This is a genomic window from Pseudoalteromonas piscicida, assembly GCF_000238315.3.
Taxonomy (GTDB): domain Bacteria; phylum Pseudomonadota; class Gammaproteobacteria; order Enterobacterales; family Alteromonadaceae; genus Pseudoalteromonas; species Pseudoalteromonas piscicida.
Genome location: NZ_CP011925.1, coordinates 230685 through 288355, shown reverse-complemented (window position 1 = coordinate 288355; position 57671 = coordinate 230685). Strand labels below are relative to the sequence as shown.

Sequence of the window (57671 nt, the reverse complement as noted above, 5' to 3'; positions counted from 1 at the left end):
ACCTGGGATCAATAAAGTATGGCGGGCCGAAGCAGACGTTCCGGGGATTTACAGCATCGACTATGCCTTCTCAACAGAAGTGCTGCTTGGGTATCAATCTCGCTGTGTGGGCAAGCATAGGCCCGAGCAGTTTTATGGCGCATTAGTCGGCAAAGTAAGAGGGTATCGTTACGATAATTTTGAAGCGCACTTGGGTGAAGACAAGATAGTCGTTTATGAAAATGTATCGGAGAAAGAACTACTAGCACAGCTTGAACATGAGCGTTTAGACTACATCATGATTGGTTCGGTGACAGCAGATTACTATATTTCACAACAACCAAAGTATCGCAAATTTCAATCTTGCTATGAAATAAGCCGATTACCCGTACATATGCGCTTGCAGCCTCATTTAACTGAGTTACAAACGGGAATAAATATCGCCTTGCGACGAATGGTTAATGACGGAAAAATAAAATCCATCTATGCTAAATATAGATTAACGCATTAACGTGTGGAGTTGTTTGCTAATGACGAATGCTGTTGTTGGACGTCTACTACTGTTTATTTTGCTGATTAGCCCATTACCGTTATGGGCGAAATTACAGGTTGTTACGGAACTTTCTCCACCCAATCAAACCATAGAAAACCACCAAGTTGCAGGCTCAAGTACCGTTCTGGTCAAAGCGATTTTAAAAGCGGCTGAACTCGAGGGACAGTTTTCTATTTACCCTTGGGCCAGAGCTTTTAAATTAGCGCAGCATGACAAACATACCTTAATTTATAGCATCGCAAAGACCCCCGCAAGAGAAGACAGTTTTCATTGGATTGGTCCTGTTGCTGTATTTCATTTAGGGTTTGTTACCAATCGTTATCGTGAGGACATAAAAATCCAATCACTTGAGGATGCAAAACAATACAAAATAGCAGTTCAGCGTGGTGATATCGCCGAAGGCACACTTAAAGCACTCGGGTTTAACTTTGTTCAAACCAGCGACATCGAAAAGTCATATGAGTTACTCGTTGCAAATCGCGTTGATTTAGTGATTGATGACCCGCGTTATATCAAAACCATGGCCACGGAACTTAACCTTCCAGCCGACCACTTTGCCTTTTTATACGATGTGAAGGCACTCTCGGTAAAAGGTTACCTTGCAACGAACAACCAGTTACCAGCCGATATTGTCGAACGATTACGTATTGCATTTGCGAAAGTAAGTAAAACAGAAGCGTACCGTAAGGTATTGGAGCTCTAGCTAAACCCAATTGCTTTAATCCAAAATACTCTCACGTATATTGGTTTGTATGGGTAGCACTTAATCGTCGCTGCTTTTCATAAAAACCAATACCAAGCAAGTAGCTCATCTCAATAAAAAGAGATAACATTTCAGCCTAAACCTGCCGATTACAGTAACGATTAGAAAGGAAAAACAGTGATTGAACGAATTGATACCAAACAACGAATGAGCCGCATTGTAAAACACAATGGTACTATTTATTTATGTGGCCAAGTCTGTAAAGACGCCGAGCAAGGAATTAGGGCACAAACTGAAACCATGCTTGAGAAAGTTGATGAGCTACTTATTCAAGCAGGGAGCGACCGCAAACACATTCTTTCTGCGACAATTTATATTAAAGACATGAAGTATTTTGCAGAAATGAACGAGGTTTGGGATGCATGGGTGCCTGAAGGTTATGCACCAGCTCGCGCTTGCGTAGAAGCGAGCATGGCTCGTGAAGCATTACTTGTTGAGATTTCGGTGGTTGCTGCAGAGATCTAGTCTAAAAAACATAAGCCTGATTTAGATAAGGCTTGCCTTTACTCTGTCAGATTTGATTTTTAGATATTGATCAAATTTGACAGCCGTATTTAACGCGGCAGTGTCAGGTAGTAATGATACCACCTAAAGTAGTGTCCAGATTTATTGAACCACAGCAGTGGAAACAAGATGGTGATACAAAACAAAGCGAACTTCTAGCATTAGAGCCTGAACAGAAATCTATAAACCTCCGAGATTATTTGAAGTTGATGAAGGACTCAGAAGAAATGAACATATTTTTTAATTGTACAAGGTGTTGTGAGACAAATGGAATCAATTACACACCAACACAAGAGCAAGATCTGATTATTGTTTCTTGTGAGTATTGTAAATCAGAATATGAAATCATGGTGTTTAGTGATATGGAATGCGGGGAGTTGTTAGAGTGGGAAGTCAAGGACGGTATAAAATACACAGAACCAAAGGCTGGCTATTACACTAGTCATCAAAGCATTGTGTATAACCAACAAGAAATACTAAACACACTAGAAACCATCGACCAGCAAAACAACACCTATATAACACGATTGCTATTTGCTCAAGCTATAGTGAATTTAGAAACCTACCTCTCAGATACTTTCCGATTCTTTGTTTTAATCGACCAAGACAAGATACATAAATCAATACTTAATGATCCAAACCTTAGAAAAGAAAAGTTCACTCTAGAACAGATAATTAAATCACCTAACATAGCTAGAGCTGTAGTGAAAAAAGAGTTTGATAAAACCCTCTTTCATAACCTTGCTAAAGTATGTTTTATCTACAAAAACAGTCTTGGTGTTAACCTCCCTGAAATCCTTGATTCCGTAGATAGAGATTATATTCAAAAGTGTATAGAAATACGCCATGACATAGTTCACAGGAATGGTAAAGACTCAGCAGGAGATTTAAACAAAATAACAAAACAAGATGTAACTATATTAGTGAATAAAGTATCTGAGATCATTAAACAACTAGATTCAGCTTTATCTGAACACAAGAATGAAAAACATAAACCATTCAAACCTGACATAATCCCTTTCTAAAGCACTTCAATGGGCAGTCTCACCCCATAAAGGGGGGTTCAATGGACAAGTTAAAGTTGCTTTATATGAATAAGTCTTAACTAGATCTGTCAGATTAGAATTATGGAACTCAATCAAATCTGGCAGTCACATATATGCCAATAGCAGATCATCAATGCCCTATTAAGGTGTGAGCAACGCTATACCGGTACCACCGCAGGCCACCTTAAACGCTAGGCACATCGCATAGTAAATTGTGAATCACTCTCAAACATTTTGTTAAGCATGTTTTTTGTAGATGGCGGCTACAATACTAGCTGCTTCTGAGTTAGGGTCAGGTGATGTAAGCCCTTGAGAACTATTAATTTCGAAAACTTCAAATTCTTTTAACCTAAAAAAATCATAATGAAATTTCCCTTTATCACCAAAATACTTATACAAATAACTTGGTCTATTATTTATTGATTTAAGCTCTCTAGTTAAATAGTCATTAATGTTATCTAACTTAGGATGAATAAATCTATATAATTTAGAATCATAAACACGATAATTCCATGACTTCCTAAACCTTAACATTGGATCATTCAAAAAATCCGTACCGCTTAGTTTTATATCGCAATTACATTTGACACATGACACTGACAAATTAAATGCATCGAACATATATGCTGGGAATTTAGATTTTGGCAATATACGTTCAATATGCTTTACTCTATCAGATTCATTTTTAATACACCTAAGACAATAGCAACAAAAATAATTCTGCTCTTTCAATCTCTTATGTTTAATCCATAACTTAAAATCCCTGACTAGGTATGAATTCCATGGCTTTTCTTCATATTTAGCCTTTTTTATCTTCCTAGAATAATTCGAGTACAACTTAGAACTCCTCATGATATCCAATAATTATATTTCTAACATCATTAATAATTCTAATTTGTCTATCATCGATACATGACTTAGAAATTCTATCAAGCTGATAACTAGCTGAAGGCCTTGACAATTCACCACTTCTATATGAGTCGAGAATGCCGATTAAATAACGAGACAAAAAATCATTTTCTGGGGTGACAACATCAAATAATGACCACAACCTCTCTTCAATATTTTGGTTTTCATCTTGTTTACAAGCTATTTTGAAATTAGAAACTTCATACACATCGCAGTTTGAACCAATAATTAATGGAGAGTGTGTTGCCACCAAGAGTTTGAAATATTCCCCATAGAAAACATCAAATATACTATCTATATACTCTCTTTGCCATTTAGGGTGCAGGCTATTTTCCGGCTCATCAACAACTACAATTAATCCATGCGTCATATTTGATGCAATATAAGTCAGTGTAGCTATTTTATTCGCTTGACCAGAGCTAATCATTTTAAACGGAACAACTTCTCCATTTTTATTTTTCAAAAAAATATCTAAATTACAATCAATTCCACCCCTATTAAGGAGTGAGACTATAATATTTGACCTATTATTATGACCAAGACTTGGGTAATCATTATTGATTGGAATCCAATAAATTTCGTTTGAATTTATATCCTTTCTTTCAGGTAGTCTGATTCCAATTTCATCAATATATCCACAATAATCTAAGGCCCTTCCTAAAACAAACCTTACTTTGTTACTCTCTATTTTACTTAAAGCATCAACTATAACTTTATTGTAAGCCAACTCCCCTTGCTTAACCGATAGACTCTTGAATTTTCGTGAGTTAATGTCAAATTTATCATGTAAGCAGTTCGATATACCTAGAACTAGTTGCCCATTACTAATATAGTAATCAGCTAATTGCCTAAGAACAGTGCTTTTTCCACCACCGTTCTCACCAATAAACACTTTCGCCAGAGAATTATGGTTAACAATATTCAAATCTATTCTTTTCAATTATTTTCCATCCAAGTTTAAAATACACTCAACAATCTTAATCTACGAGCGATTAGTTCGTTTTTCTGTCGAGAACTGTCTCGAGCTTCTACTTAAGGAATTTTTATCATAGTGGATAACTTATTGCTACAAAAGGCTTTCAGCCTTTAAAACTAAAGTTGCTTGAGGATAAAAACGGCCAAATTGCTCGTTTTCCTAAGTGTAAGATAAGGGTGAAAATGGATAGCCAAAAATAGACAAGGCGAAGATCTGCTTTTCGCTCATAGCTATCTGTCAGATAAAGTCCAAACCTACTCATCGAAACTGTAAGATCAGATATGAGCTACTACACTTTATATGAATATATGTCACCGTTGTTCCGTCATTACCTATGGCTTCTCTGCTTTGCGTGTCTGTGACTCCAGTGACCTTATGAGCGCTAACTTTCGCGGAGGTCAATGCCGCTTTAAAACTCCATAACCTCTGAACACTTATCCACTTAAGTATTCGCTTTCTTCACAAACTTCGCCGTAACCATCATTTCACCAACGCCATCTACCTTGCAGTCAAGCTCATGATCTTTTTTATCGAGCACGCGCCTTACCAAGGCCTTAGTACCAATCTTAATGACTTGTGAGCTGCCTTTGATTTTTAAATCTTTAATCACAGTGACTTTATCGCCATCCACTAATAGTGTGCCATTGGCATCTTTTACTTGAATGTCGTCCTCGGTCGCAGTCGCGTTTGGGTCCCATTCGTAAGCACATTCAGGGCATATTAGTTGACTTTGATCTTGATAAACATATTCAGAATTGCACTTGGGGCAAGCAGGTAAAGACATATACTATCCATTCACTATTTCAGTTTGTAGCATATAGTAATATCAACGTTCTGAATTTAATAGGGACGATGTCAACTCTTTCGACCCGAGACTTTAGGATGAGATTTTGGCACTAAAATTGCTGGCTAATAATCGTATTTAACCAAATGCATGGAAGGAATTCTCAATGATTATTAATCAATCTAGTAATGTCAGTGCCGTATACTCTCAACTTGCACAACAGCAGTCCACGTCTCGACAAGATGAGAAACAGGAAGTCGTAGCCACAGATACTGTAGCAATCAGTGAGGCTGGCAAACAAGCGCACCAGAACTGGCAAAATATTGCCTCTAAATATGATGTAAATAATATTTCGGCTCAAGAAGCTCGCGCTATGTCTAAAGAGTTGTTTGAAGGGGGGCTTATCAGTACTGGTCAAATGATGGCGATCGGTGCACCAACTTCTATGGTGGAAAATCCATCTCAAAAATACAATCTACTTAATGACATGAAGCATACTTTTAGTTTATCAAACTCGCTTTCAGCTCAAACCAAAGAAGCTAGAGCCAACTATTTAAATTCGATATCGATTTTGGAAAGGCTCAACAGTGAAAGAAAGGGAATAAATGGCTAAAATATTCTAGATAGGTGCACTTAGTATTATTCAAATGCACCTTAGTGTTTAGTTCAAATCAAACTAATTAATATAAAGCGAGTCGCTTGACGTACCAAATGGCGAAGCTGTTGAATTTGAAGAAACTTTGACTTGACCAGACTCTTGACCTGAGAAGTCCCAACCATACAACCAACCCGTGACAGTTTCCCCAACCGAACAACGGTGTAAATCGTTGCCACACCGAGCTTCACTCAATCCAGTTGATTTAGAGATCCCATTCATCACCGCATTATTCGGATTGCCATAACCAAACTGCCAAGCGTAGATAAATAGATAGCTGCCACCGTGATTAGTTCCTGTAGAAAGTTGACTTTGTGAAATAGTCTGATCGCCGCCTAATTGCGAACGTACGATACCCAGCTCAAAATACGTGATCCCTTGAGCCGGTGCCATTGGCATGATCTCAGCACTACTCATTGAAAACTCATCTCTGGCGACAGGTGCATGCATAGCAAGTGGGGGTTGTTCAAAGTCTAGCGAATATTAAGTAGTTGGGTTTTTCATCACACCTTGCTCGATATCTCCAGCAACAGCAGAAAATGCGGAAGTGAGCGCCAACATTAGTAGCATTGAATAGCTTTTTTTCTTCATCTTAATTGTCCTTTTAAACACTGTTTAAGTTATCGATGCCAGTTATGTCAATTCGCTTTAACTTATACACATTAGCAAGCTATGGATAACACTTTCAAAATTAAAACAAGCTTTTAGGTTAATCTTGAAATGCATATGGCTTAGCAAAAATTAAAGCGTTATCTACTCAAAGGTAGATAACTTCATTACGAGGATTGATATAAACCGCCGCTGGCAGTTACAAACATTAACACAAAAACAACACTAAACAACAAAATAAACCAATTAATTTACACTCTGCATTTATAACAGGATCTGGAACAAGTAATAAAAATGTCAAGCACTCAGGACATCAGTAATGCCAATGCGTTGTAAAGTAGAAAGTAGATGAGTAATAGTCAAAAATTGAAGCGATTATATTTATTGACTGAGTGGAAAATTTTTTGATATTCAGGCACAAAAAAAGCAAGCCTTAGCTTGCTTTTTCTTCATCAATTAAGCGATTAAAGCTTAACGATTTTCTCAGCTTGAGGACCTTTCTGGCCGTCAGTAACTGTGAACTCTACTCTGTCGCCTTCAGCTAGGGTACGGAAACCGTCACCTGTAATTGCGCTGAAGTGTGCGAACACGTCAGGGCCATTTTCTTGAGCGATGAAACCAAAACCTTTAGACTCGTTAAACCACTTAACGGTACCTGTAAGAGTGTTAGACATAATACTAATCCTGATATAAAAACAAAAACCAATGCTGCGCGTTGATGAGCTATGCCCATGTGGGCGCATAGACCTAAATTTGTAGAGTGGATAAAACTTCAGGACGGTACTACTACAAGCAAACACTTATACAACAACGTAATGGAGATTTTAAAACACTGACTCAAATTCTGTCTATGAACATCATATAGGGATTCCGCCCTAAGTCAATGTATTTTTAATCATCAATATGACTTGCTAATGACAAATATCAATATTTTTTTCACGGCTTTTTCAACACCCTATTTTTTAAACACATTATTCCCCTAACCCTGTGTAAACAATAGAGATTGCAATAAAATATTCATAAAGCTAGAGAGGCTTTTTTGACTCTAATTCCCGAATTAATTGCACCACTTGCTCGACGACCACTTGCGGGGCATTCATAGGTACGGTGTGGTCGCTTCCCTTGGCAATAATTAGCTCAGAATCACAATGTGACGCCAACGCTTCTTGTCCTTCTCGCCATGCTTTAACATCGCGTTGAGTTGGATCAAATGGTCTTTGGGCAACGATAACACGACACGGAATATGCTCAGGTGCTTGGTGCGCCCGAATACTCGCAACAGTTTCGCTTAGCGCTTGAGTTTCCCGGCGCAGAGCTTCACCGAAGGTATTTTCTGGCAGAGTACTCAAGGGTTTAAGTAGCTTATCCTGCGCTAAGGCATGGGTTTTATCGATGAAGTAAACCGTCACAGGGTCAACATACAACAGGGCTGCAACTTGCTCAGGATAATAGGTGATGTAGTTTTGCATTACATAGTATGCGTACGAATGACCGACATAGATAAACGGCGGCCGAATATCAAGCGTTCTCAACACTTCACGAAGATTACGATTATCCGTATCAACACTATAGGCTCTGCGGCTAAGCTCGCTTTTGCCATAACCTTCACGGTTATAGGCCACCAATGCATTGGGTATTTGCTGCGCGAGACCCATCATTACTGGTGTCCAATAAATTGCAGGCGCTGCAGAACCACTTTCAAAAACAACGGCAGGTTCATTGCCCGCAACATGATAAACCTGCAAAGATACTTTGTTCGCAACCACGATGTGCTCTTGAATATCGCGTTCAAGTGCAATCTGTGCATAAGCACTATTAACGAACAACAACCCCAATAAAGTTAGCGTGCGATACATATCGTTTCCTTGATATCTATAGTTCGACTCTAAAGTTAGCAGCTAGATGCAGCATAAGCTAATGACATTTTTGCTGCATCTCCCCTTTATTTAAACAAAGTAAAAGCGACACTTAAAACTCAAATTCCAATGCGAGTCTAAAGCTATGATCTTTGCCAGATTGGCTGATCTCCGAAATAAAACCCGCTTCCCATTTCAGCTGCTTTTGACCTTCAAATCGATGCAGTCCGATAAACCCTGGGCCAACACCAAAAAAGTCTTCTCCGACATAGACTTCAATTGCTGGCTGAAAAGCACTATACAAGCGGTAGCGCAGTTGTGCTCTAAACTCAGATTCCCATTCATCCTCAATGTCCTTACCCCACTCCCTCACCAAAAATGCATTCATGGTAAGGCTCGTGCGGCCAAATTCCTTCTCAAATAAAAACCCTGCGGTAGCTTCATAGGCATCGAATTTATGGCGTTTTTCAAGCTCAAACAACATGCCTATATCCGCCCAGTAGCGCCCTTGCTCTACAAATTGCCACCGCGACTCTAACTCGTAAGCCGCCAAGTCAAAGTTGCCCTCATCGTCGCGCTCACCTATCGCGTAACCTTCGATGGTCATTGTTTCAGTGAGACTCCAACCAAGCCCTAAACGCTGTGCCAGCACGTTCCCTTGCTCGGTTTGCCGAGATAGTAGTCGCCACTCCAACTCACGCTCAAGCGGCATTACATAAGGATGATAAACTTTGTCCACCACCATACCATCCGCTTTTGCACTAAATGCCACCACCCCAAAAAAACTCACCAGCAGCGCGAGTAAAACATTATTTCGCATGCGCTGTTCTCCAATATGTACATCCCAAGAACGTAATCAACGCGCCTCCAAACCCTGCAAGCGTTGCAGCATTTGGTGTTGCCTCATACCCCACTAATACTCTTAGCACTCGACCAACAACACTGTGTTCGTCCACAATTTGTCGTAAGTCTATTTCAAGTCTGGCGGCACTAATTAAGTCCACTTGAAGCGCCAAGTCCAATGCAATCGACACCTTACTCGCACCGTGTAAAGCCAATAACAACAGCAACAACCAAGGTAAGTGCTTACTCTTCAACCAATCAAGGAAAAAGAAGAGTAGAATAGAAAAGCTCAAACAGATCCCCACACCAAGCGAGGTGCCAATAGCGAGGGTTTGACCATCCGCTGGCTTCGAATAAGAGAACGCAAAACTTGCCAAATGGTGCAAGTACAATACCACTGCTAGTCCAAAGGCCAAGGCAGCAAGGGCCGTATGTCCGGTGCGTTTTGTTGCAATTATTAAGCAAAATAAACTGAGTAACAGACCTATTTGCAATAACTCGAACCCGCGATAATCAAAACTCGAGGCTATTTCTCCACCCAAAAACCATATGCCAAAACAGCCGACTAGCCCCGCACTCAGCGCGATGAGTGTCGTTTTAAGTGGTAAAGCAGCATTGGTACATTGTGCTAATAGTACCCAAAGTACAGTTACTGGTAATAATTGGTTCACGCTCACTACCACCGCATTAAGAAGCATTTGTTGGCTCCTTCACGATAACGATACCTTGTGCTGTATTTGGTGAAAACTCACCAAAAAAGCTATATTCACCAGGTGCTAGCGGGCCGATATAAATCACACTTTTACGGTTCGGAAAAAGCACTTTTTCACGATTAAGATCAAAACTGTCAAACTCTTCAACCTGAGGGTCTTGATTTTCGATGATGAGCTTTACTTTACGATTTGCAGGCACCTCAACTTGTGCTGGAGTAAATAAATGATTTTTAAGAATAATGGTATAACTTTCTTCCGCCCACAAGGCGAAACTACAGGTCGCCAAAGGCAAACCAAGCGCGAAAGACAGCGAAGAGACCTTAGTCCTTAGCATCCAGCCCCCTCGGTAAATTTACACAAACTCTAAGCCCACCTAAATGACTGCGAGCAAAAGAGATATCTGCGTGATAAATTGCAATTATATGATTGACTATCGCCATTCCTAAACCTGCCCCTTTTTCCCCTGAAGGGTGTTTATCTCCACCAACGCGATAAAATCTGTCAAAAATTCGCTCTATTTCCGCATCGGACATACCACAACCCGAATCATCGATTTGCCATACAACCCGCTGCGCATGCTGCTGAATTTTTACTTCTATGTCACCTTCAATTGGCGTGTATTTAATCGCATTACCAATTAAATTAGAAAAGAGTGTGGTTAATGTGAACTCACAGCCCTCTATGGTCGCTTCTGATGCTTCTAAGCTGATATTTTGTGATTTTTGTTCGATTCTCGGGTAACAGTTAGCAATCAAGTCTTGAGTTAATGCCACTAGGTCTTGCTGCGCAAATTGCTTATGCCACAGTTCCGGCTCTGTACGCGCTAACGTCAGCATTTGTTCAACCACATGGTTTAGCTGCTCAAGCCCTTTTGACATAGCAGTGGCACTGGGATGCTTAGTATCGTGCGTTAAATTATGCAGATGGATTTTTAAGCTTGCGATCGGCGTTTTTAACTCATGCGCGGCATCGGAAGCAAAATAACGCTCTTTAAGATATGCGACTTCAACTTTTTGAAAGAGGTCATTTAGCGTCGCGATAACGATTGCGACTTCCGCTTTGTCGCTTTGCACTGCCAGCTGAGTAAAGTCTTTGGGGTTACGCCGTCTAAGCTCTTTAGAAAGATCTCGTAAAGGCTTTAACGCCGTATAAATAATCCATGCAATAAACACCGCAAGAAACGGCATGATCACCACCAGCGGCGTCATTGCAGATACAATCATGCCTTCAGCAAGGGCAAAACGCTTTTGTACCGGCTCTGCTACCAGTATTTGCCTTTCACCGAACGCTTCGCTGAAGGTTCTGAGTCTAGTCGCCCCCACATTTTGAGTGCTAAACCCAGCATCATAATTAAGCTTGTTCTTGTACTTAGCAAGTAGCTCACTGCCCGCAACAACTTGATTGTGCTCAAGGACTAAAAAGTAAAATGCGTTATTACTCGCACCACTGGGCAGGGTAGTCGCAGTAACTTGAGTATTTACGAGTGTTGCGATGGACTCTAAATGGCTGTCTAATTGTGCTTGTGCCATCGCCATGCTGGAATGATAACCCCGTAGCAGCGCCATGGATGCAGTCAGCACCAAAGCTGACACTAAAATTAGGGTCAACTTTCTCGTTATGGAAGCACCTCCAAGCGAGCTTCTCGTGCCCACTAAGCCCCCTTGCCAACCACATAGCCAATGCCACGCAGCGTTTTGATAAATCCATCGGGCATTTTCTTACGGAGGTGATGAATATGTACCTCAATAGCATTAGAGCCTAAAGCCTCTCCCCAATCATAGAGCTTAGATTCTAACTGAGTTTTAGACAGTACACGGCCGCTGTTTTCCATCAACGCCTTGAGTAACATATATTCTTTACGAGGTAATTCTTGAGCGCTACCACTTACAAGCACCTCGTGACTGGCGAGATCTAACACGACATCGTTGCAGCTCAAGGTGCTGCTCACTTGTTTGGTGAAGCGTCGACCAATCACCCGCAAACGCGCAAACAGTTCTTTTGGCTCAAACGGCTTAGCCAAATAGTCATCAGCCCCTAAATCCAGCCCTGCAATTTTATCATCAAGACTATTTCTTGCCGTTAGAATGAGCACAGCGGTTTGCGATTTGGTTTTTTTCAGCGCCTTGAGTACCGCCAAACCGTCTCCGTCAGGTAGACCTAGGTCAAGCACCACTAGCTCAAATTCACCAGATTCAACAAAACTGATTGCTTGTCTTTGCGTCGGCGCATGCTCAATGGCATACCCTTCTTTTTTGAGTGATGCGATAAGCCCCTGTGCCAGTAGCTCATCGTCCTCTACAAGTAATAGCCTCATTTATTCCTTCTTTTTAGCTTTTTTTCGACTTTCGCCAATAGCTGTGCCACTTCCTCTTGACGGTATTCATCAGCTTTTTCTCTACCAGGACGGCTTGGCGCATTCTGCGCTTTTTTCAAGTGCGCAAGGGCGGCACTATAATCACGTTCGTCATATAAAAACTGTGCATAGAAATAGTTTACATCAATTCCTGCCGGATTGATCGCTAATGATTCTTGGAACAGCTTTTTCGCCTTTTTATCGCTGCCAAACCCAATTGGCCAGCCTGGAACCTGGGCATAGAGCGTGCCCAAGCTCGTTAATGCAGAACCAGACAGTGCATTTTTATCAAGTTCAATGGCTTTTTCGAATGAGGCTTTCGCATCTTTGGCAAGACCAAGCGCCCCCAAGCCACCTTTCGCTCCTGCAAAGCTCGACTGCACAATACCACGCCAGATGTAAGCTTCAGCGCGATCTGGATATTGTTCAACAAATGCCACGCACTGCTTAACCAGCTCTTCAAATGCTTTTTCTTGGGCATCGCCTTCGGTTTCATAATTTACCATCGCCCATTTAGTTTGGACTCGGCTAAGATCATCGTCAAATGCTGCCCAAGCACCTTGACTGAATACCAGTAATGTTGCTGAAGCTAACAAGGTTTTTAGTGCGTTCATCGTAATGACTCCTTAGTGGAAAAAATGGTTTGGATGGTTTTCACTTTTTTGATTAATGCGTTATCAACAAGCTCTGGTAACAAGCCATTGAGTCTCGCAAAAAATCTTTCAGGAAAACCTATGCCAGCACGTCTGGTGTTGCTATGGAGCAATTTCATAAAGGCTTGTGCGACGACCTCTGGCGAGTCCATCTGATTACCTAGTGCATGGTTTACAGCTGTCGCGCGATCGTCATTCATTTCCGTTGTGGTTGCGCGTGGCGCGAGATATTTAACCACTACTTGGTTATCGAGTTCCCGCGTCAGTGCCTCTGTAAAACCACGCAGACCGAACTTGCTAGCGCAATAACTGCTTTGATATGGAAAGCCGATAGCACCAAACGCTGAACCTACATTAACTATGGTGCCATGGCTTGAGATCAGTTGTGGTAAACAGGCTTGACTAACTAGCATGGGCGCTAATAAATTCGTCTCCATCTGCTTTTTCAAGTCAGTAGGTAAAATTTCAGCAAACCCAGCCATGGTATTAATGCCGGCGTTGTTGACGAGTAAGTCAACCCCACCCATAGTCGCCGCTTTTCTCGCGATTTGTGTCGCAGCATCCTCAGCGGTGATATCTAAAGCAAGATAATCGTGTTCTCCGGATAACCCCGCTATCACCTGCTTTAATTTTTCGCTGTCTCGACCAATCAGCAAACAACGCCAATTATGCATGGCCAACTGTTTACTAATGGCCCGGCCGATCCCCCGAGATGCCCCAGTGATAACGGCAAGTTTTGTTGCTTTCATCAGCTTACCTCCGCAAATTCGACACCTGCAGGCACCGCTTCAATGTTGCGGAATATGTCGCCATACAAACGATAAAACTGTTTAGCGCTGTGAATAATGATCGCTTGCTCTTTTTCACAGCTGATCTTGTTCATCAACCCTGCAAAAAAGTCAATATGTTCAACATCTAACGCGCCATGAGATGTTAAATAGGAAAATGCGCTACGAGGCAGACCAAGCTTATTCGCAATTTGACGAGCAGCATCATCGGCAAGTGCGATGGACGTGCCCTCAAGCACATTAACCATGCCAAAAAAGCTCAGTGGGTGTTTACGAGCGATACTGTCGTAGGCGTAAGAAACCATCATTTCAGTTGCGAAGCTTGGCATGCTATGACGTATTACTTCTTTATCCACACCACAGGCGGCAATATCATTAAGGATCCACTCTTGGTGTCCCATTTCTTCTTCGATGTAATGCCCTATCGCTTCTCGCAACCACTCTTTACTATCATCTAGTCGTGCACCACACGCCATAAGGAGTGGTACTGTGTGCTTTACGTGATGAAACGCCTGCTGTAAAAATGAAACGTATTGGCCTTTGGTGATCTGACCATGAAAAACATCATGAATAATTGGTGCGCTTAGTAGATATTGGCGCGCTTGTTCCGTTTCTGATTGTAGGGTTTGGTAAAAGTTGCTCATTGTCGTTTTCCTTTTAAACCGAAGCTACGGACTCTGCCGCTTCGTATTAATTCTGGGAGTAAAGCGCTGAAATTTGCTGCGCGAAATTAGCTAAAATCACATCGCGTTTAGGTCTACCGTTCGCGGTAAGCATGCCGTTACCTACCGAAAAGGCTTCATCTACGCGCACATAACGTTTTATTTTTGCGTAATCAGGGAGTTGCTGGTTGGCAAGTTCAATGGCGTTGTCAATCACAGCTGCTGTTAGTTGTGTCGGGGTATAAATAAGCGCCGTTAAAAATGGCTTGCCATCACCCACCACAACGCATTGCAGTAAAGGTACATAGGCAAGCAAAACGGACTCCGGCCACTCGGGAGAAATATTGCGTCCAAAGCTATTGATCAGAAGATTTTTTAGCCGGCCTTCAATGACAAAATGCTGCTCACGCTTCGACACTCTATCGCCGGTTTTTAACCACGCATCTTGGGCTATCGCTTCGCTGCCCAAATAACCTAAAAAGTTATTCCCTTTGATCTCTAACTCATCTGCCACAATACGTGCCTGAATATGGGGCAGTAACTTACCGACGCTACCATCTTGCTCACCAGTATTCAGTGCAACAACAGACCCCGACTCGGAAAGCCCATACCCTTGAAACACAGGTAAGCCCAGCTGTTTAGCTTGCTGTAGCAGTTCAGTGTCAACTTTAGCGCCACCGACCGCAATAAAGCGTAAACTTGTAGGGGGTTGCCACCCTTGCTGTGCGGCACTTAGCAGGCAACGCAGTAGCTCAGGCACTAAAATTAAGCTATTTGGTTGTACTTCACTTATCTTTTGCAGCAACTTTTGTGGATACAGCAATTGGCTGCCCGAAAAGCCTAGCGACGCAAGTTCGGTTACCTCAACCATGCCACCACTCAACAGCGGCGCATACACACCCGCTATGTTTTCTAGCAACACAGGTAGCGGTAATAAACACAAGTGCTTAGGGCGATTAAGTGCGATGGTTTCGCATAAACTGCTCGCCACTACAAGTTGGTTTTCAACCGACAGACATACACCTTTTGGTGCGCCTGTTGAACCTGAGGTATAAGTGATCTTTTGCGTTTTAGGAAAATAGCCTCCCGCGCTTTCGCACCTAGTTTGATATACATAGATTGCTTGACCATAGACATCCAACACCAAAAATTCAGCGCTATTTTCAAGCTTGGTATCGCTGATCAACCAGTTTGCTTTTGACTGCTCAAGGGTGTGTTCGACTTGCGCTGTGGTAAAGAAATGAGGTACTGGAATAGACACTTTATTCGCTTGTAATAGTGCAAAATCTACCAATAACCAAGCGATAGAGTTGTCTAACGAAACCGCAACACCCTCACCATTCATCACAATAAAGCGCTCAGCCAATGCTTGCATGTAAGACTTTACCTCAGCAAAAGTGAGACGAGTTTGCCCTTGTTGTAAAATCACATCACTGTCTTGATGTGGCAGTTTTTTTAAGAAATCACACATATAAAAATGCCTCTTTTAAGCTCGCGATTTCCACCTCGAGTCCTTGTAGTAAGTGTTGATACATTTCAGTGTTTGTGATCACCTGCTGGGCTTGATGTAAATCCACCGAACAAACCATCGGAGCACATTGGTAATAGCTGCCATAATCTTTGGCTGAAGCGATAGTGCCGTGTGCCAAAGAAATCTTGTTAACCTCGACTTGACATAACTTCATCAATGCACGCACTTGTTTGGTTGCCGTAAACACCAAGTAGCGGATGTCACTCTCAAGCAGTGCTTGAGTCAGTACAATAAAGTGGCTTAACGTTGCCATTCGGCCTGTTGAGAACAAATTGCCAAGTTCTGCGATATGAATACGCTCTGAAACCGTTGAGAGGCACTGCTCTACCGGACGATTAAGATACTGCTCGACAAATAATGCGTCTTTGGCTGCAAATCTAAGACCTAAAAAGCAATCGCTTTGACTGTAGTTTAAATGGCTTAAAAGGGGATAATACTCATGAATGTCAGCGCCAAAAGCATGGGCAAAACCACTGTGGATAGCGTGCTCCAATTCAGCGCGCGAGCCGCAAGTCTTGTTTGCCCATCTAAGACGACTTTGTGAGTTTGTTGCTTGTAGTGCTTCACCCATCGTTTTCACACCTTTCCTGTTCTGATGTAAAAACTTTAAAAAGCGAAAATTAAGAAAACCTTAAGTTTGAAAAAAGGACGAAAAAATTTTTCGTGATACGTATTCTACTTTTAAAACGCTTGCTTTCGGCTAATCACAAATACGGCAACGAGCGAAACCAAAATAAACAGTGCGGCGAGTAAAAAAGTCATTGAAAATGCCATATTCAGCTGTGCAGAGCTTGCCAAAGCCGCACTCTTTACCTGCAACAACACGCTAAATACACCACCAAGTAATGAGGCTCCGGTCATTAGCCCTAAGTTTTTACATAAATTAATGAGCCCAGATCCCATACCCTTTTCTTTTTCGGCTACTGTCGTCATCACAAAGGTATGGTGAGCCGCTAGAAACAACTGCCTTCCGGGAGTTAACACAAATAACGCCACAACATAGCCATAAAGTCCAAATAATGAAGGTAAGATTGCAAAGCTAATTGTCCCAATGAGGATCATCAGCAAGCCCAAAAACATGGCAAACGCGATACCAAAATGATCAACCACCTCGCCTGATGGATAACCTACGACAGCAGCAATACAAGGCCCGATAGACACAATAAGTCCAACCGTGACTGGGCTTAGCCCTAACGCATAAGTAAGATAAAAAGGCCCGACAACTAATGTCGACATCGCGATGGCGTCAACTATAAAGCTCACGATTAACGAGGCATTGCGTAGCTTGTGTTTAAGAAAAGCCAAACTCACAAGTGGAAATTGAGCACGCTTTTGGCTTTGTACAAAACAGTAGATAAAAGCCACTGAAAATAAGAAAAATACGCTATGCAAGACAAGACTAAACGAACTACTCGATGGCATAGCCAACACATAAAATAGGCATGACGCCGACAGCCACACGCTTCCAATAACATCAAAACGTTGTAGCTCAGGTGGATTTGCGACATCATCAGGCAGAAATCTTGCTATTAAAAAGTAAGCTGCACCACCAAGCAATATCATCAACCAAAAAGTGAACTGCCATGATAACCACTCTAGCATTGCGCCACTTAGCAATGGTCCCAGTGCCGTGCCAATCGCAGCGGTAGTACCGAGTAGCCCCATTGCAAGTCCAACTTTACGCTTTGGCATCGCAACGCTTGCCAGCGCAAATACTTGGGATAATAACAGCGCAGCGCCAATGCCTTGGAACAGCCTAGCAGCAATCAGCATCCAAAGATTTACGCTCAGCCCTGCGACAATGGAGCCCACGCAAAAGACGCTAATCCCAATGCGCAGTGCCCTTTTTCGGCCAAGGCTATCTCCAATAGCGCCAGCACCAAGAATAAACGCGGTAAGCGAAAGCAAATATGCCACAACTACCCAATTCACCAATGCCTGCCCCACGTCAAACTCCTCAGCAAGTGTTGGCAACAAGACATTGATACTACTCATGCCAAGCGTAGGCAAAATGAGTACCACAGCCAAGCTGAACAACACCCGCTTTTGTCCGGCCCCCAGAGCAATTTTATCCTCTGTATTTACCGTATCTTCTAACATGCGTTACCACTCCTACCATTGCGCCATGCTAATAAGTGGTGACTGTACTACTTCAAGTGAACTTGAAGTCAAGTGTGGTTAGATTTGAAGCTTGATTGGATTAACAGCAAAGCCTTAGATAGTTTTAGCGAATCGAAAGCCAGTAACTTAACGTGCTGAGCAGCGGTGATTGGCTCTACGGCGCCGCACTTTGATTATTAGATCCCTAATACCTTGTCGCTATGTTATTTATCACATTTTGAAACTGTAATTGTTGTCCAAAAACCTCTATTTTATGAATTACTTGCGCTTCAAGAACAAACACTATCCCGTGTGCTTCCTCTTTGTTGTAACTACTAAATATCGTAATTTCTTGAATAGATTTTTGTTGGACATTTTGTATTTGATAGGTGCTTGCGACCTCTTTTGAAAGTACCCGGAGCCAAGCAGGCAACTTCATTCTTGAATCGACCTCAAACAAACTCCGTACAAATTGATGTTCATGCCCAGATAAATCAACAGCAGGTATAAACCTTTTCGGGTCTAACGTTTCGTGAAGTAGTTTGCTGTTTTTAAACGTCAACACTAACGTTTCAGACACATGCGAAATAGTGATAGGTGAGTCGACCTCTAACTTGACGACCTTCGATAAGATAAGCTCTTGAGCGCTAACCTGCATGCCCCAAAGCAATAGAAAAGTTGCAAATATCATCCTTATCATGCGTTGTTCCTTTCAATTTATTTTATGTGAGTACCGCAAAGCGATTTAGCCTTCAGAGATCTCCTTGCAAGCAACTCGCTTTTGATTGCATAAACGGCAAATAGCCTAGCCTAGAGCACGTAAATTAATTTTACCTTAATGCTGTTACCTTACAAACCTGATTGCACCTGTCACATTTCTTATCAATCATATTTCCCAGCTAATTTGCAATATTTTTGGCGTCATAGCATGACAATAACCATTTATTTTTATTTCTTTTAATCTGGTGATCGTACAGATATTTTTGAAGGAGAGCACCGCATAAAAAAATAGGTACATTTATTAATGCATTGAAAAGAAAGTTTCAGTATGATGATTTATTGGCCACTTTGGAAATAATAACAACATAATAAATAAGGAATAATGATGAAATACCTTGCCATTTTTTTGCTCATGTTTGCCTCTTTTCAGAACCATGCGGTTGTCAAAAGACATGATGTTGACCCTGACTTGTATAAGGTTAACAGCATCCCGCAGTTTTATGTTGATATGCCATTCCAAGGCGGTTCGGTGTTAATCGATAAGCATTGGTTGTTGGCACCAGCTCACGTCATTTATACGTTTATGTATGACTACCAAGACAAACCTATCATGGTACATGGCGTTGAAAATCAAATTGCACAAATCATTATTCATCCGGATTACAAAAAGGTAGAAGGTGATTGGAGTGAAGGCGACCCGACACCGCTTATGGAGCAGCTAAATAACGCCAAAGACATTGCATTAATTCGCTTAAGTAAGCCTGTGACACACATTCAACCCATCGCTATATATGAGGGAAATGAAGAGTTAGGCATGGAAATAACCGGGTTTGGTCGCGGCGCTATCGGAACGGGGATAACCGGTGAAGAGCACGACTCTGAGGGACCAAGCCTAACGACCTATGCATGGTATCAAGTCACCAAATTTTTCTCAGATTGGGCGTTCACTCAAGACGACTATCAAATGCATGTTTACAACAACGTGATCACAGAAGCAAAAGCCCACTGGCTCAGATTTACCTTCGAGCAAGGAGCCGATGCGTTGCCATTAGAAGGCACTATAGGCTCTGGAGATAGCGGCGGCGCAGCAATTATTTATCAAGGCTCTACACCGGTATTGGTTGGATTGGCAGCGTGGCGAGAAATTGAAGGTGATTTGGAAAATTATACTTTAGGTAAATACGGTTCAACCGCCGTATTAACGCGTGTATCTTATTACCAAGATTGGATAAATAAGCATATCAATAAAGGCCAGTAGCAAGTAAAGCACGCCTAAAAAGCAGACCATAAAACGGTTGCTAAATTTACCCGCGTCTAATCTAGGCTAGTTTTTATTTGCTGTAAATTTCAACCGTCCATAGCTAGATGCGGAGGTTTTATGGATTACAAAAAATTGTTACCTAGTGAAAATTTATCCTCATTTATCAATTGCTTTTGGACATTGGAAATTACAGCAGATAAAAATGCCGCAAAGCAACGTATTGTCCCCGACGGCTGCATTGAGCTGGCCTTTATATTGGGCGACGATATTAAGCGCTATACATCAGAACATGACTACATACTGCAACCGCGCGCAATGGTACTTGGCCAAACCGTTTCACCTTTTTATATTCAACCAACCGGATACGTCCATACCTTTTCGGCCAGCTTCTTTCCGTATGCCTTTTCCCACTTTATTTCGAAACCGATAAAGAGCTTAAAAAATCAAGAAACATCGATTTACGAACTGTTTAAACCCGATTAGGCCGCGAAGCTTGAAAGCGATATCATTCAAGCGCGAAACACAAGCCAAAGGATTGAGATTTTAGAGGCCTTTCTCCTTCACAAACTGAGCGACCCGCGAACAATTGAGCACATTGTAAAAACAACGGTAGACATTATCTTTGCACAAAATGGCGATATATCAGTTAATGCAATCACCAAATCAAATACCAATAAAAGGCGCCAACTCGAGCGGAAGTTTTTAGACCTTGTCGGTATTAGTCCAAAACATTTAAGTAAACTTGTACGCTTGCAAAGCGCTTTGACACTCCTCATAAATCGTGAAGACAATCTCACCAACATCGCGTACAAAAGCAATTATTATGATCAGTCTCACTTTATTAAGGATTTTAAAGCATTCACAGGGGTAAACCCGCGAGCGTTTCTCGATGACGAAAGCATGACGCTTTCACGGCTTTTCTATAAATAAAGAGGGTGCAACACGCAGACTCCGTTACTAGCCCCTCTCGGCGAATCCCCCCTAGAATAGTGCCTCAAGTCGCGAAGCACTACCCGAACTTTGGGTCAATACTTATGCTTATCCCTTTGTCCACAGGTCCGAAATACGGCTTACCGCCTGTCTTTCAAACAGTATCGTAACGGGTAACCCTTCAATTTGATATTCCGCGGGTAAACTTACTTTTAATATCAGCTTTAATGCTGCCTTTTGGCCTTCAAAAGGTCCTGATAACTGCGATGGAATTTTGCTCGTTAGCTCAGTGTATTCATTAATAACCGCATCAAACCGCTTACCATTGGGCAATTTTACGACCGCTTTCTGCCCGATTTTTGAATACTCTAAATACTTAGGTGCGAGATACCCGTGTACTTTTACTGTTTTTTCAGTCACAACGGAGAACAATGGCTCATTAACCACAACATATTGACCCTCTTGGACAAATACATCATTCACCCTACCTGCAAGCGGTGTATTAACTGTTAAACTTTGGTTTAATGCCGACAAACGTGCAAACTCGATTGTTAATTGTTGATAGCGCTGGCCTTTTAAGCCGTAAAGTCTTTCCATGTCTTGCCGCTCTTTCTCTCGTAAAATATCAACCTTAGTCTGCTCCAAATTAAGCTCAGCCGCATTTAGAGCTGCTACAGCACTAGCCAAGTTAGATACAGGTACAACCCCACGCTTTTGATACTCTTTATATTTATCCAGTAAATCTTGCTGTCGTTCCACGCCATGTTTTGCGACAGCCTTTCTCGTCTCTAGTTGACTTAGAATATCATCAGTAAATGGCGTTTTCTGTTGAGTTAATGAAAGCAGCTGTCGATTCACTTCTTGATATTGACCAGATAATTCAAAATTATATAGCTCTAGTAGCTTCTGATCTTGTTTTACTAATTCTCCCAGCAACACTTCTACCTTCTCGACTGTGCCACTGCTAGGGGCACTGATCACCAAAGGCTCGCTAGTAACTATACCTACAGCTTCAACTTTGAACTGAGGGACAAGGTAAAACCAAGCAAGAATACACACAGGGCTAAATGCAATAACCAGTAATAAATACCATCTAAATTGATAAGACACTCTTTTTGGCCCTGTATAAGGGATCTTCATACCGTGCTCTTGGGTGGGGTGATCAACTTTAGTCGACCCTTTAAATTTAAGTTTCATATGCATACCTATTGAAATATGTTCAAAGGTTTAAAACTTCTCGCCGCGTTTAAGCACCCACCATGGTGCCATACTTGTCTCTTCGTGAGAGCGTCGCACGAGTTCGTTCAATAAAGCAAAACAACATACTGTTCTCATAAAAAATGCATATATTGGATATAGAGGGAGCCAAAAGGCGAGTTTTAAGTCTTGCTTGGGCCTCTCGGAAATACTGACTAAAACCAGAAAGTAGAAATAGCTGATGGTGAATAGATATAAGCCATAGATTACGATGAATAGCGCTAATGCAAATTGCCACGGGAATAAGAGCAGCACTGCGACAGAGTGAATTAAAATCACGAATGGCAGAATAACATTTTGAATGTAGCCATAAAGAAGTGTAAAAATAAAACTCTTCCAGCCAAGTAATTTAGGTGTAAATGCTGGCCAGTGTTTTCTTAGATATAGAAATAGTAAATCTCCATCCCAACGTAAGCGTTGTTTTACCAAATCTCCTACTGTGCTTGGCGCATCGGTATGTGCGATTGAAGCAGTTGCATAGGGCACCTCCATATTTGGGTAGCGTCGAAAATATTGTTTGATCCGAACGGTCAAATCTAAATCTTCTGCTGTATGCGTGTCCCAACCACCGATTTGCTTCAAAAAATCGCGTCGAAATGCCCCAAAAGCACCAGATATATTGTTGATCATGTTACATTGCGCTAATCCAGTCTTTCCGCCTTGCATGGAGACCAGGTATTCTATCGCCTGCATTTTTGTCCACATAGATTTATCTACATTTCGAACTCGTAGCGCCCCACCGACAGCTGGCACATCTGGATTTTCAAATAAGCGTACCAAATGGGATAACATATCATTGTCAAAGGAGGTATCAGCATCAACATTGACGATAATTTCACCTGTGGCAAAAGACAAACCAGCATTTAATGTTGATACTCGCCCTCCCCTTTGCCATTTAGGTAAGAGAACAATATTACGACTTGGTCGATTAAATACTCTCTTACAATATTTGGCAGCCTCATAGGTATGGTTGTTTTGTACAGCACCATCAATTACTGCAATAATTTCAATTTTCCCGGGGTAGGTTTGTTCCATTAGTGAAATAATGGTTTGTTTAACGGCCTCTCCCTCGCTGTAACAAGTAATAATGCAGCTTACATTGGGTAGATAGTGGCTCGCAGTAGACTCATAAGTGCTTTTTAATTTTAGCCATTTACAAATTCCAAAGGTAATGAGAATAAAAAGCGGGAGCTCGTAGGCTAAGTAAAGTGGAATAAATAAAACCAACAACGATAAGTAACTTTGCACCCAAACAACAATTTGCATGGTTAGATACTCTAATAATGAAATCAGGTTCATAGCTCTACTCCAGTATGTTCATTAAACGCATCGTCAAGCCAATTGCCTACTTCACTCATAAAAACAGCAGAGGGCAAACCTACGGCACGTATCGATAAGGCAATATCTCCACCCGATTTCAATGCGCTGATCCCTTTTAATTTAGTATAAATAGAATCCAACTGGCTTAGCGTTGTATTCGGTAACAGCAGCAATAACGTATGTTCACCAGCTAAACAGCAAATATCGGTCGTTCTAATCGTTTCATTTATACGACTTTCAAATTCATCTAATAACTGTATAGCACGCAGTTCACCAAAATTTTCTATGAAGGAGAGTAAGTTACGCAGCTCTACTCTGACTATAGAGTGCTGTTGTTGATGGCGTATTCCCAACTGATTTTGCCACTTAACGAGCCATTCAAAGTGAGCATAGTCAACTGCTTCAGCCCCGGGTAAGTGAACATTATTAAAGCGATCTCCCAACTTTATTAGACTTTTTCCTGCCTGAGATATACCAAAGCTGTGAATATTCTGAATAATTAAATCGTCTACACTATTGCATTCATTACAACTAAAGCAGTTAGCAATCACTTCTGCATCAACGAAGCTACTATGACACTGATTGCACTTTTGGTTTTCAATGGGACGGTCGTAATCAACACCAATATGACGAAGCCGAGTACTACAGTTAGGGCAACTTAACCCTACGCCATGTTTAAATTTAGCCTCTTCATTTACATGACCGCAATTAAAGCAATGTAAACTTGTGACTAACTCAATATCGATGCTCTGACAGCTAGGACAAGCATCAACGTAATTTAAATGACCAGACCGACAACTTCGGCAGAAGCGAACTCGGTCGATTAGTTGTTTTGGTTCGATAACCTTTCGTCTTCGAATACCTGACAACCAAGTAAAGATCTCCTGTGGCGCTACGCCAAAGCTTTCTAGGAGGGGATAGGAATAAATACTCTTAATGCCCGAATCATGGCTTGGCATCACCTCTGCATCTTTAAAAATCCATAAGTAGGCCAACAGCTTCGTCATCGTTGATTCAATTGATTCATGACCTATTGCTAAACGATTGCTTCGCTGGAGAAATAGCTGATACTCGTGAACACATTGCGCACTCCAAACACCATTAGCTAGTACAGCCGACAACTTACATTGGTTTGTAACGCATATATAACTACACCATAAATACTCATGACTTCGCAGAGCCATTAAAACCCGACTCTGCTGAGCTACATCCGTACCTAGAACGATTAGCACAATTTGGGCGTTGCTCTCGATCCGTTTCATTAAGTCATCTAGAGTGGAAAAAACAGAAAACTTAATGTTGTCAAAGCTTTTATCTGACGTACAACCATTACCCAACCAAACATACGTTGAGCCTTTTACTTCACTATCAAAACTCGACATTTCAACCTCACTTCAACGAGTTGAACAAACTCTTATTCCGACAATTGCAATAATTTTAAACGTTTAGCTCCACTCCAGCGTTTATTACAGTTCCATTACTAATCCTTTCTCATTAATATGCAATTTTATTAACAAAACATACATACAAAAATACTATATAAAAATTCAAAAAAACGAAATAGTATAAAAAACGAACGACGATTCACCCAAACTTTACACTAACTAATAATTTAAGGCTATAAAAATGGTAAGCATACATAAGGTAGTTACACTACAGCTAGTGGGTTTAGCAATATTAGCTTTACCTCCTCTTACACATGCAGCAATGAGTGATGACAGTGCCTGCATTGTTAGTCGGCAGACACAAGAATCATATTGTTTGAAAGCTGGTGAACGCTCAGGGTATTCATTACCCGACTACATTTACAACCATGAAGTCGATGTGATTGCTCCGCCAGGATTGGGGGTAATGCTAAGTGACTGGGATAATTTATCTTACAATCGCATCGCAACATTTACTGGATACACAAACAATGCCCAACTACAAAGGGTCACAGCGAAAGATGGTCAAGAGTTAGACTTCTCTCACCCTCGCTCCATGAGGGTTGTAAGTACACAATCCCAACCCCAAGCTTGTATCCGTAGCCTAGATACTGGCGATAAGTTCTGCTTAGAAGCAGGACAGAGATCAGGATATAGCCTACCTAACTACATCTACGGGCATGCAGTAGAAGTGATAGCGCCACCAGGACTAGGTGTGGTGCTAAGTGACTGGGATAATTTATCTTATAACCGACTAGCAACATTTACAGGATATACAAAAAACGGTCGGTTAATGAATGTACAAGCTCGAAATGGCGAAATGCTTAACTTTTCTACTCCCCGATCCATGTCTGTAATTAACGTTGATAGTCCACAACAAGCGTGTATTAAAAGTTTAAAAACGGGGGAGCTATACTGCTTGCAAGCAGGTGAAACCTCAGGTTATTCACTGCCTAGCTATATTTACCGACATGAGGTTGAAGTTATCGCACCAGAGGGATTAGGTGTCGTACTCAGTGACTGGGATAATTTGTCTTATAACCGCATAGCCACATTCACAGGTGACGTCAGTAATAATATGCTCGAGAACAATCTTGCAAAAAATGGGGATTATCTTGATTTCTCAGCCCCCCGCTCCATGAAAGTAATTAGTGTCGCCCCCAAAGTAGAGTTCACGAGTATTGAAAGTGTAACAGCGACTTCTGTTCCGTATAGCAACGAATTTATCTTTAAAGTCAATTTCACAGAGGAAAGTCTTGGCACTGAACAATTGAGCATCCAATTCCAACATGAGTTGAAAAATGCAAAAGAGCAATATACATCGATTGTATATATCAGCTTTGATGGTGGAGCTACTTGGCCTAACATCTTAGATGTGTCAGACCTTGCAGACATCTCCATTCCTAAAGGCACACAAAGTGTATGGATTAAAGGTTTATCATTGCCAAATGCACAACAAGGAGAAAAATTAACACTGCAAGCATGGTTCAGTCGTGCTGAGACAGACTATTACAGAGCCACTCTTGATTTAAGTGAATTTATTGCAATGAACTCTAGTCGTGTCTCTCATATCAAGACTATCTCAAGAAGTTATCAAGGGCAGAGAAACGACACAGGAAAAGAATGTATCATTAAAAGGATCTTTAAACTTGAGAATGTACCGGGCTATTGCACTCAAGCTGCTGAAGGAGACATAGTGACAAGCAAGGTTTTCTTTGACAACCCAACGACTTCACAGACGCATCTCTTCGTTCAATTCGTTAACGGAACTGCAAAAAAAGATACTGATATCCGATCTATACAAGTGACGGTTTCTTACAAAGATTATAACGAGAAGTACACGCTGAAAGTTAATTTAAAAGACTTTAAGGTCTTAAATCTACCGGAGGGTGTAGAGCAAGTTCGTTTCTCATACCGAGTATACAAAGATAATGTCTCTGAGGATGCTGAGTATTTATCATTTAAAGCTTGGACCGTAAACGATGACGTAAACTACAGCCAAATCACCATTTCTGAAAATTAAGATCTAACCATTATTGCTGCTCAAGGAGGATATGCTTGAGTAGCAATAACTTTATAGGCTGGTGGTTTTCTTAGGCTGCAGAATTCACCTTTACTCTGTCAAAATGTTGAAAAAAGCGCGTAAATTTATGAGCTATTCGAGATTTATCAGACCAATAGTGTCGCTTTTTTACAATTAATTGTTGTCTCCCCGCACTATCTTAAAGTCGAACTCGTTGAGCCTTAAACGAGCCCAGTAAACACTAGCCTAGTCACCAATAGCTAGCCGACACACAGAAAATAAGGATGACAACATGCACAGCTTCGCATCAATTTTTGAAATTCCGGCAACCGACTTAACGCGCGCCGTAAAGTTCTACAGCAACATTTTTACTGTAACGATTGAAATCATTGATATACCTGAAATGAACATGGGGATATTTCCCTATGAAAGGCAATCTACCGTAGGTGTGATTGTTCAAGGTGAAGGTTACACTCCTTCCAGCACTGGCGTCACTCTGTATTTAAACGCAGGTGAAGACCTACAACGAGTGCTATCAAAAGTAGAAGAAAACGGTGGCAAAATACTGACCCCCAAAACCCCACATGCAGACGAAAGCGGCTTCTTCGCGTTATTTTTAGATACAGAAGGCAATCGGTTAGGGCTGCACTCACCAAAGTGAACACGATATTCATTAATATCGCTTCGATTTCAAACTTTACAACTTCTTGTTAACTGTAATGTACTGTAATATGCAAATAGGTTAATTTAGAGTAACATCTCGAAATTTTTAAGTGTTGCTCTTTTTATATTGAAGCAGGAAAAGGACCTTAATATGCAACCTGTAGTACAAACCTCATTCGTAGAATCTAACTCTGGCATGATAACGATGGTGATTGGTGTTATTCTCATCGCAATTTGTATCACTAGTCTTTTTCATGCCAAAAACAAAAAGCACATTGAGTTTGTTAACTACACCCCCACACTATTAACAACCATAGGCATATTCGGTACCTTTCTTGGTGTAGTGATTGGCCTATTTAATTTCGATCATACTAAAATTGACTTAAGTATTTCGGCTTTATTATTTGGTTTAAAAACTGCGTTCATAACTAGCTTGCTGGGCTTATTTCTATCTATTTTGTTTAAAACATGTCAAACAACTCTATTTTTTGAAAAAGAGGAAATTAGCATTTCTGAAGCCTCTCCTGAGGCAATATTGTCGGCAATAAAAGAACAGACTAAAGCGACTAGTGATTTAAAAGACTCGCTTGTAGGTAATGACGAGAGTACATTGCTAGGTCAATTAAAAATTATTCGCGCTGACAGCAACGATAACTTTAAACAAGCCTTTAACCTTCAAAAAGATCAGTTTGATGCGCAAACTTTAAAACAACAAGAGTTTGCAGACAAGTTATGGATAAAATTACAAGACTTTGCTGACACTCTTTCCAAATCTGCGACGGAGGAAATAATTGCAGCTCTAAACAATGTGATTGCTGACTTTAATCAAAAAATTACCGAGCAATTTGGAGATAACTTTAAACAACTGAACGAGGCTGTTTTTAAGCTTGTAGAGTGGCAAGAAAACTATCGAGTTCAACTAGAAGAAATGAAAGCTCAATACAATCACGGTGTTGAAGCTATCGTAAAAACTGAAGGCTCAGTTGCAAGCATTAATGAGCATGCAAAATCAATCCCTCAGTCGATGGACACTTTGACCGAAGTTATGGAAGTTAACCAGCATCAATTAGCTGAATTAGAAAGGCATTTGGAAGCATTCGAACAAATGCGTAACAAGGCTATCGAGGCCGTCCCACAGATTCAGCAGCAGGTTGAAAAAACAGTTCAGGATATAGGTGCAGCTGTTAATGCTGCAAGTACTCATTACACCTCCCTATTAACCCATTCAGATGAATATATAAACAAACATATTGCTAGTTCAGAAGCACTGTTAGATAAATTTGTGAACTCTACAGAGCGAGGTATTGATGCCGTCGGTACTAAGTTAATAAGTAGCTCTGAAAATATGGGTAAAGCGTTAGATTTAGCGAGTACTGAATTTACTAATAATGCCTCAAGAACAAATGAGAGTTTGCAAAGCAGTTCCGATTACCTTGCCGATGGTAGCGATAAAATGAAGCTGCACATCTCTGATGCTGTTTCAGATCTCAACAATAACATGAGAGATCTTATTGAAAAAGTTGTCGTAGAAACGCGTACGATGAGCACCACTTTTAAAGATGCAAATAGTGAGCTTGCTCAAGATACAAAACAAGCTAGAGATACCTTCTTATCAACAAACTCTGAAGTGAGAGAGCAAATTAAACGCGTAATTGAGCAAGCTGCTCAAGAGCAAATGCAGCAAACTCAACGAACTTTTGTAGCTATTGAAGAATCAGCGAAGCAACAATTAGAAAAAACGCATGAGACAGTTGAACATCAGTTGAGAATGATTGACCAATCCATGCAAGAAGAGTTAACTCGCGCATTACAGCTTATGGCTAACTCTTTAGGTCAAATTTCAAATAAATTTGCCGAAGATTACCAAGTATTAACTCAGCAAATGAGGAGAGTTGTTGAGCAAGGAGCAACAGCTTAATGGAAGATATTTTTGGAAAACGTAAGCGTTCTGAAGAAGGTGGAGAGCATTGGTTATCAATTTCTGATCTGATGGCTGGACTCATGATGGTGTTTTTGTTTATCGCCATAGTATTTATGCGTCACACCATGAAAGAAAATGAAAAAATCAAAAATGTGGCTGTTGCTTTTCAGGAAAATCAAGTTGCTATTTACGAGTCTTTAATGAGTGAGTTTGATAAAGATTTAGACACTTGGGGAGCTGAGATAGATAAAGAAACATTGGCTTTCAACTTTAAGTCACCTGATGTGCTCTTTGATAACGGTGATATAGATATTAAACCAGCTTTTGCGATAATTCTCGATGATTTTTTTCCGCGTTATTTAAAAGTCCTAAAGCCATTTAGAAGCTCAATAGATGAAGTCCGCATTGAAGGCCACACTAGCAGTGAATGGAACAAAGATAGCACTGATGAAGAAGCCTACTTTAAGAATATGAAACTTTCCCAAGGTCGAACACGCTCGGTGCTCTCATATTTGTATACGCTCGTGCCTGAAGAAACTCCTTGGATAAAGCGCAATATTGCTGCGGTTGGCTTTTCTTCTTCACGTTTAGTTTTGACAGAGCAAGGCACTGAAGACTATGAAAAATCAAGACGTGTTAGTTTTCGAGCGATAACAAACGCACATATACAAATAAAACGTATTCTAGAGGCACAAGAGTAATGAAGATTGAAATTGATTTTAGTACTCTGCAAACTGCCACTTTAAAAATGGGGGCCCCAAATAAGCATATTAAACTCGACTCCCCCCTCGGGAAAATAAATCCAATAGACAATGGGTTAGGTATAGGCCTAGTGCTAGGAGAAGATCTACAACTCTCTGAAATTGATAACACCAATAACCTTCTGTCTTATAAAGGGCGGCAAATAATGCTCTACATTCCAGAGCAAGGCAGCCAAATCGAAGAAGTAATTAAAGACGGCAAAATTGATGGTGCTAAGCGCTTACATGTTGCTGAATGCAAAACATTAGAAAATATGCGTAATCAGGGCCGATTTGAAAGGTATTACGTTACCAATGATATTAGTGGAAGCTACCCTGTAATGGGTCATCATCATTATCGGGGGGATGTTATTGAGGGTAAAGCTAAATTAGGCGTCTGCAAAAACTGCTTAAGAATCCTAAATTATAAAGGATATGCTGATCACAGTCATATTAAGAAGTCTAGAATATACCAAGAATTTAACTTAGCTGAATTCTTTGAAACTTATAGCTCTTACTTTAAACACTACCCGAATCAAAACAAGTCAATTGGTAGTTACACCAAAGATTGGGAACAAGTATCAAGCCAATATAGACAAACGCAAAACTATACTTTGTAGTGGCATAGTTAATTTGGCCACCCATTAAGAAAGAAATGTTATGCTATTTGCATACAAATTTGGGTGAAAAAATGACGAAATTAAAACGCGCAACCTATTCTGCGGCAATCAAATTAGAAACAGCTCAACTTGTAGTTGACCAAGGCTACACACAAGAAGATGCAGCTAAGGCTATGGGGGTTGGTAAATCAACTGTAAGTAAGTGGGTAACTCAATTGAAGCAAGAGCGGAATGGCCAGACCCCCACAGCGTCACCAATGACACCTGAACAAATTGAAATCCGCGAACTTAAAAAGCAAATCCAACGCATTGAATTAGAAAAGGATATATTAAAAAAGGCTACCGCTCTCTTGATGTCCGACTCCCTGAACAATTCTCGTTAATTGAGAAATTAAATCAACGAGAGCGTTACCCAATTAGCGTGTTGTGTAGCGTATTCAATGTGCATCGCAGCAGCTATAAATATTGGGCCATACGGGATACAACGCCTACACCAGAGCAAATAAGGCTAGAAGCTGAAGTTAAAGCCATACATGCAATGAGCGGCGGTTCAGCTGGGGCACGGACAATCGCAGCAATCGCAACGAATAACGATTTTGAATTAAGCCGTTATCGCGCCGCTAAGCTAATGGTTAAACTAAAACTAGAGAGCTGCCAAGTACCACAACATCAATATAAAAGGGGTGGTAATGAGCATCTTGAAATCCCAAATTTGCTAGACAGGCAGTTTGATGTTGTTGAGCCGAATACGGTGTGGTGCGGTGATGTGACGTATATTTGGACAGGCAATCGCTGGGCCTATTTAGCGGTCGTTGTTGATTTATTTGCACGTAAAGTCGTTGGTTGGGCAATGTCGTTGTCGCCAGATACTAGCTTAACGCTAAAAGCGCTTGAACTCGCGTATGAAAGCAGAGGTAAACCAAGTGGATTGATGTTTCACTCAGACCAAGGAAGCCATTATACAAGCTTGAAGTACCGCCAACGTTTATGGCGCTATAAAATTACACAAAGTATGAGCAGGCGCGGAAATTGTTGGGATAATGCGCCAATGGAGCGATTTTTTAGAAGCTTTAAAACGGAGTGGATGCCAAAGGTTGGATACGAAAACTTTAAAGATGCTAAATATGGTGTGAGTGATTATATCAACGGATATTATAACAACGTTAGGCCTCATCATTATAATGCTGGTTTAGCGCCAAATGAATCTGAGGTTAGATACCAAGATTCTAAAACTGTGGCCAAAATTAGTTGACCACTACACTTGTGAGCAGTGCGGGGTTGAGCTTAGTCAATATAAACGACTTTTACATACCCATCACATCAATGGTGTAAAAACAGATAACTCTATAAGTAACTTACGCGCACTTTGCTTGGACTGCCATAAAAAGCAACCTAAGCATGAGCATATGCATGTCACTCACAACGACCAACTGATTATCAATCAACTAAGACGTGAACAACATAAATTTGACTGCAGCGAATACTCTGACGTACTTCAATACGCAGATTCTGCGCTTGAAGGGTTACTGTTAAAATGTAAAAAGTACAATTTGCCAACCCCCGAGCTGGGGATCGGTGTCAGAAACGGTGATGATTTCGTTTCTATCGATTTAGCTTGGCCAAGAAGAAAGTTTGCAATAGTCATCGAAAAGGAACAACTCTCCCCTTTAAGAGCTCAAGGTTGGAATGTTTTCTTAGCGAGCGAATGCCTTGACAACTTCACGAAAATGCAACGTATGGTACGTTAAAACAGATAACAACTACTATAGTTTTAGTCGTTGCAAGTCAAAGTTTTTATTAGAAGTTAGCTCAACTCGTTAGAAAATATAGAATGAATCAGATCTAATTGAGGCTAGTGCCTTCGGAGTAATCGTGAAAGATATAATTATTAGGGCACTGAAGTATGCAATGGTAAGAATTGACAACTCCTACCCTATTGAACGTGAGGTTGACCTCCAATCAGTGTTGTTTGGTGAGCTTTATAAAGCAATGCCAAAAGCTATCGTTCGCTTTGAACACACATTAAAAAGCGACTTTCAATCGTATCGCATGCGGGGTCGTTCAGCTAAAAATAGAAAAAGTAGAGTAGATTTACACATTCAGACAAGGTTAAAAAAGGCAGTAATTGAGCTGAAATACTTTAAGGGTGCGGGCCGGGAAAGTTGTATAGATATGCTTGCTGACTTGGCAAAAGTTGAACGTATTGTTGAGTCTCGCGAGGCTGATGAAGGGTTTTGTATTCAATTAGTCAAACAAGGTGTAATTAGTCGTTTACCTTCAGTAATTAGTACTGGGGTTTATAACGAAATAGTTGGTCGCTGGCACTACAACTTTGAAATTAAGGGACAATATGAAATAAAACCGATGCGCCAAAACAACGGCTTTACTTTAATTGTTCACCATGTGCAGTTTCCAATAAAATTGAAAGGTTAGGAGGAGTATGGAACAAGTTTACGAATGGATAAAAATATTAGGGGGTAGCTCAGTCCTAATTGCAATAAGTGCTTTCATCGCCAAATTACTCGTAGAAGTTTCCTTTGAGAAAACACTTGCTAAATTTAAATCTGACTTTGAAGCTGAAATACGTAAACGTGAAAAGTCTGTTGAAAAGCTTGAAGAGCTTCATAATGCCTTAATGGAAATGTATCTTCGACTCTATATTAAACACTTGAATATCATTGAAATGGTAAAGCAAGGTGCAACTGTCGAACATGTAAGAGAATATACCGGCTATCAAAACATGGGGCAAGAAGCATTTGTTTTACAAAGCAGAATCAAGTCTCTCACTTCGATATATGCTAGTGAGATAGACACTGACATCTCAGATAAAATCGATGAGTTGGTGAAACAAATAACCCTATTTAGCTCAAAACATATTAAAAACACATTAAATCGGTCCGATTATGATGCTTTGAACGATAAATTAGAAGGATTCAGAGTTTCTGCGAACAAATACATGGATAGGGTCTGCGCACTAATAAAGGAAACATCTAATAAGTAAACTTATTCACCGCTAAGCCGAAAATATAAACACGTTCTACTTGCGAGTTCAACTTTTAACAGAGGTAAGTTTGCCATATTCGCTTATCCCATAATACTTTGCTTGGATAGTGCTGTTTTTGCGCCGCTTTGGGCTTTACTACTTTTTCCAGTCTTTCTGTTGGTTGACTTTGATTAATCATTATTGTGCCCTCGAGTATGACCTCTTCGAAGTGCACATAAAGGGCAGTGAAGATTTGCATGTTTTCGCTCAAGACTAAAGTAATTGCATTGCCCGCTTAGCATGATGTACAGCAACTTAAAGTATGACTCTTTTGGTTTTACTTTCTGAGTTTGTTCCTTCATCGCTCACCATCTTAAAAATTAAAAAAGTGTGAATAAATAGTCTTATGAATACTTGAACGCATTTTGTACTCACCTGCACTAATAATTATCACATGCTCTAGAAGTAAGAGAATATATGAGCTTTTGTCCAATGTGTTTGACGATTCATAGTGGTTACAGTTAAAAATAAAACATTGACAGTAAGAAACATAAATTTCACAATTATACATATTCACCCATTCATAAATTTGGCAAGGACGATGACATAGCAGGAAAAAGGCAAGACGAAAATGATCGAAGATCTTAGCTTAATTGGCTCTAAGTTCAGTGGTGAAAATATTCTCTACATGCGTTTATCTCTCGGCCTTAGTCTTCGAGGTTTTGCTAAATTCTTAAATATGGGTGTCTCTCACCAAACAATCAGTAATTGGGAAAACGAATATTGCAAACCTTCTCATGGTGCTTATGAGGAGTGTGTAAACAAGTATTTGGCTAAAAAACATAAAGTAAAACAAAACCCTGCTAGAGTACTGTTACTAAACCCAGCTACTGTGCGATACTTAAAATCGTTACTCAGTTCGGTTTCGAAAGAGGAACGCCAACAATTTTTAGATAAGCTAGACGATGGAGACCGCTAAGCGATGAACTGCATGCGTAAAAACCAACAAGAAAATTTAAAAGCATGGCAATGTAAGCAAATTTCCGGTGGTGTAGGAGGAGGTGGTGATGTCGGCGGTGACCCTTATAATATCGCAAAGAGTTCAATCCCACAGTCATCAGTCAACATCCTTACCATGGAGAGGTTTAAGCAATGAATCATTACACAAAATTAACGACCCAACAATGTAAACAAATCTCAGGTGGAGTTGCCGGTGGTGGAGTAAAAGGTGGTGTTCCTTATGATGATACAAATAATACTACTCTATAATTATCAACTCACACGCTCACCTTGGAGAGATTAAAACAATGAGAAACTTTACAAAATTGACTAAAAAACAATGTAAAAATGTATCAGCAGGAGTCAATGGAGGTGGAATTCAGGGTGGGGATCCTCAATCGGCAAATGCCACCAAGACAGAAAGTCCAGAAGCTCAATCTCAACGTAGAGCGTGAACATGGAATATGTATTGAATATTTTTGATAGTCCAAGGCTCGCTATCACTGAAATAGTGTTTTTCACACTTCTTATTGCAGTTATTGTAGCCAATCGTAAAGACGGTCATCGAGTCTATCTGGTACTAGTGATGTTTTCAACTAAGCTGGCAGACCTAATTATAAGACCTTTTTTGCCTTGGGACGTCATTACATTTCAATTTGCACTTTTTATACTGAATTTGCTTCCCGTTTTACTAATTACATATCGATTATCTATAGTTAGTTGGGTACAAAAAGTCACCTCGCTTTCATTCACAGTTTTCAATAACAATAATACAGCCAAAGAACAAATTGCGATCTCGTATATTTATGGCTTTGTCGCCATACTCTGCCTTGGAATGATTGGTGAACATATTCTTAGGCATCCAGAATTGATAGGCCTCTCAGAAAGCTTGGCTATTCCAATTCGTTTACTGTACGACTCATATCCTTTAATAGTAACAGCCCTTACATATTTGCTAATACTAATCTTATTTATTATGACCATTGATGGCTGGGCCATTAGGAAAATGCGAGCAATGGAAGAGACAAGTAACGCCAAAAAACGCTTAGATTAAGTGTCTCACTCACGATATAAAAACAGTAGAGTAATGGCTCCCACCTAGGACTCATTACTCTACTAAACGCAGCACGGGAGTCATTATGGGTTTAGACCATTTAGTTAGCTGGAAGCATCATGGAAATAATTAGAAGCAAAACATTCACAGCACAACGCGCTTGGGGCGCAAAAGACATCGCCAATATGAATGGTATTACAACCCGCCTGCATTGGACTGATCAGCCTTATAAGTGGCATGTTAATGACGGTGAAGAAGTCTTTGTCGTGTTAGATGGCGAGGTTGACATGTTTTACAAAGAGAATGGCGTTGAGTAATCAGCCCTATTGCAAACTGGTGATATTTTTTATGCGTCAATTGGCACTGAGCATGTTGCCCATCCTCGTGGCGAGGCGAGAATTTTGGTCATAGAATCAGAAGGTAGCGTATAAGGTTTGGGCCGGTGTTAAACATCGATATCCGTTAAACTGGACAAGTCTAAACTTGAACTGTCAGAAGCGGAGATTCATTTAGGGTGCTCATAAAGTCGACCTAGCAGCAAGAGATCTCAATGACGCTAGGCATAGCCGCTTCGTCACATTTGAGCCATTAGTTAACTGCGCTCTTCTATTTGATATACATCAGCAAAACAACAATTGCGAATTAATGGGAAAAATTATTTTGCTTTATCCACTGTATCGCAATATCTAGAGGCTCGGCTTTATTAGTATTGTGGCCTAGCAATGGAAATAATACATATTCAAAAGGTTTGCCTTTAGCTTTCATTCTATTCAGTTGCTCGATACACATTTTGACTGGGACCTGTATGTCCTGCTCTCCGAAGAGCCAGAGCCCAGGTATCGATAAAGAATTCAAAGAAATTTTCGGGTCCGTTGCTTTAAAATCATATCTGTCAGGATCATTTAACGTATGTTCACGCGATTCTTCATCAGTATGAGTTTCCCAAAAGTCTTCTCTACCATTGGTATAAAACTGAAACCTAAGTTGTTCCAGAGTTGTGATTGTAGGGCTACTAAAGAGAACCATAAACTCTACTGATTGATTATTGAGTGCGGCAATTGGAATAATCCAGCCAGCCTGACTCGCGCCAATAAGTCCAATCGATAACTCTTTGTCATAGCCATGAACCACATCTACCGCGCCACTTGCATCTTTCGCAAGCAAAGTTAAATTATCAACACTTATATTATTGGTTCCCACCTGAGGCCCTACGTAAACACCACCAGATTCACCAACCCCACGCTTGTCGTACGTCAAAACTAGTAAGTCTCTCTTAGCCAGTGACTGTGCTAACTTAGTCATTCGTGGGACAGGATCAGAGCCGTGCACTAATACTACTGCAGCTCGCGCATCTTTAGGTATATACATGCTCCCTGATAATTTTACACCTTCGCTTTCAAAAACGACCTCTTCTACAATAGTAACGTCATTTGGTTGGCGTTTTTCTTCGTTGAGAGTGTGACTTTGGTCTCTATTGTTTGTAGTACAACCTGACGCAAAAATTAGTAAAAACAAAAAATATCCGAGGTTTCTCATTTTTTAATCCATTATGAAATTAAAGAAACCTTGAGACAGCAAGGTTTGCGCCAACATAAAAACCAATGATTTCAGTTCTTTAATATTCTCATTTTCGACTAGAGTACTCTATGACCACTAATTAGTTATACTGACCATCTATTGAAAACCCGTCTGAAATTGGTCGTTTTTTGAAAATGTAAGCCCATGCCTAAGTGAACTACACGAAGGGATATTTTGAATGCCCGTTCCTGCTCAAATCGGGCCCTTAGTTCATTTATATTAACGGATTTTGTAGCAAGACGAAATCGCTGACACCCACCACTAGCTTGCCCTATTGCACACAGGTCATATTTTTTTATGCATCAATTGGCACTGAGCATATTGCGCATCCTCGTGGCGAGGCGAGAATTTTGGTCATAGAGTCAGAGGGTAGTGTATAAAAAACTAGTGTAGCTATGATCCACTACCTTTATTTATACAAACAAAAAATTGGTTTAAATGAGCGAACTAATGTAGGGTTTGTTCAGATGAATTAGTTAAGATAAACGCTAATTTTGCTATATTAGCTTTTGGTTCATTCCTTGAACTTTGCAACTCAGGTAAGCAAATTTAAAGCGGGATTAAAGGCAGATACATGCCTTGTCATTTGCTTTAATGTTGAAGTTTATGAGTCTTAAGACTGTCTATTGATGAAACGTTCAGCACGCGCAAAGAGCTTGTCACACTTATCTTTTTGCTCGCTATATTCGACCGAATCTTCCGTAAGAGCATCAAGCACTTCTTTTGCTTGACGATATTCACCTACCACTTGTTCAAGTTTACCTTCAAAATCCTCTTTCCGTGTTTTTTTACTACTTTGTCTTCTTGGTCTAGCCATAACTCACTTCTCTTTAAATCAAAGTCCCAATAATTTCTTTCGCTCTCGTTCAGACAGAATATCTTCGATTTTTCTTCTTACAACGTGAATATTATTTGACTTACTTTTATCAAGAGCCGCATCTTCGCCACTCTTTTTTTTCGACTGTTTTTTCAATTTAAAATCCTACCTCTCAAAACAAAATAATATGAACGAAAAACGCATAAAACTCCCTATCAATGTGAGTTAAAAAAACGCACATCAATTAAATGGAGTTTTATGAAATTATGGTGTTAATATTGAAATGGACTTTTACTTTGAGAGATGGATATTGACTGGAAGTCCTCTCCAGTCTATTCGCTACTTATACCAAAGTAACGTTAGCAGCATTTGGACCTTTAGCCCCTTGCTCAACATCAAAAGCCACTTTTTGACCTTCATTCAGTGTCTTAAAGCCTTCGCTTACAATTGATTTAAAGTGAACAAAAACATCTGGACTACCATTTTCAGGTGTAATAAAGCCAAAACCTTTTAACTCATTAAACCATTTTACTGAACCTAAAATCTTATTAGACATATATACCTCGATATATTAAAAAATATTAGTTACTAAGTATGTAATAAAGGAAAAGATATCGCAGAGCATATATGACGAACTGGTTCGAAAGGAAACTGAGAAGAACTTGAACTAAATGTTACATTAATAGGTAACTTATTGAGTCGCCCACTATACACGAAATATAACTAATAGATATAAGTTTCTTTTTTATTTTATTTATTCAACAAAATCAACAGCAAAACCTTTAGCATTACACCCTCGGCTATAGGTGCTTACACCTCACTCAAATACTGGATCATCCGCCCTGAGCGTTTCTCTTCTTTAAAGTCACAGCTGGTTAGACGATATTAAACACGGAGGTTTATTTTGATAACGGCTGATAGCTCGAAATTTATCGTAAAGTCAGTCCGTCCTCCTGACAGGTTTCGACGCCCCTCCATGGGTTACGACTTACTTTTCTTTGATCCCCAAAGAAAAGTTAGCAAAAGAAAGGGCACTCCCAGCATCACGCTGACTCCTCAAGTAAATCGCCAATATGAACGTCACCGCTGTGTAAGGGCCATCCTTGGCCCTTACACAGCTTTTCACGCATCCATGCGTTGAAATGACTCATTGGCAACTTACTTTCGGGTGTGATGAGGGAGACACAAGGTGCTGATAGTTTTGTTTGGTGCTTGCAGGCAAATTTGCTACTTTTAAGAGAAAAACTAGAACTCGCAGTCAATACTAATCCCCTTTACCACACCCGAAAAACATAACTACTCGGCGGGTGAACCGTCTCCCACAAAACTATTTAGACTGTGAGTTAGGAGGCTACGCTGATAGTTTTTGTAACCTTTGCAAACAGCTTCATCGTAAAAAGCGTAGAAAATCTCACAAGCAACTTATTCCCCCCTCCATCACACCCGAAAAGCATAAGCCGATATGCAATGTGCCGACAGGATGTCGGCCAAGTCTTGCCTGGCATCATGGACGTGCCATACAAGACGGTTGCACTATATCGGCTTAGGATTTGAGGATTAAGTGTGATGCTGGGGCGACGTTTTCTTGGTTCGTTCTTTTTCGTCGTTTAAAAAGAATGAACGAGGAGCGTATGGATGCGCTTTGATACGTACCATGGAAGGTGATTTTTCCAAAAGACTCGAGACGATGAGTTAAGTCAGCCCGTCCTCCTGACTGGTTTCGACGCCCATCCATGGGCTACGACATACTTTTCTTTGATGCCCAAAGAACAAGTATGCAAAAGAAAGGGCACTCCCGACATCACACTGACTCCTCAAGCAAATCGCCAATATGAACGTCACCGCGGTGTAAGGGCCATCCTTGGCCCTGTCACCGCTTTTCACGCATCCATGCGTTGAAATGACTCATTGGCACTTTACTTTCGGGTGTGATGAGGGAGACACAAGGCGCTGATAAATTCTTGTGGTGCTTGTAAGCGACTTAGCTGCTTCAGGAGATAAAACCAGAACTAACAGACAGCGCGATTTCCCCTCTATCACACCCGAAAAGCATAAGCTGATATGCAATGTGCCGACAGGATGTCGGCCAAGTCTTGTCAGGCACAAGGACGTGCCTTACAAGACGGTTGCACTATATCGGCTTAGGGTTTGAGGATTGAGTGTGATGCTGGGGCGACGTTTTCTTGGTTCGTTCTTTTGCGTCGTTTCAAAAGAATGAACGAGGAGCGCATGGATGCGCTTTGATATCAGCCAAGGAGGGGCTGCTTCTTAAAATCAAGTAGTTAACCTGCTTAATTGCTCAGGCTAGCGGCCTCTGTATGTGTAAAAAATATAATTGCTTATCAAGCCAAATTTAGGTGTAATGAATACATAATAAGCGCTGAGCAATGCAGGGCAAGCTTACATAACACTAGCTAAACTGATTACACTAGCTAGAAAAGTGAGAGCCTCCAAAAAGCCTATTTTTTCTAAGTAAGCCATAGCATAAACAACACCAACTCTGTCACACCGAGCAGGTAGCGGCTCAGTCCAATAAGCGATTATGCAACACAAACTGCCTGTCGCATAAATACTCAAATGTTAGCTGCTCATGGAGTTTTCATGTCTAATACAGAGCAATCCATAAATCTTATCGAGCTAGTAAAGGCTATTGGTCCATATTTTGTTTCAGTGGCTGGCATGTTATTTGCTTTTATTCAATCAAAGCGGCTCGCTGAGATTACTAAAGAAAAAGATCTAGAAATTGCCAAACTTCAACAGCAATCTATTATTTCGATGGAAAATTTAAAATCGAAGAGTGCCGCAATATTAAAGTTGCAGGAAATTTATAGTCCCTTATTTGCAAAAGTAACAGCAACCTTAAATTTTTATTGTGGAATAGTTTCTAGCAAAAAAAGAAGTGAAGAAATTAAAGCTGACTTGGCTAAATGCTTCGCGGATCACTATAACTCATTAACATTTGAGAGTAGAAAAGTAGTTTTGGCAGAGGCAATTGCGATTTGTCAATCCTTAAAAGATCATAACTGCTACGAGCTTGCAGTTAAACTGGATAACAAGATTACAGAAGCACTAGCACTAGTTGACACTTCTGGTACTTGTTCAGGTAAAGAACACGTTGAGCCTATATACAAAGCTCTACGCGAATTAAGTTTGTTATACGTTGCACTTTTCTATCGTCTAGCAAACTTTGAAACCGCAGCTAACAAGTCAAGTAACACGAATGCAGCAAGCTGCACCGGTACTTGAGGAGTTATACCCTATTTGAGTTCAGCATAATAATCTTAAGGCGAAAACAATAATGGCTCGGACGTCAGGCGCAAAAAACATACAAAAATTTGAAGATAGAACAGAGGTTAGTTCAACAAGTAGTAAGGAGATTAAGCACTTAGCTCAATCTAGTAAATCGAGTGCTTTAGATCAGTTTAAGGCTTTGCTAAAGCATCAGAAAAATTATCTAAATTGGTTGGAAAGTAGGCATACGGCTCTCAACGAAGCAAGAAAAGAACTTGCTGAATTTAAATCACTGAATTATCGCGGACCAAAAGATGATACATATAGAAAGTACAAGTGGTACGCCGAGCACAATGCTTTACTCGAAGCTATAAATGGCTTTGAGGTATTTTATAAAACCAGCCTTATCAATTTGGCAAAGATTATTAGGCATTATGTTCCTGCAGAAAAACTCAGTGGAGCGGTAGACGTGAAAGTCTTGTGGGGTATCACCAAAGCTTCAGTTCCCGAATTGGTATTTGAACATCAACTTTATCATGACCTTGATAATGTTGATAAGGCCTGCTTCGCACTTATAGGCTCAAAAAGGTACAATAAGAACAGTCCAAAATCTAATCTTCGATAATTAAACTTAGCTTTACAGGCAATATTTCAGGTTAGGCATACTCTTTCTCATAACCATGGTGTCATTACTATAAGTGATAAATCTAAATTAAAAATTTTGGGCTATGATGCAACGACGAAAGAGGTAATTGACCCGAGTAAAGATACATTAGGGTTATCTATTACGAGACTTTTAGAGCAAGAGTCTAAGGACTTTACATCATGGTTATTAGATAAAACAGCAGACTACCTTAAAGACCAAGTTGATGCTCGCGGGTTGGAGTTAGATAAAAAAATACATAGTCGACTTCAAAAACTATTAGGGAACAATAAAAAACTTGATAATTTGAGTTGGGTATAACATACGCTTTAATACGGACTCGCAACGCTCTGCGGTTTTGGTTTTAACGGGCTTTAGTGTTTACGGTGTAATGGTTGGGTGTTGTGGGGTGTAGCTCACCACTTAAGCGGGCGTTGGCCCATAGGAATTTTTAAGCGAAATTCGTCTAATACAGCCGACGACCTAAAACGTTTTTGTCCAAAAAACGAGCTATCTGAACGTCAGCTACCATGACTGCAAACTATCATGGTAGCTGTTGAACGCCGAGATTTGCACAGAACCCCCTTCAAAACGGCATGATTAAATGTCAGCGAAGACACTTAAACCCACTATCGCCTCGAGTTTTGCAAACCACTACACCTCACTCAAATACTGGATCATCCGTCCTGAGCGTTTCTCTTCTTTGAAGTCACAACTGGTTAAACGATATTGAACGAAGTTATCTGTTAAGCAGCGGGTGTCGTGGATATCGCCGGGTAGAAACACTCGGCAATCGCCGGCTTTGAGCGTGTCTGTTCCTCGGGATACAAGGTGGGTTTCGCCGCTTGCTGTGGTGATGGGTTTGTAAGTTGTCATTTCCATTTCGCCGGATTGCACGGCATAAAATACCCAACCTGCGCCATGATCGTGAGGCGGGCGGTACGTGCCCTTTTCTTCGGCATGGACTAGCAGCATAAAACCATAGTCAGGGTCTTGGTAGAGTGTTTTTGATGCTAGTCTTTCACGCTTAATGCTCGCAAGCCAAGGCTCGTGCGGTGGAGACTGAGTAAGTTCGCTTAACAATTCACGTACTGTTACTGTGGTGCTTGAATTTAGCGCGCTCCAGTTGGCTTTTATGTCATTGACAATTTTATCTAAGCTATTTTGCATTGCCTCTGCCTCTTATCGTTTGGTCACTGTCATTCGGTTAAGAGGAGCATACAACTTCAAGTTCACTTTAAGTCAAGGAATAGAATTGCTCGAATAATAGCGGTGTCGCTTAAAACTGATAACTTAACGAAAGTTTGATGGTGCGACCAAAAATGGGTCTAGCATAAAAGATAGCCTCTTGGTGGCTTAAATCATCCCTAGGATTGCCCTCAGTTAGCCCCATAGCATTGGTGAGGTTTTTAACCTCAAGCTGTGCGCTGAGCTGTTCATTAACTGCCAACTCGGTAAATAAATCCCATGTTTGATAGGCTGGTAAGGCAAACCGATTGGCAATATCCGAATAGCGTTTACCAACATACGACCAGGTGATAGCCGCGGTAATAGGTCCTGCTTTGTATTCCGGCGTTAGTCGTAGTTGTAACTCCGGCGTTCGCGTTATTTGATTGCCATTAAATTCGCTTTGTGGCAATTGCTTAGGAATGCCGTAAAACCCAGCGTCTTGCCACACACCTATCGCTCTAAATTGCAAAGCCGGACTATATTGATAGTCAAATTCGAACTCCAGCCCTCGTGTTTGGGTATTGATTGAAACGGCTTGTTGAGTCGTAGCCGCGCCGCGATACACCGTAAGCGGGAGCGGATCAAACTTGGTTTCAAATAACGCGCCACTAAACTGCCAATCAGCGGTTTGATAACGCAGTCCAACTTCACCTAACGCCAAACGAATGGGTTGACCAAAGTCTTGTTGTGCGCGTTCTTTTTCACTTTTAGCCCATCCGCGGCCATTGCCGTAATTAATGAGCCGTGGCATTTCAAAGGCGTCGGAATAACGTGCAAATATCGCCATCGCGTCGCCAATTTGGTAATTTGTGCCAATACTGAGCGCATTTTGCGTAAAGGAATCACGCCAAGTGGCAGCCGGGAGATAGTGAGAATAAGCGGCTTTTGATGAATCGGTGTACGACTTTACCCCTTCAAGTAGCGTGCTGGTGAGATTAAGGTGTTCATTACGCAGCGCCAAGTCAACCCTAAGGTTTTCAGTGAGCTGCCAGTCTATATTGGCATACAGCGAATGTGATTGAGACAAGCCGCTACCGCTTAAATAAACGGGACCGGCGTAAGATAAAAAACCTTGCTCGGTAAAGTTGGCAATCACATTTTCTTGCCCATCAACCAGTACGATGTCCAGTCGCTCTGGTTGATGCTTTACATCCGTTAGTAACGCGCCAAGCCATTTATCTAGTGGTAACTCATCGAAATCACTTCGTGCGTAAATATGGCCGAGGGTCAGTGACCACTGCGCGTGGAGATAATCCACACTAAAATGATTTACCAGCTGCTGTTGCTTATAACGTGAATATAAAGGGTAACTAGCGGTCACAAGACCATTACCACTAAGCGTTGCGGGGTTGGCAACTAAGGTGTTATCTGAATACCTTAAGTATCGAGGACGCAATGCGCTATTTGCAAAATGGCGTTTAAATTCTGTGATATCAGCGTGTTGCAATCGGCTTGTAGCGTCGACTATGGTTTGGTTACCCAAATTCATTAAGGTATACAAGTCATTGTTTAGGCTTGAAAATCGCGCACGATTGCTCAGGTTAACGTGTTCAAAAAGCGGCGTGTTAAACAGTAAAGTGTAGCTATTTAGGCGTGTTTGCTGGGCGTCTTCTAAGTCACGCTGCACGCGTCCTTCTGGAGTGAAGAAGGTGAGCGATCTTAAGTCGTCGCTCAGTAGTGTTCCATCGTCATAAGGCAGGCTCGCCAGCTCTCGAATTTCGCCGCTATTTTGCATCACTAAGGGCGCGTAAAAGCTGGTTTTATCGTTTAAATGTTTATAGCTAAAATCAAGCTCAAATGCGTCGGTTAACCAGCTCACGCGCGCACTCACTTGGCCGCCTAAGTCACTTTGATAGCCCGGCTCCCGAATACCATCGGAAGTACGATAAAACCCGCCTACCGTATAAAACCATTCATCATTCAACGCTCCGCTAAACACGCCATCAAAACGAGTGTAGTCATAGCTCAACCCCTGACTCACTTTCACTAAATTAAAAGGATTTTCTGAGCCTCGCCTGCCGATATAGTTCACCATTGCCGCAGGCCCGTTCACGGTAAAAATACCGCTACTGCCGCCACGCACCGCTTCAATGGCTTGATGGGTTAGGTCTGGACGTAAAAAAAAGTCCCCCCAAATACCGTCGTAGGTCACGGGCAAACCATCTTCCATGAGGCTGATAAATCTAAACCCCTCGCCACCTCTAAGTCCCCTTGGCGCAACATTATTGTTAGTTTCGCCACCCGAGTCTTCAACCCAAAAGCCGGTGATATTTTTGAGCGCTTCTGCGCTGGAATACGGTGTTTGTTTTTCAAGTTGTAGGCTTGCAAGCTGAGTGATTGAAATAGACGAGTTTAAAATGCTACGGTTTTTGCCGCTTACACCCGTTACGATAATGCGCTCAAAGTGTTGTGCAGACTCAAGTTTTTTAGGAGTCACAAAAATACGCTGCTGCTCTGGGTCTAGGGAAAAGTCGTAGTCAGCTTGATGAAAGCTGGTGAGCAAGACTTGTTCGAGGGTGTAGCGGCCAGTTATCTGCTCAACGCTAATGTCATCTTGGATTTCGGCTGCACTTAACTGCCAGCCACTTTGCGCAGCAATATCGAGTAAACGCTGCTGCAAAGTCGCTTTAGGCAAGTTAAATTGATGATCCGTGGTAGCAAATGCAACGCCACCAAACCATATTAACCACGCTAACAGCGGGATTAATAGCTTGAATAACATAGTTTAAATCAATGTCTTTATTATTGTATAAACTTTGTACCACTTATATTGTGACTTTGCTATGACACTTTTAGCTAATTTGCGATTAGGGTGTATTCCTCACCTTTTTGCATCACGGTGATCGGATAAATCTTTTCTAAACTATTGAGCCAATCACCTATTTCAGTGGTTAAAAAGGTGCCATTGTAGGTCAGTTTTGCTAGGCGTTGATCGCTTAACTTCACTTTGATTTCGCTATATCGCGACACATCATTAAGCACATTGCCTAATTCTGCGTTTTGATACACTAAGTAGCCTTTTTGCCACGCCATGGTCAACGCTTCCCCCTGGGCTTTACTGCGGGTAACTTCGCCTTGCTGTGTGACTTCTACCGCTTGCCCTTGGGTCAATTTGATTGCTTGTTGCTGAGTCACAGCCACACGGCCCTCAAGCACATCGACTCTAATTGAAGCCGGATTGGCGCGAACATTAAATACTGTGCCTAGCGCCTCAACTTGGCTGTTTTGGTAGCGCACGATAAACGGGCGCTGCTTGTCTTTACTCACGCTAAACAGCGCCTCACCTTGGTACAACAGTAGTTCTCTTGAAGTGTTGCTGTAGCGAACAGCCAATTGGCTATTGGCCCCTAAATTAACCTGACTATTATCATCAAGCGTAATGGTGCGATGCTCATTGACCTTGGTTTGAAAGAACTCGCTGTACACTGTATCGACAGGGGCTGGCTTAGCAATGGCAACAGGTGCTTGCTGTAGTGGCTGCTCTGGTGCCATAAAAGTCACCAAACCAACCAGCAGCAAAGTCGCGGCAATCGCAAGATACCAAGGCTGAGCACGGCGTTTGGATGGTGGCTTAATGTCAGTTACAGCCGTGGTGTTTTGTGCATCCAGCTGTGCAAGCTGCTGAGTAACATAGTCATCGTCAAGTTGGGCTGAAAGCGTCCAAAGCTCCAACATGTTGTTGAACACATCACTGTGTAGCGGATTTTCAGCTAGCCAAGCGTTTAGCGGCTGTGGATAGTGAGTGCTGTCATGAGGTGAGATCTGCTGCTCGTCTAAGACTAATAACCAATCAGCGGCTTGTTCTTCAATTATTGCTAAATCGTCAGATAATGGAGTCATGTTTATATCCTTAACACTCATGATCAAAGCTCATGCTGTAACTGCTGGTAGCAATGACGAACTGCACGTAATACATATTTTCTTACCATACTTGGGGATATCTGTAAGGTCAAAGCTATCTCCTCATAGCTTTGACCACGTATTTTATACAATAAAAAAGCCAGCCTACATTTGTCGGGTAAGCTTGCGAGAGACTTTTCCATTTCTTTAAGTAGCTCTTGGTTGTGGTGGTTTTGTTCAGGGTTAGCACTTGCGTAAGGTTGTGGCATTTGATCGCTATCGTGCTCACGGTCATCAAACGGGCTACGCGCTTTACGCCGCAGCTTATCAATGGCCAAATTGGTTGCAATTTTATACAAGTACGCGGCGATATAGTTGCTGACATTATCCTGCTCAAGTCCAAGCAATTTCACAAACGCCTCTTGGGCAACGTCTTCCGCCTCACGTTTGTCTAACCCTTTGCCCATAATGTGGCGGATCAGCTTTTGCTGTTGTTTTAAAAACAACTCCTCTACCTGTTGACGACGTGCAAGGTCGTCGTTTGCAGCTACCGTAGTGGTATCGACTGCTTTACGCTTAAAAGATAATAACGGTGGCATGAATACGCATCCTAGTCTTCCATTTGTGTTAGCGTGCAGCGAACCCATAAATTAATAGGTTCGCTGGCGTTGCTTAAACCAATTTGCTTAATTAACCGTTGCGACTCGGCTTACCTTGCCCGAATCACTCACCGTTCTGAGTTGTACTTTAGATGACGCGGTCAATGTCACAGGCCCTTCATAGCGCTGCCATGTTACGCCTTGGTCAATCGAATACTCCGTAGCCATGCCAACAAACCGGGTATTGACGATTAACTTACCACCTTCAATCGCGCCTCCAGGTAATGGAATACGATAATTTACCCCGACCTGCTGTGGTATTTGAGCATTAATATCGACCACTTGGTAATAGTCCAATAGTGGTAGAGCGTATTGTCCTAAAGTGTTGGTAAAGGTGTGCCAAGCCTCGGTAGTCGCTGCACCTTGCGCTGGCATATCTTGCACCCATGCACGCTCAGCGGCCCCCAGTAATTTCGGGAAAGTCATATAATCAAGAATTTCTGGTGACTTTTGGTTTTCGCCAAAAAGTTGCGCCTGAATACCTTGAACATTTTGTTTACCCGCTTCGCTCAGTAACACCCATTTCGGATCCCACGGCACTGGATTGCCCAGCTTGTCATGCTCGGCGTTAGCGTAGATATTAAACGGACGATATTCAAACGCCTTTTTGGTATCTGTGTAACCTGCCCAGTGATAGCCTATTTCATCAGGATGTTTGTTATACGCAAGGTCAAGATACAAGTTTGTCGCATGGGCCAGCACGACTTTGTGACCTTGGTTAGCAAACTTGTAGGCCTGATGCTCATTGCCCCAACCCCACACGTTATTCCAAAACACGGGGAATATCTCACCGTAACTAACATTACCCGTACCATTGTGCGATAACACATCGCCCCAAGTTGCCATATCAAAACCATGCTGATTGACTATCTGCTTCCAGCGTAAAAAGAAGTAGTCAAACAGCTCTGCATCGGTTTTGCCCGCTGTAGCTGGGTTTTGATCGACCGCTGGAGATTGCGCCCACCATTCATTCGGACCTAAATGTGGCAGCTCGTCACCACCGCCATGCAGCCGAGTCAATGTCGCATCGGGCACGGCATCATAAATGGCGCGTGTTTCTTTCACCACATGGTTGAGGAAAGTAAAGGTGCTCTCAAGCGCTGGGTTAATAAAATTGTCGGTATAAAATTGTGGGGTGTAATACTGCGACTGGTCGAGCGGATCAATCAACCTAAAACGACTTGCTTCAACTGGGTCGCTATCTTTGTATTTGTTGTAGCGATATTCCATCGCTTTGATTGCTGCGCGCGCATGGGCTGGAAAATCATATTCGATGATCACATCAATATGACGGTCAGCGGCATACTGAAGAATTTCTTTAAAATCATTCACCGTGTAGTAGCCCCAGCCTTTACCGAGAAAGTTTTGCTGAGCAATTTCAAAGCCTTGATAACTAGGCGCGGTACCTAAGTTTGCAGCTGTTTCATCCGTGGGTTTATTTTCAATCCCATCTCCTGGCGCAAAGCCATTGGCAGCTCCCATAAACGTATGCAGCATCGTACTTTCGCTCAGGTCATATCCCCGCTTTGCTCCAAACTCCGTGAGTTCAGGAATACCGGGAATTTCTAGTCGCCAACCTTCATCGTTGGCAAGGTTAATTTCAAATTTGTTTAACTTGTAAAAAGCCATTAATTCTAACAACTTAAATACCGTTTCTTTGCTTTGGAAATTACGCGACACATCCAGCATCATGCCTCGATATTCAAACCGTGGTGCATCCAAAATAGTGCTAGCGGGTAGTACGGCATTGTCGGACAAAGTGGCTGAGTTTTTAGCCGTTTTATACACCGTGGTGGGGATCATTTGACGAAGTGTTTGAATACCATAAAACACCCCTTGGGCGTCATTTCCGGTAATGGTGATCCCCGAGAATGCATCGACTTCAAGCTTATAACCACTTGAGTCCGGCTGATTGTCTTGATTGGTATCGAGATTTGGGTCTAGCTGCAACTTGATAAGGTTCGGGCCATTTTGCACAGTGCTATTAATCGCAAATGTGCCACTCAGAATATCGCGCAGTGCAGTTTGTAAGAAGGTGGCTTCTTTAGCCAGTGAAGCTGGCGCTGAAATACTGGTTAATTGGCTCATCAAAGTTAAGAATTCATCATTTGGTGTTACCACTGAATGGGGCTGCGGAACCAAGCGATTTTTCAGCGGCAATGCCATGCGCATCGCGCTGTTTTCTGCGAATCGGATGGCGGACGTTTGCACCGGCATATTATCGTTAACCGCTTGCTTTGTTTGTTTTGGATCGCTTGGGTCCATCATCACGTCCACCAGCACAGCTTGAGGCGCTTGATTATTGTAGCTAATGTGAAAACCCGATGGTGAGTCGTTTTTCAGCATTTGCCAATACTGTGCAACGATTTCAATAGTACGAGACTCACCGGGTTGAATGGGGGCAAAACCCGCTACGGGCTTAAGTACAAAGTAATCACCACTTTTTGCGTCATCGGCATTTTCTAAACTTAGATTCTGCGCGGCAATATGCTGGCGCGCATACTGACCATTTGGATCTGAGTCTGGTAGTACGCTTGCAGGCGGCCTTACCGAGCTAAAATAAAGCGCCCAGCCAGACTCACCCAACGGCTCAAGACCATTATTAGTAATCGTCAGACTGCCAAGAAAGATATTCTCTCCAATGCCATGATCCACGACTTGCCAGCGTAATGCTAAGTTATCTGGGTGAGGATGTGCGACGCTATAGTAGCTCGCAGTCAACAAGGCTAAGCCTGACAGTGAGGCAGTAATTATCTGTTTTTTTGCAAACATGTTGGCTCCTAAAATATTGTTATTGTTCGGATAGAGCGCGTACTGCTGCCACTCTATCTATGTAAACGTTTGAGCCGAGGAAGTTGGGAATGGAATCATAAATAATGCCCTAATTACGAATTTAGCATTAGGGCTGGTGTGATTAATATACCGCTATTTCATCGATATACAGGGGAAGTTTGGGGATCTGGATATCGTCAGATTGCTTACTATTAATGGCCACCACCTTTAAAAAGCGCACACTTACAGGAGCAAACGACAACACCGATATGGGCCCACGCGGATTATTAACCTCAGCTAACGTTTGCCACTGTTGTTTATCACTTGAACCCAGCACTTGAATATGTGTTGGCGGGTGCAGTTGTCTATGTCGCCCGCTGTCAAAGCCCAGCTTAACCTGCTGCACTTGCGTTGACGCATCTAAGTCAATAACCGCCTCAAGATCGGTATCGTAAAAAATCGCATAATCATCAACGCTGTAAAATTGATCATAGGCAAATTGACCATCCTGCAGCTTAGTCGCAGAACCTTCGGCAGCTAGCGAGCCAAGCGTTATCTCTTTTCCAAGCGCTAAATGAGGCGAAAGCGTTAAACGCGCATCACCTACCAATTGCCCTAGATCGCTTACATAACTGCGGGCGCGAAGCTGCGTTTCGTCAGTTATCACTAGCGGCTTTTGATATTGCTGTGATTGTAGCGTTGGCTCGCTGCCGTCTAAGGTATAGTAAATAGCCGTGTTGGCAATTTCAGAGGTAATGGTGGCGATGAGCTGCTGTCCATTAATCTCACTTGAAATGATAGGCTTATGGCTACTATAAGCGGTATTAAGGTGCATCTGCTGGTAGCGTTTTAAAAGCGCGGGTAAACGATATTGGCTGTAATCAGACCACGACTTCTGTGTTTTATCCGACCACAATGTTTCGGCCAACGCACTCAAGCGCGGAAACAGCATATACTCGGCATGACGAGGTGTTTTTATATATTCAGTCCAAAGTGCACCTTGCGCACCAACAATAAAGGCTTGCTGCTCAGCGGTTAAGTGGCTGGGCTGCGGCTCATATTGATAAACGTTTTTTAGGCTTGAAAGCCCGTGGATAGCTTTAGGCTCGTCAAGATTGCGCGATTGATAGGCATCAAAATAAATATATTGATAAGGACTCATGATCACCTGATGACCCATTTTTGCAGCTTGAATGCCTCCTTCCGTGCCCCGCCAAGACATGATCACGGCGTCATCCGCTACCCCTCCTTCTAATATTTCATCCCAACCAATCACCGTTTTGCCAAGATTTTGGACGATTTTGGCGACCCGTTTAATAAAATAGCTTTGCACCTGCTCAGGTGTGGTTAACTGATGCTGTTGCATCAACTTTTTCACCTCGGGACTCTCTAGCCACTGCTTTTTTATCACCTCATCGCCGCCAATGTGGATATATTGGCTCGGAAATAGCTCAGCAACCTCTTTGTATACAACACCAAGAAACGCAAACACGTCTTCACGGGGACATAGCACATCTTCAAAAATCCCAAACTGCGGCTGCACCTTTACCGCGCGCTGGTGGCAAGATAACTCGGGATATGCGGCAAGCATCGCACTGCTATGCCCCGGAATATCGATTTCAGGGATCACTTCAATATGTCGCGCCTGCGCATACTCAATCACTTCCTTAATTTGCGCCTTGGTATAAAAGCCCGACACCGTTTTATTATCAAACAATGGTTGATAATCATAGGTATGACCAACCACGGTATGAGGCCGCGTTGCCCCAATTTCGGTTAGTTTAGGGTACGCATCAATGGCAATTCGCCAGCCTTGATCATCGGTTAGGTGCCACTGGAAGACATTGAATTTATGCATCGCCAACCAATCGATATAACGCTTCACAAAAGCCACATCGAAAAAGTGCCGACTCACATCTAAATGCATGCCACGGTAAGAGAATCTGGGCTGATCTTTTATTTCTACCGCAGGTATTGCCCAACTCGCCTGATTGATGGGCATACGCGACTCTATCTCAGCAGGGAGTAATTGTCGCAGCGACTGCATCCCCCAAAATAATCCGGTCGCAGTATTCGCTTGTATTTCAACCCCTTCAGGTGTCACGCTCAGCGCATATCCCTCTTGAGATAGCGGTGCATCGACAATCTTAAAGGCAATACTATTTTTAGTTGTGCTATCAGCTTGAGATACTGGCAACTGATAGCCCGTCGGCGAGCGCAAAAAGGTCGCTAATTGCTGCGCAACGCTTTGAGCTTGCTGCTGGTTAAAGGTAATTTTACTGTCATGGGTAAGGTTAAAGTGACCGTTACCAAAACTAGCACTCAGTGGTTTTGGGGTGATCTGTAGCGCTGCACAAAGTGGTGTGAGCAACAAAGAAAACAGCAATAAACTGCTTTGCAAAAATGTATAAAAGACACTCTGGTTCATAAATAACTTCCTGAGAAAAGCCCGCTTATAGCGGGCTTGAGTGAACTAATGAGCACTGGGCAGTGTGCAAATTAGCAAGGGAAATACAGGGCCTAATGACCTTTGCTATTTAATTTTTGTTCCCCTGAGTGAGTTTTGGTCGCGACGCTCGACTTGCTACATAGTGGGCTGAGCAAAAAGTTAAGCAACAATGAACTAAGCGCACTCAGGTGAACCCGATTAGGCCCTAAAAATTCAGCGTCAGCGATGCGCTGATGGTGCGTCCTAAGATCGGCCGAGCATAGTAATAGTCGTATCCTGCTTGAACATCGTTGATGGCACGCGGATTTCCTTCGGTTAACCCAAGTTCATCACTGATATTGGTCGCTTTCACATGCAGCGCAACCGCGTCGGTAAAGCGATAATTCACGCCCATGTCGATTGTGGTGTAGGCAGGAAGCTCAAACTTATTCTCACCGTCTGAGTAACGCTCTCCTAAGTGGTGAATGGTTAAATAGATATCACCATCGTCAAAGTAATAGGTTGGCGTTAACCTAAGCTGCACTTTAGGTGTGCGCTTCACTTGCTTGCCTTCCCAATGTGCAAATGCCCCGGTAAATCCTTCCATTTTTGGGTCTTGTAACACGCCTGTCAGCTCAAGCTGTAAATTGTCATGCGCCTGCCACACTGTTTCAAACTCAAGACCATCGGTGACAGTGTCTATCGTTTGATTCGCCACCTCGCCATTGCTGCCGGTAAAATTACGCTCCACTAAGTCATTAAATTTAGTTCTAAACAAGGTCAGTGATGCACCAATTGAATCGCCAGCATAGCGAGTACCCAATTCGCTAAAGGTTAGATTAACGCTGTCATTAAAGTCGGCATCAACCCCTGAGTGAATGTTCTGACCAAAGCTCATTAACCTTGGCATTTCAAATGCATCGGCATAACGACCAAATACTGACACATCATCCGAGAAGGTATAATTGAATCCGACCGTCCATGCGGTTTCGGTTTCGCTACGAGTTTTTGACAGGAATTTGTTTGACGGCATGTCGACGTAATTGTTGGCAAGATTGTTATCTATGTCATTACCAGCGCTGTCAAAAGCGCCCGCAACAGGCTGTGCAAATGAGGTTGCGGAGGCGGTGCTATCTAGCTCCAACCACTCAATCCGAACCCCGCCATCAATACGAAGGTTATCGGTTGCTTGATATTGTTCATTGATAAATAAAGAGTTGGAAGTACTGGTACCATAAGCGGTTGCCTGACCCCAACCAGGAGCATAACCCGTTGAGCCGTGGTCAGTTAGTTGACCAACCACTTGCTGATTGCTGTTAACTGCAACAATATCGAGTAATCGAGCATTGTCTTTTACTTCCGTTAAAAACTGCGACTCCCATTTATCAACTGGCAAGGAGTCCGCATCTACATAGGCAAATAACCACCCTATGGTCAGCGTATGCTGATCACCTTCATAGGTAAAATTGAGCTTATTAACAAACTGCTCGGCATCATAGCGCGAATAAAGCGGGTAGCTTGTGGTGACTAAGCCGTTTCCGTTTAAATTGCTGACATCTGTCAGTATTTCACCACTATCGACGTATCGATACCGTGCGGCAACGGCGCCATCACTGGCAAACTGGTCCAGCATATTTTGCACATCTTGCTGCCCAAGTCGGGTATTGGCATTGACGAGCGTCGAGTTATCGAAGTTAAGCAAAATATACATGTCGTTTTCAAACTGTGAGTAACGGCCAGCTGTATTTAGCAGCCAACGGTCGCTTAACTCCCAGTCTAAGTGATAGCCTAGCGTACTAAACTTGGTATGCTGCCCATCTTTAAGGTCTCGTGTTTTATAGCTGCCATCAGGCTGTAAATAGTGTAAAAAGCGCTGACCATTACCAATTAAGGTGCCATGTTGTGGGTCGACACCAGCAATGCCTTTAGGGTCACTTTGATCTCTAAGCGGAATAGGCACAAAGAAAGTGGTATGGTCATTGAGGTGTTTGGCAGACAGCGTGAGTTGGCCTTTATCAAACTCACGCACTAAATTGAGTCGAAGTTGGCCGCCGTGATCTGCGGTAAACTCTGTGTCCCTCACGCCATCAGAACGACGATATGAGCCACCTATCGACATTTTCCAGTTGTCACTAATGGGTGTGCCATAAAAGAACTCGCCGCGATACATGCCGTAATCGGCAGCAGTTAGGCGGATCGTCGCTTCTTCAATGTCATCTGGTTTACGGGTAATAAAGTTTACTAATGCCGCGGGGCCGTTGGTGGTTAGTAGGCCTGAGGTGCCCCCACGAACCGCTTCCATATGTTCAATCGTGATATCTTGACGCTGATAAAAATCAACCCAAACGCCGTCGTATACCACAGGTAGCCCATCTTCTTCAACGCCGATATAACGGAAGCCTTCACCGCCACGTAGTCCTCTAGGTGCTACATTATTGTTGGTTTCACCACCTGAATCTTCAACCCAAAAGCCTGGCACGCTTTCCAGCAGATCCGCCGTACCTAGAGGTGCTTCTCGCGCTAACTGTTCGGCATTTAAGGTGGTAATTGAGACCGATGATTCCAATTTAGTCTGGCCGCGCCCACCGCTGCCAGTCACGACAATTCGCTCAAGGTCGAGTAGTTTCTTTTTTTCTGTAGTTTCTTGCGTCTCTTTCGCTTGTGCAACCGCAGTGTGCGAACCCAATAACGCGCCACTGATAGCAAGCGCAATAAGGTGTTTGTTATAACGAGATGTATTATTGCTCATGGTATTCCCTTCATTCTTGTTGTTGGCAGAGCAAGTGAGTGAAGCTCTGTAAATCTATAAACGAACGAAGGGAAAGTTTTAGGAATATTTTTAAGCAAATAAACAAAGAGAAGTAACTTTTTGATACTAAGAGGCAAAAGATAATATCGCCAAAGGTTATAATTTCAATGTAGTAAATTGCTGTATTCTGTTACTTGACAATTGCAATTTTTAGAACTACATACCATAGACTCATAAGGAAATAAAAAACGCCTTCATGAGCCGCCCCACTTGCGCATATAAACAAGGTGAAAGCTTCGTTAGCTTGCGGGTTGCAGTGGGTATTTAACCTGAATTTTTGTACAATTAACGATAAGGAATTCTGTTATGAAAGTATTATCCACTTTAATTATACTAGTATTCAGTGCTTGTGCATTGGCAACTCAAACTACAAATGAGCCTTCCATTCAAACTCAAGTTGAACTAGATAATTTACTTATCAACAATCAGCAACCAATTCATTTAAACTTGGTGTCGTCAACAAGTAGAACTCCTCCTTCGTGTGACTGGAGTGAGTGTGTTGACAATTGTGATGAATCTCGAAAAGATTGCCTCAAAGGTAGCAACTCTTCTAAGTGCGGCCCTATTTACGAGCGTTGTAAAGAACGCTGTAACAAGCGCTGTAAATAGAAGCAGGCATTAGAAAGTGATATATATAGGATATAGTATATTTGCCTTAGTACTGGGGTGCTTTATTGGCGCGTCAAATACCCCAGTCGTTGCTTCTTTTTTTGCGGTTGTCGCTGCTTTATTAGGTACTATTTTTGGCGTTATTAAGATTGAGGTTAATTCACCGACTAAGCAGAAACTTAACTTACTCGGTGCATTAATTGCAATATTTTCAGTATCATTACTCATTGGCGCAATCATTGGGGAAAAATATCGAAACTATGAAATACCACTAAAGCAAAAAATAGTTCCGTGGGAAGGAAAGCAAGCACCTTCTAATACGTATGAAGCGCTCGACTGGATAATAACCGCTAAGAAACTCTCGGCGCTTGGATATAGCACGAATCAAATATCAGAATTGTATGACATTAGGCTAATTGAAAAAGTAAGACTGGAAAAAGTCATTGCTCAAGAACAAGAAAGTCGAAATGACTGTTATTCACTTGAAAATACCGCTATATATAACCAATCAAATCCATTTCACACCATGCTTCCGGATAATTTAACAACACCGAAAAAAGCCGCAGCAAGAGGCCCTGCTAGTGAGAAAGACAATTAATCGCTCTGAGCTTAGCTTTCAGAATTAATAATTTCTCATCCAGAAATTAACGAAGTGTTAGGCAGATAGCAGGTGGTGCACTTGGATTTATGCACCAACAAGAACCTTCAAAACTAATTTTGACCTAATCTGCGCCGCTCTACGCTCATGTGGGTAATGAGAATAGGGGTGATCTCGGACTCTGGAGCGGGAGCAAAAAGGTGGTTGCCTTGGATAAGGTGACAGCCATTGAGATTAAGAGACTTAGCTTGCAACGCGGTCTCAA

At 41.8% G+C, this 57671-nt stretch carries 58 protein-coding genes and 1 pseudogene (2 of these 59 cut by a window edge); 25 read left to right on the top strand and 34 right to left on the bottom strand.

Annotated features, from left to right (window positions below):
* The 4 genes from PPIS_RS20790 to PPIS_RS20775 form a co-directional block, all read left to right on the top strand.
* Window positions 1-490: the 3' portion of a substrate-binding periplasmic protein gene (locus PPIS_RS20790; RefSeq protein ID WP_010370201.1), read on the top strand. It extends 230 nt beyond the left edge of the window; 490 of the gene's 720 nt are visible here — the last part of the coding sequence; its start codon lies off the left edge, out of view; it ends in the stop codon at window positions 488-490.
* 19 nt (window positions 491-509) lie between these two features.
* On the top strand, window positions 510-1235 hold the full coding sequence (locus tag PPIS_RS20785) for a substrate-binding periplasmic protein (RefSeq protein ID WP_010370203.1): 726 nt from the start codon (window positions 510-512) through the stop codon (window positions 1233-1235).
* A gap of 177 nt (window positions 1236-1412) precedes the next feature.
* Window positions 1413-1760 (top strand): RidA family protein, encoded by a 348-nt coding sequence (locus PPIS_RS20780; RefSeq protein WP_010370205.1) that lies wholly within the window; start codon window positions 1413-1415, stop codon window positions 1758-1760.
* Window positions 1761-1873: 113 nt separating this feature from the next.
* A complete protein-coding gene (locus PPIS_RS20775; protein WP_010370207.1) occupies window positions 1874-2824 on the top strand; it encodes a hypothetical protein in 951 nt (316 codons plus the stop codon).
* A 258-nt stretch (window positions 2825-3082) separates the two neighbouring features.
* On the opposite strand, the gene PPIS_RS20770 is transcribed toward PPIS_RS20775, so the two are convergent.
* The 3 genes from PPIS_RS20770 to PPIS_RS20760 form a co-directional block, all read right to left on the bottom strand.
* On the bottom strand, window positions 3083-3682 hold the full coding sequence (locus tag PPIS_RS20770) for an HNH endonuclease family protein (protein ID WP_010370209.1): 600 nt from the start codon (window positions 3680-3682) through the stop codon (window positions 3083-3085).
* Window position 3683: 1 nt separating this feature from the next.
* Entirely contained in the window at window positions 3684-4694 is a 1011-nt protein-coding gene (locus tag PPIS_RS20765) for an AAA family ATPase (RefSeq protein WP_010370212.1), read from the bottom strand.
* A gap of 478 nt (window positions 4695-5172) precedes the next feature.
* A complete protein-coding gene (locus PPIS_RS20760) occupies window positions 5173-5514 on the bottom strand; it encodes a zinc ribbon domain-containing protein YjdM (protein ID WP_010370215.1) in 342 nt (113 codons plus the stop codon).
* Between the two features lie 166 nt (window positions 5515-5680).
* On the opposite strand from PPIS_RS20760, the gene PPIS_RS20755 reads away from it, so the two are divergent.
* Entirely contained in the window at window positions 5681-6127 is a 447-nt protein-coding gene (locus tag PPIS_RS20755) for a hypothetical protein (RefSeq protein WP_010370219.1), read from the top strand.
* A 63-nt stretch (window positions 6128-6190) separates the two neighbouring features.
* On the opposite strand, the gene PPIS_RS20750 is transcribed toward PPIS_RS20755, so the two are convergent.
* The 15 genes from PPIS_RS20750 to PPIS_RS20680 form a co-directional block, all read right to left on the bottom strand.
* Entirely contained in the window at window positions 6191-6586 is a 396-nt protein-coding gene (locus PPIS_RS20750; RefSeq protein ID WP_010370222.1) for a DUF4879 domain-containing protein, read from the bottom strand.
* 656 nt (window positions 6587-7242) lie between these two features.
* Window positions 7243-7452 (bottom strand): cold-shock protein, encoded by a 210-nt coding sequence (locus tag PPIS_RS20745; protein WP_010370225.1) that lies wholly within the window; start codon window positions 7450-7452, stop codon window positions 7243-7245.
* 351 nt (window positions 7453-7803) lie between these two features.
* On the bottom strand, window positions 7804-8634 hold the full coding sequence (locus tag PPIS_RS20740) for an alpha/beta fold hydrolase (RefSeq protein ID WP_010370228.1): 831 nt from the start codon (window positions 8632-8634) through the stop codon (window positions 7804-7806).
* Between the two features lie 112 nt (window positions 8635-8746).
* The gene (locus PPIS_RS20735) at window positions 8747-9454 is read right to left on the bottom strand and encodes a hypothetical protein (RefSeq protein ID WP_010370231.1); all 708 of its coding nucleotides are present in this window, start codon (window positions 9452-9454) and stop codon (window positions 8747-8749) included.
* On the bottom strand, window positions 9444-10175 hold the full coding sequence (locus PPIS_RS20730) for a hypothetical protein (protein WP_010370233.1): 732 nt from the start codon (window positions 10173-10175) through the stop codon (window positions 9444-9446). Before PPIS_RS20730 ends, PPIS_RS20735 begins: the two co-directional genes overlap by 11 nt.
* On the bottom strand, window positions 10165-10524 hold the full coding sequence (locus PPIS_RS20725; RefSeq protein ID WP_010370234.1) for a cupredoxin domain-containing protein: 360 nt from the start codon (window positions 10522-10524) through the stop codon (window positions 10165-10167). Before PPIS_RS20725 ends, PPIS_RS20730 begins: the two co-directional genes overlap by 11 nt.
* The gene (locus PPIS_RS20720) at window positions 10511-11797 is read right to left on the bottom strand and encodes an ATP-binding protein (RefSeq protein WP_232288057.1); all 1287 of its coding nucleotides are present in this window, start codon (window positions 11795-11797) and stop codon (window positions 10511-10513) included. The genes PPIS_RS20725 and PPIS_RS20720 overlap by 14 nt, the downstream gene beginning before the upstream one ends.
* 44 nt (window positions 11798-11841) lie before the next feature.
* Window positions 11842-12504, bottom strand: a complete 663-nt coding sequence (locus PPIS_RS20715; protein WP_010370238.1) for a response regulator — start codon at window positions 12502-12504, stop codon at window positions 11842-11844.
* Window positions 12501-13157, bottom strand: coding sequence for a tetratricopeptide repeat protein (locus PPIS_RS20710; RefSeq protein WP_010370240.1), 657 nt, complete (start codon window positions 13155-13157; stop codon window positions 12501-12503). Before PPIS_RS20710 ends, PPIS_RS20715 begins: the two co-directional genes overlap by 4 nt.
* Window positions 13154-13945 (bottom strand): SDR family oxidoreductase, encoded by a 792-nt coding sequence (locus PPIS_RS20705; RefSeq protein ID WP_010370243.1) that lies wholly within the window; start codon window positions 13943-13945, stop codon window positions 13154-13156. Before PPIS_RS20705 ends, PPIS_RS20710 begins: the two co-directional genes overlap by 4 nt.
* Window positions 13945-14628, bottom strand: coding sequence for an iron-containing redox enzyme family protein (locus PPIS_RS20700; protein ID WP_010370245.1), 684 nt, complete (start codon window positions 14626-14628; stop codon window positions 13945-13947). Before PPIS_RS20700 ends, PPIS_RS20705 begins: the two co-directional genes overlap by 1 nt.
* Window positions 14629-14674: 46 nt before the next feature.
* Complete coding sequence (locus tag PPIS_RS20695) at window positions 14675-16117, bottom strand: AMP-binding protein (protein WP_010370247.1); 1443 nt, start codon at window positions 16115-16117, stop codon at window positions 14675-14677.
* Complete coding sequence (locus PPIS_RS20690) at window positions 16110-16748, bottom strand: thermostable hemolysin (RefSeq protein WP_010370249.1); 639 nt, start codon at window positions 16746-16748, stop codon at window positions 16110-16112. The genes PPIS_RS20695 and PPIS_RS20690 overlap by 8 nt, the downstream gene beginning before the upstream one ends.
* Window positions 16749-16858: 110 nt before the next feature.
* Window positions 16859-18277 (bottom strand): MFS transporter, encoded by a 1419-nt coding sequence (locus tag PPIS_RS20685; protein ID WP_010370252.1) that lies wholly within the window; start codon window positions 18275-18277, stop codon window positions 16859-16861.
* A gap of 205 nt (window positions 18278-18482) precedes the next feature.
* Entirely contained in the window at window positions 18483-18977 is a 495-nt protein-coding gene (locus PPIS_RS20680) for a hypothetical protein (protein ID WP_010370255.1), read from the bottom strand.
* 402 nt (window positions 18978-19379) lie between these two features.
* Here PPIS_RS20680 and PPIS_RS20675 point away from each other — a divergent pair, with 402 nt between their 5' ends.
* The 3 genes from PPIS_RS20675 to PPIS_RS25770 all read left to right on the top strand — a co-directional run bounded on the left by PPIS_RS20675 (window position 19380) and on the right by PPIS_RS25770 (window position 21188).
* On the top strand, window positions 19380-20255 hold the full coding sequence (locus PPIS_RS20675) for a trypsin-like serine protease (protein ID WP_240703421.1): 876 nt from the start codon (window positions 19380-19382) through the stop codon (window positions 20253-20255).
* A 120-nt stretch (window positions 20256-20375) separates the two neighbouring features.
* Window positions 20376-20741: a DUF6597 domain-containing transcriptional factor gene (locus tag PPIS_RS25525; protein ID WP_010370262.1), complete on the top strand. Its 366-nt coding sequence runs from the start codon at window positions 20376-20378 to the stop codon at window positions 20739-20741.
* A 21-nt stretch (window positions 20742-20762) separates the two neighbouring features.
* Window positions 20763-21188, top strand: coding sequence for a helix-turn-helix transcriptional regulator (locus PPIS_RS25770; protein ID WP_321527300.1), 426 nt, complete (start codon window positions 20763-20765; stop codon window positions 21186-21188).
* A gap of 108 nt (window positions 21189-21296) precedes the next feature.
* On the opposite strand, the gene PPIS_RS20665 is transcribed toward PPIS_RS25770, so the two are convergent.
* The 3 genes from PPIS_RS20665 to PPIS_RS20655 are packed head-to-tail and all read right to left on the bottom strand — an operon-like array spanning window position 21297 to window position 25147.
* Window positions 21297-22385 (bottom strand): HlyD family secretion protein, encoded by a 1089-nt coding sequence (locus PPIS_RS20665; protein ID WP_010370265.1) that lies wholly within the window; start codon window positions 22383-22385, stop codon window positions 21297-21299.
* A gap of 30 nt (window positions 22386-22415) precedes the next feature.
* On the bottom strand, window positions 22416-23711 hold the full coding sequence (locus tag PPIS_RS20660; protein WP_249031269.1) for a glycosyltransferase family 2 protein: 1296 nt from the start codon (window positions 23709-23711) through the stop codon (window positions 22416-22418).
* A gap of 29 nt (window positions 23712-23740) precedes the next feature.
* A complete protein-coding gene (locus PPIS_RS20655; RefSeq protein WP_010370269.1) occupies window positions 23741-25147 on the bottom strand; it encodes a TackOD1 domain-containing metal-binding protein in 1407 nt (468 codons plus the stop codon).
* A 244-nt stretch (window positions 25148-25391) separates the two neighbouring features.
* Between PPIS_RS20655 and PPIS_RS20650 the strand changes: the two genes are divergently transcribed.
* The 9 genes from PPIS_RS20650 to PPIS_RS20610 all read left to right on the top strand — a co-directional run bounded on the left by PPIS_RS20650 (window position 25392) and on the right by PPIS_RS20610 (window position 34157).
* On the top strand, window positions 25392-27212 hold the full coding sequence (locus PPIS_RS20650) for a hypothetical protein (RefSeq protein ID WP_010370272.1): 1821 nt from the start codon (window positions 25392-25394) through the stop codon (window positions 27210-27212).
* A 292-nt stretch (window positions 27213-27504) separates the two neighbouring features.
* Entirely contained in the window at window positions 27505-27873 is a 369-nt protein-coding gene (locus tag PPIS_RS20645; protein ID WP_010370275.1) for a VOC family protein, read from the top strand.
* 153 nt (window positions 27874-28026) lie between these two features.
* On the top strand, window positions 28027-29793 hold the full coding sequence (locus tag PPIS_RS20640) for a MotA/TolQ/ExbB proton channel family protein (RefSeq protein ID WP_010370277.1): 1767 nt from the start codon (window positions 28027-28029) through the stop codon (window positions 29791-29793).
* Window positions 29793-30497, top strand: coding sequence for an OmpA family protein (locus PPIS_RS20635; RefSeq protein ID WP_010370280.1), 705 nt, complete (start codon window positions 29793-29795; stop codon window positions 30495-30497). Before PPIS_RS20640 ends, PPIS_RS20635 begins: the two co-directional genes overlap by 1 nt.
* Window positions 30497-31156 carry a hypothetical protein gene (locus tag PPIS_RS20630; protein WP_010370283.1) on the top strand — a complete coding sequence of 220 codons (660 nt, stop codon included), beginning with the start codon at window positions 30497-30499 and terminating at the stop codon, window positions 31154-31156. Before PPIS_RS20635 ends, PPIS_RS20630 begins: the two co-directional genes overlap by 1 nt.
* Before the next feature lie 71 nt (window positions 31157-31227).
* A protein-coding gene (locus PPIS_RS20625; protein ID WP_096040897.1) for an IS3 family transposase occupies window positions 31228-32408 on the top strand; the annotation gives its coding sequence in 2 pieces (ribosomal slippage) (window positions 31228-31486 and window positions 31486-32408; 1182 coding nt in all).
* A complete protein-coding gene (locus PPIS_RS20620) occupies window positions 32356-32904 on the top strand; it encodes an HNH endonuclease (RefSeq protein WP_081629155.1) in 549 nt (182 codons plus the stop codon). The genes PPIS_RS20625 and PPIS_RS20620 overlap by 53 nt, the downstream gene beginning before the upstream one ends.
* A gap of 124 nt (window positions 32905-33028) precedes the next feature.
* The gene (locus tag PPIS_RS20615) at window positions 33029-33589 is read left to right on the top strand and encodes a hypothetical protein (protein WP_019647476.1); all 561 of its coding nucleotides are present in this window, start codon (window positions 33029-33031) and stop codon (window positions 33587-33589) included.
* Between the two features lie 7 nt (window positions 33590-33596).
* Window positions 33597-34157 carry a hypothetical protein gene (locus tag PPIS_RS20610; protein ID WP_010375773.1) on the top strand — a complete coding sequence of 187 codons (561 nt, stop codon included), beginning with the start codon at window positions 33597-33599 and terminating at the stop codon, window positions 34155-34157.
* Between the two features lie 55 nt (window positions 34158-34212).
* On the opposite strand, the gene PPIS_RS25655 is transcribed toward PPIS_RS20610, so the two are convergent.
* Entirely contained in the window at window positions 34213-34338 is a 126-nt protein-coding gene (locus PPIS_RS25655; protein WP_276324808.1) for a hypothetical protein, read from the bottom strand.
* A gap of 432 nt (window positions 34339-34770) precedes the next feature.
* Here PPIS_RS25655 and PPIS_RS20600 point away from each other — a divergent pair, with 432 nt between their 5' ends.
* The 4 genes and pseudogenes from PPIS_RS20600 to PPIS_RS20590 all read left to right on the top strand — a co-directional run bounded on the left by PPIS_RS20600 (window position 34771) and on the right by PPIS_RS20590 (window position 36623).
* Window positions 34771-35118 (top strand): helix-turn-helix domain-containing protein, encoded by a 348-nt coding sequence (locus PPIS_RS20600; protein ID WP_010375769.1) that lies wholly within the window; start codon window positions 34771-34773, stop codon window positions 35116-35118.
* 12 nt (window positions 35119-35130) lie between these two features.
* The gene (locus PPIS_RS25210) at window positions 35131-35295 is read left to right on the top strand and encodes a hypothetical protein (RefSeq protein ID WP_019647477.1); all 165 of its coding nucleotides are present in this window, start codon (window positions 35131-35133) and stop codon (window positions 35293-35295) included.
* A 300-nt stretch (window positions 35296-35595) separates the two neighbouring features.
* Window positions 35596-36192, top strand: coding sequence for a hypothetical protein (locus PPIS_RS20595; RefSeq protein WP_010375768.1), 597 nt, complete (start codon window positions 35596-35598; stop codon window positions 36190-36192).
* Window positions 36193-36311: 119 nt separating this feature from the next.
* Window positions 36312-36623 (top strand): annotated as a pseudogene (locus tag PPIS_RS20590) (cupin domain-containing protein).
* Between the two features lie 211 nt (window positions 36624-36834).
* On the opposite strand, the gene PPIS_RS20585 reads toward PPIS_RS20590, so the two are convergent.
* From PPIS_RS20585 to cspE, 4 genes are all read right to left on the bottom strand, one after another.
* Window positions 36835-37728 carry an alpha/beta hydrolase family protein gene (locus tag PPIS_RS20585; protein ID WP_010375763.1) on the bottom strand — a complete coding sequence of 298 codons (894 nt, stop codon included), beginning with the start codon at window positions 37726-37728 and terminating at the stop codon, window positions 36835-36837.
* 655 nt (window positions 37729-38383) lie between these two features.
* Entirely contained in the window at window positions 38384-38587 is a 204-nt protein-coding gene (locus PPIS_RS20575) for a hypothetical protein (protein WP_010375761.1), read from the bottom strand.
* An 18-nt stretch (window positions 38588-38605) separates the two neighbouring features.
* On the bottom strand, window positions 38606-38743 hold the full coding sequence (locus PPIS_RS25205) for a hypothetical protein (protein ID WP_019647480.1): 138 nt from the start codon (window positions 38741-38743) through the stop codon (window positions 38606-38608).
* Between the two features lie 187 nt (window positions 38744-38930).
* The gene (cspE, locus tag PPIS_RS20570) at window positions 38931-39143 is read right to left on the bottom strand and encodes a transcription antiterminator/RNA stability regulator CspE (protein ID WP_010375758.1); all 213 of its coding nucleotides are present in this window, start codon (window positions 39141-39143) and stop codon (window positions 38931-38933) included.
* Between the two features lie 2045 nt (window positions 39144-41188).
* On the opposite strand from cspE, the gene PPIS_RS20565 reads away from it, so the two are divergent.
* The 3 genes from PPIS_RS20565 to PPIS_RS20555 all read left to right on the top strand — a co-directional run bounded on the left by PPIS_RS20565 (window position 41189) and on the right by PPIS_RS20555 (window position 42782).
* On the top strand, window positions 41189-41833 hold the full coding sequence (locus tag PPIS_RS20565) for a hypothetical protein (RefSeq protein ID WP_010375757.1): 645 nt from the start codon (window positions 41189-41191) through the stop codon (window positions 41831-41833).
* A 52-nt stretch (window positions 41834-41885) separates the two neighbouring features.
* Window positions 41886-42443, top strand: a complete 558-nt coding sequence (locus PPIS_RS20560) for a hypothetical protein (RefSeq protein ID WP_010375754.1) — start codon at window positions 41886-41888, stop codon at window positions 42441-42443.
* Between the two features lie 96 nt (window positions 42444-42539).
* Window positions 42540-42782: a hypothetical protein gene (locus tag PPIS_RS20555; RefSeq protein ID WP_010375751.1), complete on the top strand. Its 243-nt coding sequence runs from the start codon at window positions 42540-42542 to the stop codon at window positions 42780-42782.
* Window positions 42783-43115: 333 nt separating this feature from the next.
* Here PPIS_RS20555 and PPIS_RS20550 read toward each other — a convergent pair whose 3' ends face one another.
* The 7 genes from PPIS_RS20550 to PPIS_RS20520 all read right to left on the bottom strand — a co-directional run bounded on the left by PPIS_RS20550 (window position 43116) and on the right by PPIS_RS20520 (window position 56139).
* Window positions 43116-43631, bottom strand: a complete 516-nt coding sequence (locus PPIS_RS20550) for a cupin domain-containing protein (RefSeq protein WP_010375749.1) — start codon at window positions 43629-43631, stop codon at window positions 43116-43118.
* A 109-nt stretch (window positions 43632-43740) separates the two neighbouring features.
* Window positions 43741-46413 (bottom strand): TonB-dependent receptor, encoded by a 2673-nt coding sequence (locus PPIS_RS20545; RefSeq protein ID WP_010375747.1) that lies wholly within the window; start codon window positions 46411-46413, stop codon window positions 43741-43743.
* Between the two features lie 74 nt (window positions 46414-46487).
* Window positions 46488-47531: a FecR family protein gene (locus PPIS_RS20540; protein WP_010375745.1), complete on the bottom strand. Its 1044-nt coding sequence runs from the start codon at window positions 47529-47531 to the stop codon at window positions 46488-46490.
* Window positions 47532-47554: 23 nt separating this feature from the next.
* Window positions 47555-48130, bottom strand: coding sequence for an RNA polymerase sigma factor (locus PPIS_RS20535; protein WP_010375741.1), 576 nt, complete (start codon window positions 48128-48130; stop codon window positions 47555-47557).
* A gap of 87 nt (window positions 48131-48217) precedes the next feature.
* Window positions 48218-50962 carry a family 20 glycosylhydrolase gene (locus tag PPIS_RS20530; protein ID WP_010375739.1) on the bottom strand — a complete coding sequence of 915 codons (2745 nt, stop codon included), beginning with the start codon at window positions 50960-50962 and terminating at the stop codon, window positions 48218-48220.
* A 142-nt stretch (window positions 50963-51104) separates the two neighbouring features.
* A complete protein-coding gene (locus PPIS_RS20525) occupies window positions 51105-53390 on the bottom strand; it encodes a beta-N-acetylhexosaminidase (protein WP_010375736.1) in 2286 nt (761 codons plus the stop codon).
* A gap of 226 nt (window positions 53391-53616) precedes the next feature.
* Window positions 53617-56139 carry a TonB-dependent receptor domain-containing protein gene (locus tag PPIS_RS20520; RefSeq protein ID WP_010375733.1) on the bottom strand — a complete coding sequence of 841 codons (2523 nt, stop codon included), beginning with the start codon at window positions 56137-56139 and terminating at the stop codon, window positions 53617-53619.
* A gap of 685 nt (window positions 56140-56824) precedes the next feature.
* On the opposite strand from PPIS_RS20520, the gene PPIS_RS20510 reads away from it, so the two are divergent.
* A complete protein-coding gene (locus tag PPIS_RS20510; RefSeq protein WP_010375730.1) occupies window positions 56825-57406 on the top strand; it encodes a hypothetical protein in 582 nt (193 codons plus the stop codon).
* Between the two features lie 113 nt (window positions 57407-57519).
* Here PPIS_RS20510 and PPIS_RS20505 read toward each other — a convergent pair whose 3' ends face one another.
* Window positions 57520-57671, bottom strand: the final stretch of a protein-coding gene (locus PPIS_RS20505; protein ID WP_248694187.1) for an EAL domain-containing protein. Its footprint extends 2074 nt past the window's final position; only the last 152 of its 2226 coding nucleotides appear in the window; the start codon falls outside the window, past its right edge; the stop codon is at window positions 57520-57522.

What these genes read in the sequence shown, in the direction of transcription:
- PPIS_RS20715 (WP_010370238.1), bottom strand. Translation starts at nt 12,504, where the DNA reads ATGAGGCTATTACTTGTAGAGGACGATGAGCTACTGGCACAGGGGCTT.
- PPIS_RS20650 (WP_010370272.1), top strand. Translation starts at nt 25,392, where the DNA reads ATGGTAAGCATACATAAGGTAGTTACACTACAGCTAGTGGGTTTAGCA.
- PPIS_RS20745 (WP_010370225.1), bottom strand. Translation starts at nt 7,452, where the DNA reads ATGTCTAACACTCTTACAGGTACCGTTAAGTGGTTTAACGAGTCTAAA.
- PPIS_RS20680 (WP_010370255.1), bottom strand. Translation starts at nt 18,977, where the DNA reads ATGATAAGGATGATATTTGCAACTTTTCTATTGCTTTGGGGCATGCAG.
- PPIS_RS20695 (WP_010370247.1), bottom strand. Translation starts at nt 16,117, where the DNA reads ATGTGTGATTTCTTAAAAAAACTGCCACATCAAGACAGTGATGTGATT.
- PPIS_RS20755 (WP_010370219.1), top strand. Translation starts at nt 5,681, where the DNA reads ATGATTATTAATCAATCTAGTAATGTCAGTGCCGTATACTCTCAACTT.
- PPIS_RS20760 (WP_010370215.1), bottom strand. Translation starts at nt 5,514, where the DNA reads ATGTCTTTACCTGCTTGCCCCAAGTGCAATTCTGAATATGTTTATCAA.
- PPIS_RS20630 (WP_010370283.1), top strand. Translation starts at nt 30,497, where the DNA reads ATGAAGATTGAAATTGATTTTAGTACTCTGCAAACTGCCACTTTAAAA.
- PPIS_RS20565 (WP_010375757.1), top strand. Translation starts at nt 41,189, where the DNA reads ATGTCTAATACAGAGCAATCCATAAATCTTATCGAGCTAGTAAAGGCT.
- PPIS_RS20655 (WP_010370269.1), bottom strand. Translation starts at nt 25,147, where the DNA reads ATGTCGAGTTTTGATAGTGAAGTAAAAGGCTCAACGTATGTTTGGTTG.
- PPIS_RS20785 (WP_010370203.1), top strand. Translation starts at nt 510, where the DNA reads ATGACGAATGCTGTTGTTGGACGTCTACTACTGTTTATTTTGCTGATT.
- PPIS_RS25525 (WP_010370262.1), top strand. Translation starts at nt 20,376, where the DNA reads ATGGATTACAAAAAATTGTTACCTAGTGAAAATTTATCCTCATTTATC.
- PPIS_RS20560 (WP_010375754.1), top strand. Translation starts at nt 41,886, where the DNA reads ATGGCTCGGACGTCAGGCGCAAAAAACATACAAAAATTTGAAGATAGA.
- cspE (WP_010375758.1), bottom strand. Translation starts at nt 39,143, where the DNA reads ATGTCTAATAAGATTTTAGGTTCAGTAAAATGGTTTAATGAGTTAAAA.
- PPIS_RS20530 (WP_010375739.1), bottom strand. Translation starts at nt 50,962, where the DNA reads ATGTTTGCAAAAAAACAGATAATTACTGCCTCACTGTCAGGCTTAGCC.
- PPIS_RS20585 (WP_010375763.1), bottom strand. Translation starts at nt 37,728, where the DNA reads ATGAGAAACCTCGGATATTTTTTGTTTTTACTAATTTTTGCGTCAGGT.
- PPIS_RS20550 (WP_010375749.1), bottom strand. Translation starts at nt 43,631, where the DNA reads ATGCAAAATAGCTTAGATAAAATTGTCAATGACATAAAAGCCAACTGG.
- PPIS_RS25210 (WP_019647477.1), top strand. Translation starts at nt 35,131, where the DNA reads ATGCGTAAAAACCAACAAGAAAATTTAAAAGCATGGCAATGTAAGCAA.
- PPIS_RS20730 (WP_010370233.1), bottom strand. Translation starts at nt 10,175, where the DNA reads ATGCTTCTTAATGCGGTGGTAGTGAGCGTGAACCAATTATTACCAGTA.
- PPIS_RS20620 (WP_081629155.1), top strand. Translation starts at nt 32,356, where the DNA reads ATGAATCTGAGGTTAGATACCAAGATTCTAAAACTGTGGCCAAAATTA.
- PPIS_RS20660 (WP_249031269.1), bottom strand. Translation starts at nt 23,711, where the DNA reads ATGCAAATTGTTGTTTGGGTGCAAAGTTACTTATCGTTGTTGGTTTTA.
- PPIS_RS20735 (WP_010370231.1), bottom strand. Translation starts at nt 9,454, where the DNA reads ATGCGAAATAATGTTTTACTCGCGCTGCTGGTGAGTTTTTTTGGGGTG.
- PPIS_RS20725 (WP_010370234.1), bottom strand. Translation starts at nt 10,524, where the DNA reads ATGCTAAGGACTAAGGTCTCTTCGCTGTCTTTCGCGCTTGGTTTGCCT.
- PPIS_RS20750 (WP_010370222.1), bottom strand. Translation starts at nt 6,586, where the DNA reads ATGAGTAGTGCTGAGATCATGCCAATGGCACCGGCTCAAGGGATCACG.
- PPIS_RS20705 (WP_010370243.1), bottom strand. Translation starts at nt 13,945, where the DNA reads ATGAAAGCAACAAAACTTGCCGTTATCACTGGGGCATCTCGGGGGATC.
- PPIS_RS20685 (WP_010370252.1), bottom strand. Translation starts at nt 18,277, where the DNA reads ATGTTAGAAGATACGGTAAATACAGAGGATAAAATTGCTCTGGGGGCC.
- PPIS_RS20740 (WP_010370228.1), bottom strand. Translation starts at nt 8,634, where the DNA reads ATGTATCGCACGCTAACTTTATTGGGGTTGTTGTTCGTTAATAGTGCT.
- PPIS_RS20525 (WP_010375736.1), bottom strand. Translation starts at nt 53,390, where the DNA reads ATGAACCAGAGTGTCTTTTATACATTTTTGCAAAGCAGTTTATTGCTG.
- PPIS_RS20600 (WP_010375769.1), top strand. Translation starts at nt 34,771, where the DNA reads ATGATCGAAGATCTTAGCTTAATTGGCTCTAAGTTCAGTGGTGAAAAT.
- PPIS_RS20540 (WP_010375745.1), bottom strand. Translation starts at nt 47,531, where the DNA reads ATGACTCCATTATCTGACGATTTAGCAATAATTGAAGAACAAGCCGCT.
- PPIS_RS20535 (WP_010375741.1), bottom strand. Translation starts at nt 48,130, where the DNA reads ATGCCACCGTTATTATCTTTTAAGCGTAAAGCAGTCGATACCACTACG.
- PPIS_RS20610 (WP_010375773.1), top strand. Translation starts at nt 33,597, where the DNA reads ATGGAACAAGTTTACGAATGGATAAAAATATTAGGGGGTAGCTCAGTC.
- PPIS_RS20635 (WP_010370280.1), top strand. Translation starts at nt 29,793, where the DNA reads ATGGAAGATATTTTTGGAAAACGTAAGCGTTCTGAAGAAGGTGGAGAG.
- PPIS_RS20595 (WP_010375768.1), top strand. Translation starts at nt 35,596, where the DNA reads ATGGAATATGTATTGAATATTTTTGATAGTCCAAGGCTCGCTATCACT.
- PPIS_RS20690 (WP_010370249.1), bottom strand. Translation starts at nt 16,748, where the DNA reads ATGGGTGAAGCACTACAAGCAACAAACTCACAAAGTCGTCTTAGATGG.
- PPIS_RS20575 (WP_010375761.1), bottom strand. Translation starts at nt 38,587, where the DNA reads ATGGCTAGACCAAGAAGACAAAGTAGTAAAAAAACACGGAAAGAGGAT.
- PPIS_RS20645 (WP_010370275.1), top strand. Translation starts at nt 27,505, where the DNA reads ATGCACAGCTTCGCATCAATTTTTGAAATTCCGGCAACCGACTTAACG.
- PPIS_RS20675 (WP_240703421.1), top strand. Translation starts at nt 19,380, where the DNA reads ATGATGAAATACCTTGCCATTTTTTTGCTCATGTTTGCCTCTTTTCAG.
- PPIS_RS20775 (WP_010370207.1), top strand. Translation starts at nt 1,874, where the DNA reads ATGATACCACCTAAAGTAGTGTCCAGATTTATTGAACCACAGCAGTGG.
- PPIS_RS20640 (WP_010370277.1), top strand. Translation starts at nt 28,027, where the DNA reads ATGCAACCTGTAGTACAAACCTCATTCGTAGAATCTAACTCTGGCATG.
- PPIS_RS20700 (WP_010370245.1), bottom strand. Translation starts at nt 14,628, where the DNA reads ATGAGCAACTTTTACCAAACCCTACAATCAGAAACGGAACAAGCGCGC.
- PPIS_RS20710 (WP_010370240.1), bottom strand. Translation starts at nt 13,157, where the DNA reads ATGAACGCACTAAAAACCTTGTTAGCTTCAGCAACATTACTGGTATTC.
- PPIS_RS20665 (WP_010370265.1), bottom strand. Translation starts at nt 22,385, where the DNA reads ATGAAACTTAAATTTAAAGGGTCGACTAAAGTTGATCACCCCACCCAA.
- PPIS_RS20545 (WP_010375747.1), bottom strand. Translation starts at nt 46,413, where the DNA reads ATGTTATTCAAGCTATTAATCCCGCTGTTAGCGTGGTTAATATGGTTT.
- PPIS_RS20520 (WP_010375733.1), bottom strand. Translation starts at nt 56,139, where the DNA reads ATGAGCAATAATACATCTCGTTATAACAAACACCTTATTGCGCTTGCT.
- PPIS_RS25655 (WP_276324808.1), bottom strand. Translation starts at nt 34,338, where the DNA reads ATGATTAATCAAAGTCAACCAACAGAAAGACTGGAAAAAGTAGTAAAG.